Below are 57,671 nucleotides of genomic sequence, written 5' to 3'. Positions count from 1 at the left end.
TGCCGCCGCGCAGGCGCAGCGGGTGGCGCGCAAGGAGCCCGACCCGGTGCGCATCCAGCTCGACCCGCTGGAGCTGATCTAGCGGTGGCAGCGTGATAGCCTGTCATTGGTCGCGCATTGAGATGCGCGGAAGTACGCCGGGTGTGCCCGCCGGATGACGGGACCCCGGCCTCTGCGTTTCAGGACAGGTCCGTCTCAAACCTATGGATCTTCTCAGCGATCTGCTTTGCGTGGTCGTGGTAACCATTCTCGGCCATGTGCAGGGCCCCGGCCACGATGTCGGGCAGCCACAGCAACGGTTCGGCGGCGCCGGGTATGAACTGGACCTGGAGCCGATGGCTGATCAGCCGCTTGTAGCGGCAAGCACCCACCAGCGCATGGTCCAGCTTGTCCTTGCCTCGCTGCCGCGACTCCAGCGACGCGGTTGAGACTCCAGTTCGGTCGAGCTCGTGAAGCAACACTTCCAGGCATTTTCGCCGCGCCCGCTCTTCTCGGCGTGCCGGCCGTCCGATGACGACGACGTGGGTCACGTCCATTGCCGCAACGGCCTTGGCGAGTATCCGGCGGCGGTCCGCGCCTTCACTGTGCCAGTGGATCTTGCCGGAACCGATCGCCAGACTGCGGGTCCATTCGCGGATCCGTTCCGCGAGACTGCCGTCCACGAGAGTCGCGCACAGCAGGTAGTACCCCTCGGTGAGGTCATAGGACTCGTCGACATAGGCGGAAACCGGCACCGAGAAAATGTACTGTAAAAACGACAACGACCGCAGAACTCGCCCGGGCGTCGGGAGGTCGCGCGAAGGCGCCCCATAGACTGGTCGGCGATGTTCTCCCAGTTCGAAGCCCAGGTGGGCTGATGCGCCTCGTGTTCGCCGGCACGCCGGAGCCGGCCGTGCCCTCCCTGCGTGCCCTGCTCGGCTCGCGCCATGACGTCGTCGCCGTGGTGACGCGACCGGACGCGCCCGCCGGCCGCGGCCGGAAGCTGCTGCGCTCACCCGTCGGCGCGCTCGCCGACGAGCACGGGATCGAGGTGCTCACCCCGGAGAAGGCCGGTGCGCCCGAGTTCCTCGACCGCCTCCGCGAGCTCGCCCCCGACGCCTGCCCGGTCGTCGCGTACGGCGCGCTGCTGCCACAGCGCACCCTCGACATCCCGCCGCAGGGCTGGGTCAACCTCCACTTTTCGCTGCTGCCCGCCTGGCGCGGCGCCGCACCCGTGCAGGCCGCGATCCGCGCGGGCGACGAGATCACCGGCGCGTCCACCTTCCGGATCGTCAAAGAACTCGACGCCGGGCCCGTCTTCGGCGTGGTGACCGAGCCGGTCGGCGCGACCGACACTGCCGGGGCCCTGCTGGAACGCCTCTCCCTCTCCGGCGCCCGGCTGCTGCTGTCTACAATGGACGGGATCGAGGACGGCACGCTCCAGGCGGTCCCGCAGCCCGGTGACGGCGTCACCTACGCGCCCAAGGTCACCGTCGCGGACGCGCGGGTCTCCTTCGCCGACCCGGCAGCCGCCCTCGACCGTCATATCCGGTCCGTGACGCCGGATCCGGGCGCGTGGACGCTGTTCCGTGGCGAGCGGTGCAAACTCGGCCCGGTGATGATCACCGAGGAGACCGGGCTCGCGCCGGGGCAGCTGCGCGTGGCACGCAAGCGGGTGCTCGCCGGGACCGCGACGCAGGCCGTCGAACTCGGTGAAGTGCAGGCGCAGGGCAAGAAACGGATGGCGGCCACCGACTGGGCGCGCGGAACGAGGATCGAACTAGGAGAGCGCCTGTCATGAGCACCCCACGTCGCCCGTCGCGGCCGCAGCGCGGACGGCCCGCCCCGCGCAAACAGGGTCCGCGGCGCCCGCCGCCGCACGAGGATCCGGCCCGCCGCGCCGCCTTGGAGGTGCTGCGCGCGGTCCGCGAGCGTGACGCGTACGCGAACCTGGTGCTGCCGGAGATGCTCCGCCAGCGCAGGCTCACCGGCCGCGACGCGGCGCTGGCCACCGAACTGGCCTACGGCGCCAGCCGCGCGCAGGGGCTGCTCGACGAGGTCATCGCCGCCTGCCTCGACCGGCCGCTGTCCCAAGTGGACGGTGTGGTGCTGGACTGCCTGCGGCTGGGTGCCTACCAGCTGCTGCGCACCCGCATCCCGGAACACGCCGCCGTCGACGCGATGGTGAACATGGCGCGCCTCGAAGGCGGTTCCCATGTCGCCGGATTCGTCAACGCGGTGCTGCGCAAGGTGTCCGAAAAGGACGAAGCGGCCTGGCTCGACGAGCTCGCCCCCGATCCGGATACCGACCCGATCGGCAACCTCGCGCTGCGCACCGCGCATCCACGCTGGATCGCCCGCTCCTTCGCGGAAGCACTGGGGGACAAGGGAACCGAGCTGAAAGCGGCGCTCGAGGCCGACGACAGGCGCCCCGAGGTGCACCTGGTGGCGCGGCCCGGCGAGATCAGCGCCGACGAGCTCGCCGCGATCACCGGCGGCGAGGTCGCGCCGTACTCGCCGTACGGGGTCCACCTGCCCGCCGGCAGCGGCGACCCCGGCGATCTGGAACCGGTCCGCGACAAGCTCGCTGCGGTCCAGGACGAGGGCAGCCAGCTGTGTGCCGTCGCCCTCACGCGGGTCCCGCTCGAAGGCACCGACGAGCGCTGGCTCGATCTCTGCGCGGGCCCGGGCGGCAAGGCCGCGCTGCTCGGTGCGCTCGCGGCGATCTCCGATGCCCGGGTGGACGCCGTCGAGCCGGCGCCGCACCGCGCCAAACTGGTCGAGAATGCCACCGAAGGCCTGCCGGTGAGCGTGCACGTCGCCGACGGGCGTGAGCCCGGGCTCGAACCTGGCTTCGACCGCGTACTCGTGGACGCCCCGTGCAGCGGTCTCGGTTCGCTGCGCAGGCGCCCGGAGTCCCGCTGGCGGCGCCGGCCGTCCGACGTCGCGGACCTGACGAAGCTGCAGAGCCAGCTGCTCGCGTCCGCGCTCGAACTCGTTCGGCCCGGCGGTGTCGTGGCGTACGTCGTGTGCTCGCCGCATCTGGCCGAGACGGAGAGCGTTGTCGGCGACGCGGCGCGCCGCACCAAGGCCGAGATCCTCGACGCGCGCGAGTTCTTCCCGGACGTGCCCCTGCTCGACGACGGGCCGTATGTGCAGCTGTGGCCGCACCGGCATGGCACCGACGCCATGTTCTGCGCGATGCTGCGGCGCCGGTGAGGGTGCTCGGCCTGACGCCAGCCCCGTGCGGCGGCGGGTTCGGCCCGTTCCGCGCGCTACCAGACCCAGCCCATCCGGCGTGGCAAGGTCATCTCGAAGCACTGACCTCGGCCGGCGTGGACGTATCCCAGCCGGCGGAACCGTGGTCGACCGCACTCGAAGCGCCACCGGATTGACGCTCTACACTGCGTAATCATGGCCCATCGACCGCTCATCGCGCCGAGCATCCTCTCCGCCGACTTCGCCCGCCTCGGCGACGAGATCCAAGCCGTCGCCGGCGACGGGGACACGCGTGCCGACTGGGTGCACGTCGACGTGATGGACGCTCATTTCGTGCCCAACCTGACTCTGGGCCTGCCGGTCGTGCAGTCGCTGCTCAAGGCCACCGACCTGCCGCTGGACTGCCACCTCATGATCGACGACCCGGACCGCTGGGCGATCGGGTACGCCGAGGCCGGTGCGTACAACGTCACGGTGCACGCCGAGGCCGCCACGGATCCGGTGAAGATCGCGAAGGACCTGCGTGCCGCCGGCGCGAAGGCCGGGCTGTCGGTCAAACCGGGCACCCCGCTCGAAGACCACCTCGACACGCTGAAGCACTACGACACGCTGCTGGTGATGTCCGTCGAACCGGGTTTCGGCGGCCAGTCGTTCATCGCCGAGGTGCTCGACAAGGTCCGCGCCGCGCGGCGGCTGGTCGAGACCGGGCACCTGAACGTGCTGGTGGAGATCGACGGCGGGATCAACGCCGACACCATCGAGCAGGCCGCCGAGGCGGGTGTGGACTGCTTCGTCGCGGGCTCCGCCGTCTACGGCGCCGAAGACCCGGGCAAGGCCGTCGCCGCGCTGCGCGACCTCGCCGTCCACGCCCAGCGCTGAACCAGGAGGAGCCAGTGTTCACCGGCATTGTCGAGGAACTCGGCGAGATCACCGCGGTGGAACAGCGGCCCAACGCGGCCCGGCTCACCGTGCGCGGGCCGGTGGTCAACTCCGACGCGAAGCACGGCGACTCGATCGCGGTGAGCGGGGTCTGCCTGACCGTCGTGGAGGTCTCCGGCGAGGAGTTCACCGTGGACGTGGTGCACGAGACGCTGCGGCGCTCGCGCCTGGCGAAGATCGCCCCGGGTGACCGCGTGAACCTCGAGCGTGCCACCGCTGCCGGCGCGCGCCTCGGCGGGCACATCATGCAGGGCCATGTGGACGGCACGGGCGTGTTCCTCTCGCGCGACCCGGACGGGCTCACGAAGTTCGCGCTGCCCCCGCACCTGGCCCGGTATGTGGTGGAGAAGGGCTCGATCGCGGTGGACGGGATCTCGCTGACCGTCGCGAGTGTGACGAATGACGAGTTCACGGTGGCCTTGATTCCGACCACACTGGAGTTGACGACGCTGGGCCGGACCGAACCCGGTGACCTGGTCAACCTCGAAGTGGACGTAGTCGCGAAGTACGTCGAGAAGCTGGCCACGGCGCACCTGGCCGGTTCGACGGCGCACAATGGAGCGACGCCGCCTGAGGAGGACGCGTGAGTAGCGCAGGGACACCGTGTGGTGAGGGCGTGCCGGTCGACGCCGCGGGCATCGAGCGGGCGATCGCGGACGTCGCCGCGGGGCGGCCGGTCGTCGTGGTCGACGACGAGGACCGCGAGAACGAGGGCGACCTGATCTTCGCCGCCGAGAAGGCGACGCCGGAGCTGCTGGCCTTCATGGTGCGCTACACCTCGGGCTACGTGTGCGTGTCGCTCACGGACGAGGACTGCAACCGCCTCGACCTGCCGCCGATGTACCACACGAACCAGGACGTGCGCGGCACCGCGTACACGGTGACCGTGGACGCCGCGGAGGGGATCAGCACCGGCATCTCCGCGGCGGACCGGTCGCATACGATCCGCCTGCTGGCCGACCCCAAGTCGCAGGCGAGCGACTTCCGCCGTCCCGGTCACGTGGTTCCCCTGCGCGCCAAGGAGGGCGGCGTGCTGCGGCGGCCCGGGCACACCGAGGCCTCGGTGGACCTGGCGCGGCTCGCGGGCCTGCATCCGGCGGGGGTGCTGTGCGAGATCGTCTCCCAGAAGGACGAAGGGGACATGGCGCGCCGCGACGAGCTCGAGGTGTTCGCGGCCGACCACGATCTGCAGGTCATCACGATCGCGGACCTCATCGCCTACCGGCGCCGCCACGAGAAGCAGGTCGAGCGGGTCGCCGAGGCGCGGATCCCGCTGGCGGCCGGGACGTTCCGCGCCGTCGGGTACGACAGCCTGCTCGACGGGATCGAGCACATCGCCTTCGTCTACGGCGAGATCGGGGACGGGCAGGACATTCTCGTCCGGGTGCACTCGGAATGCCTGACCGGTGACGTGTTCGGCTCGCTGCGCTGTGACTGTGGGCCGCAGCTGGAGGCCGCGCTGCGGGCGGTGGCAGACGAGGGCCGCGGCATCGTGCTCTACATCCGCGGGCACGAGGGCCGGGGCATCGGCCTGCTGCACAAGCTGCAGGCGTATCAGCTGCAGGATCTGGGCGCCGACACCGTCGACGCGAACCTCGCGCTGGGCGTGCCGGCCGACGCGCGGGACTACGGCACGGGCGCGCAGATCCTGTGCGACCTGGGTGTGCGCTCGATGCGGCTGCTGACGAACAACCCGGCGAAGCGGGTCGGGCTGGAGGGCTACGGGCTGCAGGTCACCGGCCGGGTGCCGCTGCCGATCTCGCCGAACCCGGAGAACGTGCGGTACCTGCGCACCAAACGCGACCGGATGGGGCATGAGCTCGCGAACCTGGAAGAGTTCGGCCAGGTCGGGGCGGAGACGCCGAACGGGAACGGGGGCCCGGGGCAGTGAGCGAGCTTGCGAGCGAACCATTCAACACAGCGTGGCCCGCTCGCGGTCTCACCGAGCGCAGCGAGGTGAGGGCGTGAGTGGTGAGGGCAGGCCGGACGTCGAGCTGGATCTGAGCGACTGCGAGGACCTCAAGCTGGCGATCGTCGCCACCCGCTGGCACGCGAAGATCACCGATAGCCTGCTGGAGCGTGCCATCGCCACGGCCGGTGAGGCGAAGCTCAAGGAGGAGCCGACCGTCGTGCGCGTCGCCGGGGCCGTGGAGCTGCCCGTGGTCGCGCAGGCGCTGGCGCGCCAGCACGACGCGGTGGTGGCGCTGGGCGTGGTGATCCGGGGCGGCACACCCCATTTCGAGTACGTCTGCGACGCGGTGACCGCCGGGCTGACCAGGGTCGCGCTCGACGAGGGCACGCCGATCGGCAACGGGGTGCTCACCTGCGACACCGAGCAGCAGGCGCTGGACCGGGCCGGGCTACCGGGCTCGGCCGAGGACAAGGGCCGTGAGGCGACGCAAGCCGCGCTGGACACCGCGCGGGTGTTGCGGTCGCTACGGCAGCCGTGGACGGAGCGAGGGTTCGCGTGAGCACAATGACCGGGGAAGATGTCGTCGTCATCCGGCCGTTCCGGGCCACGTGGGTTTCGACCGTGCTGGCGGTGTTCCTCCTGGTGGCGTTCGTGATCGTGGCGGTGCTGCTGCGCCAGTCCAAGACGGGCGCGATCTTCGAGGTGTCCGACCAGATCGCGATGGTCGGCATCGGGGTCCTGCTGGCATGCGGTTCGCTGCTGTTCGCGACCGCGCGGGTGCGTGCCGATGCCGAGGGCATCGAGGTCCGCAACGTGATCTTCCTGAACCGCCGGTACACCTGGCTCGAGGTGGTGTCGGTCAGTTTCCCCGACGGGGCTTCGTTCGCGCGGCTGGAACTGCCCGAGGACGAGTACTGCGGGATGCTCGCGATCCAGGCGGTGGACCGGGATCGTGCGGTCGAGGCCGTCCGCGCGTTGCGGCGGCTGCACAAGCAGGCGTGGGCCGAGCAGCCGTGACGGGCTTTCCCGCGGAGCGCACCGTGATCGTCACCGGCGGCGCGTCGCCAAGGGGGATCGGCCGGGTCACCGCCGAACGGCTCGCCGCGGCGGGCTGGCATATCGCGGTGCTGGACGTCGATGCGGGCGGAGCGGCCGAAGTCGCGCGTTCGCTGGCGGAAACCCATGGGGTGCAAGCGATCGGCGTGGGCGCCGACGTCTCGCGGCCCGACGAGATCGAGGCGGCGGTCGACCGGGTGGAGGCGGAGCTGCCGCAGGTCGTCGGGTTGGCCAACATCGCGGGCGTCGCATCCCCGGTGCCGTTCTTCGAGCTCGGCCTGCCCGAGTGGGACAGGGTGTTCTCGATCAACATCAGGGGCCTTTTCGTGCTCACGCAGCGGGTCACGCGGACGATGGTCGCGAACGGAATCGGGCGCGTGGTGAGCGTTTCGTCGGTCTCGGCGCAGCGCGGCGGCGGCACGTACAGTCGGGTGTCCTACTCCGCGGCGAAGGCGGCCGTGCTGGGCTTCACGCGCGCGCTGGCGCGCGAGATCGGCGAGCATGGCGTGACGGTGAACGCGGTCTCACCCGGGCCGATCGACACCGACATCATGGGCGGGACGCTGAGCGAGGAGCGCAAGCGCGAACTCGTCCGCGATCTGCCGGTCGGCCGCGTCGGCACGCCCGCCGACGTCGCCGCGCTCATCGACTTCCTGCTGAGCGAGGATTCCGGCTTCGTCACCGGCGCCACCTACAACGTCGACGGCGGCCTGCACATCTTCTGACCCACCCGCCGAGATCAGGGGGTGAGGTCGACGACGACGGGGGCGTGGTCCGACGGGCTCTTGCCTTTGCGGGCTTCGCGGTCGACGTACGCGTCGCCGACCGCGGCGGCGAAATCGCCGTTGCCGTACACCAGGTCGATCCGCATGCCGTGGTTGTTCGGGAAGGCCAGCTGCCGGTAGTCCCAGTACGTATAGGGCCGGTCGTACTTCAGCGCCCGCGGCACGATGTCGCGCAGACCCGCTCCCCGCAACGCTTCCAGCGCTTTGCGTTCCGGTTCGGTGACATGCGTGGACTCGGTGAACAGGCTGATGTCCCACACGTCGTCGTCGGCGGGCGCGATGTTGAAATCGCCCAGCACCGCGAACGGCCGGTCCGCTGTGGACTCCGCGGTCACGGTGGTGTGCAGCGCCTCGAGCCAGCGGAGCTTGTACTCGTAGTGCGAGTGGCCGGGTTCGCGGCCGTTGGGCACATACACCGACCACACCCGGACGCCGCCGCAGGTCGCGCCGATCGCGCGCGGCTCGGTCTCGTTCTCGTACGCGGGCTCGTCGATCAGCCCGCGCCGCACGTCCTCCAGCCCGGCGCGGGACAGGATCGCGACGCCGTTCCACCGGCCGAGCCCGTACGCGGCGACCTCGTAGCCCAGTCCGGCCACCTCGGGCGGGAACGCGTCGGTGGTGCATTTGAGTTCCTGCAGGCACACCACGTCCGGTTTCGCGGACTCCAGCCAGGCCAGCACCCGGGGGAGCCGGGCCACGATCGAGTTGACGTTCCAGGTGGCGATGCGCATGGCCCGAGAATGGCACACTGGCCTTCATGGTCGTTCCGGTGCCCGAGGTCGTGCTGTTCGACGTGTTCGAGACGCTGCTGCGGCTCGACGCGATGCGGGAGCGGTTCGTCGAGGCCGGCCGACCGCCGCACGAGCTGGACCTGTTCTTCGCCCGGACCCTCCGCGACGGTATGGCCGCCACGCTCGCCGGTGAGGCGCCGCCGTTCCGCGAGCTTGCCCGCGCCGAACTGGTGTCCACCTGCGGTCTCGGCGACGAGCAGATCGCCCACATCCTCGCCGGGTTCGGCGAACTGCCGCTGCAGCCCGACGCGCTGCCCGCCTTCGAACGGCTCGAGGCGGCCGGGATCCCCTTCTACGCCTTCACGCACGGTTCGGCGCAGGCCGTCGAATCGGCGCTCACCAAGGCCGGCGTGCGGGGCCGGTTCTCCGGCGTGCTCTCGGCCGAGGAGATCCACTCGTTCAAACCGCCCGCCCGCGTCTACCACTGGGCGTGCGAGCGGACCGGATCGCGGCCCGAGGCGACCGCGCTCGTCGCGGTGCACTCGTGGGACACGCACGGCGCGGTGCGCGCGGGCCTGATCGCCGGTCTGGCGACGCGCCTGGAAGGCGGGTTGTCGCCGGTCATGGCGCGCCCGCAGGTGGTCGCGCACGGGCTGGACGAGGTGATCGAGGGCCTGCTGGGAGGGGTGCGCGGAACTGTCACACCGGAGCCATAGGCTTGGAGGGTGGCTGACCCGTCGACCTACCGTCCCGCGCCGGGGAGCATTCCCGACCAGCCCGGCGTGTACAAGTTCCGTGACGCGACCAGGCGGGTCATCTACGTCGGCAAGGCCAAGAGCCTGCGCAGCCGGCTGAGCTCCTACTTCGCCGATCTCGCGGGGCTGCACCCGCGCACCCGCCAGATGGTGACCACCGCCGCGAGCGTCGAATGGACGGTCGTCGGCACCGAGGTCGAGGCGCTCCAGCTGGAATACAACTGGATCAAGGAGTTCGACCCCCGCTTCAACGTCCGCTACCGCGACGACAAGACGTACCCGGTGCTCGCGGTGACGATGAACGAGGAGTTCCCGCGCCTGCACGTCTACCGCGGCCCGCGCAAGAAGGGCGTGCGGTATTTCGGCCCGTATGCGCACGCGTGGGCGATCCGCGAGACGCTCGACCTGCTGCTGCGCGTGTTCCCGGCCCGCACGTGTTCCGCCGGCGTGTTCCGGCGGCACACCCAGATCGGGCGGCCCTGCCTGCTCGGCTACATCGACAAGTGCTCGGCGCCGTGCGTGGGCAAGGTGACCGCCGAGCAGCACCGCGCGATCGTCGAGGACTTCTGCGACTTTCTCGCCGGGCGCACGGATGTCATGGTGCGCCGGCTCGAAAAGGAGATGGCCGGGGCCTCCGACCAGTTGGAGTTCGAGCGCGCCGCCCGCCTCCGTGACGACCTGGGCGCGCTGCGCCGCGCGATGGAGAAGCAGGCGGTCGTGCTCGGCGACGGCACCGACGCGGACGTCGTCGCGTTCGCGCACGACGAACTGGAAGCCGCCGTCCAGGTCTTCCACGTGCGTGGCGGGCGGGTGCGCGGTCAGCGCGGCTGGGTGATCGACAAGGTCGAGGAGATGGGCGTCCGGGACCTCGTCGACCAGTTCCTCAGCCAGTTCTACGGCGAGCAGGTCGAACTCGCCGAGCAGACCGCGGACAACGGGTCCCCGGTGCCGCGCGAGGTCCTCGTGCCGGAACTGCCCGCCGACGCCGAAGCGCTCACCGAGTGGCTGTCGGGCCTGCGCGGCTCGCGCGTGCACCTGCGGGTGCCCCAGCGCGGGGACAAGCGGGCCCTCGCCGAGACCGTGCAACGCAACGCGGAAGAGGCCTTCCAGCAACACAAACTGCGCCGGGCTGGCGATCTGACGGCCCGCTCGGCCGCGCTCGCCGAACTGCAGGAACAGCTGGGTCTCGACAGCGCGCCCCTGCGCATCGAGTGCATCGACATCAGCCACATCCAGGGCAGTGACGTGGTCGCGTCGCTCGTGGTCTTCGAAGACGGGGTGCCCCGCAAGTCCGAGTACCGGCGCTTCGCGCTGCGCGAGGCCGCCACCGAGGGCGACGTGGCCTCGATCGCGGAGGTCGTGCGGCGGCGTTTTCACCGCTACCTCAAGGAGAACACGGCGACCGAGTCCGATGAACCGCAGAGCACGCCCGGGATCGATCCGGAGACCGGGCGGCCGCGCAAGTTCGCGTACCCGCCGAACCTGCTGGTGGTCGACGGAGCCGGCCCGCAGGCGACCGCCGCCGCGGACGTGCTCGCGGAGCTGGGCATCACCGACATCGCGGTGATCGGCCTCGCCAAGCGCCTGGAAGAGGTGTGGCTGCCGGCGGATCCGGACCCGGTGATCCTGCCGCGCACCTCCGAGTCGCTGTACCTGCTGCAGCGCGTGCGGGACGAGGCGCACCGGTTCGCGATCCGGTACCACCGCGAGAAGCGGTCGAAGCGCGTTCAGGCGTCCGCTTTGGACGGTGTGCCGGGGCTGGGGCAGACTCGGCGTGCCGCGCTGATCAAGCACTTCGGCTCGGTGAAGAAGCTCCGGCAGGCCGGTGTCGACGAGGTCGCGCAGGTGCCAGGGGTGGGGAGGCGCACGGCGGAAGCCGTCGTCGCGGCGCTACACACAGCGGAGAGGGAGTCATGACAGAAGGCGACGGTCATCCGTCGGGGATCGAGGTCGCGGTCGTCACCGGGCTGTCCGGGGCGGGCCGGTCCACCGCCGCGAAATGCCTGGAGGACCTGGGCTGGTTCGTGGTGGACAACCTGCCGCCCGAGCTGATCTCGACGATGGTCGAACTGGGCGTGCAGGCCAGGGGAGCGGTGACGAAGGTGGCCGTCGTGATGGACGTGCGCTCGCGCGCGTTCACCGACGACCTGGCATCGGTGATCAAGGACCTGGACGCGCGCGGGTACAAACCGCGGGTGCTGTTCCTGGAAGCGACCGACGCAGTGCTGGTGCGCCGGTTCGAGTCGGTGCGGCGCGGGCATCCGCTGCAGGGCGACGGGCGGCTCGCGGACGGCATCACCGCCGAGCGCGCGCTGCTGGCGCCGCTGCGCGAAGAAGCGGACCTGGTGCTGGAGACGTCGGCGCTGTCGGTGCACGACCTGCGCGCGAAGATCGAGGACGCGTTCGGCACCGAGTCCGCGACGCAGACCCGCGTCACGGTACTGTCCTTCGGCTACAAGTACGGCCTGCCGATGGACGCCGACCTCGTGATGGACGTGCGGTTCCTGCCGAACCCGTTCTGGATCCCCGAGTTGCGCGATCACACCGGGCTCGACCCGGAGGTCCGCAACTACGTGCTGTCCCAGGAAGGGGCCGAGGAGTTCCTCGACCGCTACCACCAGCTCCTGCGGCTGGTCGGTGCCGGCTACAAGCGCGAGGGCAAGCGCTACCTGACCCTCGCCATCGGATGCACCGGCGGAAAGCACCGCAGCGTGGCGCTTTCCGAGGAGCTGGCGCGGCTGCTGTCCAATGAGGATGGAATGGCGGTGAAGGTGATCCACCGGGATCTGGGACGCGAGTGACACCGCGGGCGGTCGCACTCGGCGGCGGGCACGGGCTGCAGGCGACGCTGACCGCGCTGCGACGCGTCACTTCGGACATCACGGCCGTCGTCACGGTCGCCGACGACGGCGGGTCCTCGGGGCGGCTGCGCCGCGAACTCGGGCTGCTGCCGCCCGGTGATCTCCGCCAGGCGCTGGCCACGCTCGCCGACGCCGAAAACGGCGCGTCGCTGTGGGCGGAGGTCTTCCAGCACCGCTTCGGCGGCAACGGCGCGCTCACCGGCCACGCCGTCGGGAACCTGGTGCTGGCCGGGCTGTTCGAGGTGCTCGGTGACCCGGTGATGGCCCTCGACGAGGCGCGCCGGCTGCTCGGCATTTCCGGCCGGGTGCTGCCGATGTCCCCGGAACCCCTGGAGATCGAAGGCGAGGTCACCGGACTCACCGACGACGGCGAACCGCGCGTGATCCGCGGTCAGGTCGCGCTCGCCAGCACGCCGGGGCGGGTGCGGCGGATCGAGCTGCGCACGCCCCAGCGGCCCGGCGGGGTGCCCGTCGCGTGCACCGAGGCGGTGGACGCCGTGCTGGGCGCGGACGTGGTGTTCCTCGGCCCGGGTTCCTGGTTCACCAGCGTGCTGCCGCACCTGCTGGTGCCGGGGCTGCACGACGCGCTGGTCCGGACTTCGGCGGTCAAGGTGGTGATTCTCAACCTGGTCCCTCAGCCGGGGGAGACGGCGGGCTTCTCGCCCGAACGGCACCTGGACGTACTCTTCGAACACGCTCCCGGGCTGCGGGTGGACGTGGTGATCGCGGACCGCGCGTCGGTCCAGGCCCCGGCGCGCCTGCGGGACGCGGCGGCGGAGCTGGGGGCGCGGGCACTGCTCGCGGACGTGGCGGACCCGAACGTGGCGGGTTTGCACGATCCGGATGCGCTCGCGGCGTGTGTGCGAGAGGCTCTCGGTCGCCGCCCGGTGGAAGGTGGCCGGGGCGACCGGGACGGCAGAGAAGGCAGGGAGGGGCCATGGCGATGACCGCCGCGGTGAAGGACGAGCTCAGCCGGTTGCAGATCACGAAGACCGGCCCGCGGCGCGCGGAGGTCGCGTCGATGCTGCGGTTCGCGGGAGGACTGCATATCGTGGGCGGCAAGGTCGTGGTGGAGGCCGAGCTCGACACCGGGTCGGTGGCGCGGCGGCTGCGCAAGGAGATCCACGAGCTCTACGGGCACCATTCGGATGTGCACGTGCTGTCCGCGGGCGGGCTGCGCAAGACCACCCGGTACCTGGTGCGTGTGGTCAAGGACGGTGAGGGGCTGGCCCGCCAGACGGGCCTGATCGACAACCGCGGCCGCCCGGTCCGTGGCCTGCCCGCCGCCGTCGTCTCGGGTGGTGTCGCCGACGCCGAAGCGGCCTGGCGCGGCGCCTTTCTCGCGCACGGCTCGCTGACCGAACCCGGCCGCTCGTCTTCGCTGGAGGTCACCTGCCCGGGTCCCGAGGCCGCGCTCGCGCTCGTCGGCGCCGCCCGCCGGCTCGGCATCCAGGCGAAGTCGCGCGAGGTCCGCGGCGCGGACCGGGTCGTGGTGCGCGACGGCGACGCGATCGGCGCCCTGCTGACCCGGCTCGGCGCGCACGCGAGCGTGCTGCAGTGGGAGGAGCGGCGGATGCGCCGCGAGGTCCGCGCCACCGCGAACCGGCTGGCCAACTTCGACGACGCGAACCTGCGCCGCTCGGCGCGCGCGGCCGTCGCGGCCGCCGCCCGGGTCGAGCGCGCGCTGGAGATCCTCGGCGACACGGCGCCCGACCACCTGCTGGCGGCGGGCAAGCTGCGCCTGTCGAACCGGCAGGCGTCCCTGGAGGAGTTGGGGCAGCTGTCGGATCCGCCGATGACCAAGGACGCGGTGGCGGGCCGGATCCGCCGCCTGCTGGCCATGGCCGACAAGCGGGCGAAGGACGTCGGCATTCCGGACACCGAGTCGGCGGTGACCGCCGAGATGCTGGAAGAAGAGGCGTAGCCGGGACCCGTCAGGTGACGGACCCGCTAATCGCGCTCGATCCGCCGCAGCCCGTGCGCCGGTGTCCACCACTCGACGACGAGCATCGTGGCCTCGTCGTCGAGGTGGGTGTGCACGACCTCGGTGATGTCGGCGCGGAAGCTGTCGCCGCCCGTGCCCTCGGTGACCGGCCCGGCGGCGATCGCCCGGCCCGAGATCTTCGCCTCGCCCGGCCACTGCGCCTCGGCGCCCTCGACAGGGTCGACGGTGGCGCTGTGCACGGCGAACCGGGGATCCCTGCGGAGGTCCGCGCCCTTGCGTGCGTTCGGCATCGAGCCGAAGACCAGTTCGCCGTCGGCGAAGACGGCCTCGATCCCGGAGATCCGCGGCGCCCCGTCCGCCCGCACGGTGGCGATCGTCTTGTGCTTGCGGGCCTCGAACAGCGCCCGCACCCGCCGCGCGAATTCCGGCGCCGCCTGTTCGACGTCCCGCCACGCTGCCATGCGCCTCATGGTCGCACGGATGATGTACCTCCGGTGTTACCTGCGGCACCGGGGGGACCCGTTCTCGTAACGCAGGAGTTTCATGGCGGCATGATGCGTGAAATCCTGCGAACCGACGCTGGATCCCGGCTACGTCAGGTTCGGGGAAGGGGATAGTCGTGCGTTCCAACGGCACGAACGAGAAGGCGGAGCTCAAGGTCTCCGCCGACGTGGGCAGCTGGCTCCCCCGGCGCAGCAGCCACACCGCCGGCTGGCGGCCTGGGGATCTCGTCGCCGCGAAGCGCGGCACCACGGTCAGCGTCGTCATCCCGGCTCGCGACGAGGAAGCGACGGTGGGGGAAATCGTCCGCACCATCCGGCGGGACCTGATGGCGGGCGTCCCGCTCGTGGACGAGGTGCTCGTGGTCGACTCGCGTTCGCAGGACGCGACGGCGCGGGTCGCCGCCGAGGCGGGCGCCACGGTCGTCGCGCAGGACTCGGTGCTGCCGATGCTGCCCGGGATGGCCGGAAAGGGTGAAGCCCTGTGGAAGGGGCTCGCCGCCACGACGGGGGACATCGTCGTGTTCGTCGACGGCGATCTCTACGACTTCACCAGCGACTACGTCAGCGGGCTGCTCGGCCCGCTGCTCACCGACCGGTCGGTGGCCTACGTCAAGGGCTTCTACCACCGCCCGCTCGTGGGCACGAGCGGCACCGACGCCGAGGGCGGCGGCCGGGTCACCGAACTGGTCGCCCGCCCGCTGCTGAACATGTACTGGCCCGAGCTGGCGGGGTTCGTCCAACCCCTGGCGGGCGAGTACGCCGGGCGCCGCGAGGTGCTGGAGAGCATCCCGTTCGTCGTCAACTACGGCGTCGAGGTCGGGCACCTCATCGACATCCTCGAGTCCCGCGGGCTCGACGCGCTGGCGCAGGTGGATCTCGGCAAGCGGACGCACCGCCACCAGAGCACGCAGGCGCTGGGGCTGATGTCCGGGCAGATCATGCAGACGCTGGTCGGCCGGCTCGCGCACTACGGGCGGCTGATCTCGGCCCAGCCGCCCGCGACGCTGCTGGCGCAGTTCCGCCGGGGCGAGTCGGGGCACGGCGTCGAGCGGGAAATGGTGCTGACGGACGTGTCCTGCCACCAGCGCCCGCCCCTGGCCGAGGTTCTCGCCGACGTGCGGGACATCGCCTAACTCGCGTCGTGGAACACCAGGCCGAGCGTGTGACGGCGGCCGGACCGGACGGTGCTCACCCCGTGCCGCACCGGTGAGGCCGAGTAGCCGCGCGCCGACCGCACCGGGCGGTCCCGGGTCGTGAAGATCAGGGCGTGTCCTTGCTTCAGCGCCGTCGCGGTGCCCCGGGACTGCGCGCGCGGGCGCTGCTCGACGAGCAGGAACTCGCCGCCGGTGTGATCGGCGCCGGGCTCGTCGAGGCCGAACACGACCTGCAGCGGGAACACCAGATCCCCGTAGAGATCGCGATGCAAGGCGTTCCAATCGCCCGCGCCGTAGCGCAGCAGGATCGGGGTCGGTTTCACCTGACCCGCGGCGTGGCAGCGCGCCAGCCAGTCCCCGAGTTCGTCCGGCCACGGCGCCTCGCGCCGCAGCTGCGCCGCCCAACTGCGCGCGATCGGGAGCAGATGCGGGTAGAACGCCGCGCGCAGTTCGGCGACCTCGTCGGGCAGCGGGTACGCGAAGTAGCGGTACTGCCCGGCGCCGAACCGGTACCGGGCCATGTCGATCGTGGCCCGGAACCGGCTGGGATCGTCGTACAGCGCGGACAGCCCGCGGCACTCCTCCGGCGTGAGCAGGGGCGGCGTGAGGGCGCAGCCGTACTCGTTCACCTCGGCCACCAGCGCGGCCCAGTCCAGTTCGCCGACGCGTTCGGTGAGCTTCACCTCGCCAGTCTGCGCACGGCCGGGCGGCCGGCGCTGGCGGAAATCAGCCGGCCAGATCGGCGTGCGCGACAACCCTGGTGATCTTCGCCCGCACGAGGTATTCGCCGGGCACCGCGTTGCGCTTGCCGAACGCCTCGCCCTGGTCCTCACCCATGTAGCGCGCGCCGATCCTCGTCGACCACGGCAGCATCTCGTCCAGGTCCTCGTGCAGCGACGCGACCGCCGTGAACTGCACATACGAGTAGGGCGGCTCCTGGTCGTCGACGGTTACCGAGATCCGCGGATGCTGCCGCAGCGCCCGGCCCTTCACACTGTCCACGCCGGTGTTGAAGATCAGCTCGTCGCCGTCGGCGGTCTCGTCGAGCAGGAACCACACCGGCGTCACGTGCGGCGTCCCGTCTGGCCGCACGACGGCGACCTTCCCGGTGCGGGTGCCCTCGCTCGCGAACTTCCACCACTCTTCCCGGCTCATGTCGTGCATGGCGCCAAAACTACAAGCAGCTAGTGTGGTGCGCTGTGCGAGAAGCGGACCTGATCAGCGGCGGGCTGGTCGACGAGGGCCTGGCCCGGCGGCTGAAGGCGCTCGCCTGCACCGCGCCGCTGCACGACCTCGACGCCCGCAAGGCGAAGCTCGACTGGGCCGACGCGACGGTCTACCAGATGGCCGAGATCGCGCTGCACACGATCGACCAGGTCACCATCGCGATGGACTTCGACACCGGCGCGGGCCACGACGACGTGGTGCGCCGCCTCCAGCCGTTCATCGCCGCGCAGGCGCCCGGCCGGGGCGCCGAGGAGCATCTGCGGGTGGCGCGCTGGGTGCTGGACAACCTGATCAACGTCGGCACCGCCGACCGCGGGTTCCGCCGGGTCTACGGCAGTGTGGACGAGACCGGCGCGTACCGCCGCCGGGCGTTCGACTTCAAGCTGCTCGTGGAGCTGGCGGCGCCCGACGGCGAGGTGTACCTGCGTGCCAGCGACGAGGCGATCAACGTGCTCGTCGGCGCGCTGGACACCGACGTCGAGTCGGCGCAGATCGCGGCCGAGGTCAAGCTGGAGAACCTCATCAGCCGCGGCCGGCTGGCCGACGCGAAGCTCGCCGCGGAGCAGGCGCGCTACCGCACGGTGCAGTACGGCGAGACCCTGCGCGCCAAGCTGGACGCGACCCGCCGTGACGTACGCGCGGTCGACTGGGCCGAGGAGATGCCGGAGCTGCTCGACTCGGCGCTGTCGCATATCGAGACCCGTTTCCGTGCCGAGAACGCGATCCTGCGCAACATCACCCGCGCCCGCGACGAAGCCGAGGACCCGGATCACAAGCGCCGCGCGGCCGAGCTGGTCGACATCGTGGGCGACTGCATCAGCCGGCATACGCAGCTGCAGTCCCGGCTGCAGGCCGCCGGCGCGGTGTTCCGCGCCGAACAGGACCGCCAGCAGTTCTCCGGGCCGCCGCAGCGCGCCACGATCGACCTGTTCGGCCAGCTGCTGATGCCGAGCCTCGAGCTGCCGATCGCGGAGGCGGTCGGCCCGGTGGAGCGCTTCTTCCACGCGACCGCCGGAGTCGACGTGCCCACGGTGCCTTCCCTCCCTTCGCTGGTCTCGCTGCTGCTGCGCCCGGCGCCCGAGCGCGACACCCTCGTCGGTGAGGTGCCCGAGCCGGAGCTCGTCCCGGCCGAGCAGGCCGACTACTACAGTGACGAGCAGTGGCGGCGCGCCGACGAGCTGCTGGATCTCCCCGAGGTGCCGCGGCGCCTGTCGGGCCTGCTCGCCGAGGCGAGGGAAGCCGACCCGCAGCTGGCGCGCCTGGTCGCGCTGCGGGCGCTGCACTCGTACAGTCCGGAGATCGGTGCGGCCGTCCGGCAGGGGGACGGGCGCACGCTGCTCGCCGTGGACGACGGCACCGTGCTGGAGGACGACGAGTTCGGCGGTGCGGACCTGTTGCTGACCACGGCGCTGATCGAACGTGAGGAAGAGGGGGTGGCGTGACTAGCCCTGTGTCAAGCCGTTGTGCCGTGAGGGGGTCCCTCACGGCCGAAAACGCCATGAGGGACCCCCTCACGGCACGAGGGTGTCTGGCGTGAGCGCTGATGTGGAGTCGGCGGCCCGGCTGATCTCCTTCGGCATGCGGCCGAAGCAGTTGCCCGGCCGTGACGTGGTGTACGCGGACCTCGTGCGCCGGTACGGCGAAGACAGCGCTTTCAAGCAGCTGACGAACTCCGTCGCGGCCGGGCTCGGGCTGCTGGTGCTCGACGTCAGCACGCAGGCCGGCGCGGTGCTCGCGGCCACCGACGAGTCCGTGTTCGAGATCAAGATGGACTCCTACGCGCGGCAGAGCAAGATCCGCGAACGCCGGGAGACCGAGAAGGTGCTGCACGGCCTGGTGCACCTGGCCACCGCCGCGCTCGGCTACCCGCGCCCGGACGATCTCGCGAACGACACCTACATCGGGCGGGTCAGCGTCGAGCAGGTCGACGGCGTGGTCCGCGAAGCCTGCCGCATCCTCGACGAGCGCGCCGCGAAGGCCGAGCGGAACAACGACCCGCTGTCGGACGCGCCGGAGCTGGAACAGGCCTGGCGGGCGTACGCGCGCCGGCCCGCCGCGGCGGCCACGAAGGACGGCCGGCTGGCGTCGGACACGACGCGCGGCATGGTGTCGCGGGCGCTGAGGTTCCTCGCCGACCAGGGGTTCCTGGTGCAGGTCAGCGGCGAGCAGGGCGGCACCTACCGGACGACCCCGCGCTACCAGGTCCAGGTGCGCGAGCTGGCGGCCGACAGCGCCTTCGAAGAGCTCCTGGAGCTGGGCGTGGTCGCGGTGGGGGACGCGGCCGGGTCCCTTCGCCCGTCCATTTCGGACACTTTGTAGGGGGGCGACATTCTTTGGGAAGCGGCGGAGCCGCTTGCGGTGGGCCGTGCGCTGGCACCGCCGCGGGTTCTGAGGTGGTTCCTGGCGAGGACAGCGCCGACGTGGTGAATTGGCATTCATGAGGAGGCGATCCCGGAGTCAGGGGCCGCCTCAGGTTCCGCCACCCGCACCGCTACGCAAATCCTTCTGAAGGAGTCTTATGTACGAGCTGTCAAGGGTGCGCCTGCATTCGGTCGGCCCGGCGGGCGCGCGGTACCAGGACGTGGTGCTGGACTTCTCCGGGGTCGGCCCGGTCGTGAGGGCACCGGCGCAGGACGCGCTGTTCACCGCCGGGATCCACGCGGCCGCCGAGGGCCTGCCCCGGCGGCCGTCCCCGGCGAGCGTGCTGTTCCTGGAGAACGGCGGCGGCAAGTCGGTGCTGATCAAGCTGATCTTCTCGGTCATGTTGCCCGGCCGCCGCCAGGTGGTCGGCACGACGAACACCCGGGTGCTGGAGAAGTTCGTCGGCGCGAAGGACGTCTCGCATGTCGTGCTGGAATGGCAGCACACCGAGACCGGGCAGCGGATCATCACCGGCAAGGTGTCCGAATGGCGCGGGCACGTCGTGTCAGGCGATCCGGCGAACCTCATCGACTCGTGGTTCTGCTTCCGCCCCAGCGCTTCCACGGGTCTCGAATCGCTGCCGTTCGCCGAGGACGGCCGGCTGCTGACGATGTCCGCCTTCGCCGAACGGCTCGACGCGGCGCACGCCGCGGAGCCCGAACTGGAACTGTCGTGGACCCGGCGGCACCACGAGTGGACCGAGCGGCTCGACACGCTCGGCCTGGACACCGAGCTGTTCCGGTACCAGCGCGCGATGAACGCCGGCGAGGGTGAAGCGGCGGACGCGTTCACCTTCACCTCGGACGAGGCGTTCGTCGAGTTCCTGCTCAAGGCGGTCATCCCGGAGGACGATCCGCGCGATCTCGCCGATGTGGTCCAGACCTATGCCCACAACCTGGGCCAGCGCGGCGATCTGATGGCCGAACGGGACTTCGTCGCCGGGGCGCTGGACCTGCTGGGGCCACTGTCCGAAGAGGAATCACTGGCCGCCGCGTCGCGCAAGCTCGCCGGCGCCGCGCGATCGGACGCGCAGGCGTTCGCCGGGTCCGTGCTCGCGCGGCACGAGCTGGAAGCCGGCCGGCTGTCCGGGCTCACGGCGTTCGTCGACGAGACGCGCGACGCGGAGAAGCTCGCCGAGGGCGACCATCGCCGCCTGTCCGCGGTCGTGACCGAGTTGCGCCGTGTCGTCGCCGAACTGAGGCTCACCGACGCCACCGCGGACAAGCAGCGTCTCGACGACGAGCTGGCACAGGCCCGCGCGACGGCCGAGGCGTGGCGCGAGACCGGCACGGTGCTCGCGCATGTCAACGCCGTCCGCAAGGCCACCGACATCCGGGAGCTGGTGGGCGAGCGGGAGCAGAGCGCGAAACCGGCGCTGGAGGCCAAGAACGCGGCGGCGAACGCGCTCGCCCACGGCCTGCTCGCGCTGGCGCGCGGCGCGGGGGAGCAGGCCGAGGCGGCGGAGGAACGCGCGGGGGCGGCTCGCGCGGAGGCGGCGAAGGCGCAGGACCAGCGCGACGAGGCGACCAGCACCGCGGCGAAGCACCGTGCCGAGGAGGCGCAGGTTTCGGCCCGGATCGACGAGGTCCGTGCCCAGGTGCAGGAGGCCGTGCGCGAAGGCCTGCTGTCCGACGGCACGCGGGTCGCCGAGGCGGCACAGGAAGCCCGCGCACGCGGGGAGAACGCGGCGAGCGAACTGGTCGCACGCGAGGCCGAGCTGGAACGCGTCGCCGAGGAACACGCCGAAGCGCAGCAGGCCTTGCACACCGCGCAGCAACGGGCTTCCGCGGCGCGGGCGCGTGCGGACCAGGCCGCGAGCGAGCTGGCGAAGGCACACCGCCGCACCGACGCGCTCGCGGCGAACCCCCGGCTGCTGGAACTCCTTGGCGGAGAGAACGTCCAGCTCGAGACCGACACGCCGGCACTGCTGAAACGCCTGCGAGAGGCACGATCGATCGCGGAACGCGAGCAGACGGCCTTGCGGATGGAGGAGTCCGCCGACGAGCGCGCCCTCGCCGCGCTGGGCGACGGTGGCCTGCTGCCCGCGCCGCCGGAGGTGCAGGCCGCGCTCGATGTCCTGGAACACGCCGGGATCACCGCCTGGTCGGGCTGGCGCTATCTGTCCACAATGGATGCTGAAGCGCGTGCGCGGGTGCTCGCCGGACGACCCCATCTGGTCGGTGGCGTCCTGGTCAACGATCCGGCGCAGCTCACCCGCGCGAAGGCCGCGCTCGCGGACGCGAAGCTGCTGCCAAGCGCGGTGCTGCCGGTGGGCACGACGGAAGCGGTCAAGCGGGACGGCGCCGCGCCCGGGATCGAGTTCCTGGTGCCGCCGAACCCCGCGATGTACGACGAGGAGGCCGCCGACACCGAGCGGCAGGCCATCCTCGCCCGCCATTCCCGCCGCCAGAAACAGCTCGAAGCGCTCGCGACCGCCATCGGGGACGACGCCGCCCTCGAATGGAAGCTCACCGCCTGGCGCGAGGACTACCCGCCCGGCGCGCTGGCCACCCTCGCCGAAGAGGCCGAGACAGCGGCGACCGAACTGGCCGGAGCCCAGGACGCCGCCGCGGGTGCCGACCGGCACCTTGCCGGGCTCGCCGCTCGCCGGACGAGGCTGCGCGAGGCCGTCCCGGCGCTGCGGGCCGAGGCGCGCATGGGGGAGGAGCGAGCCCGCCGGCTCGGTGAGCTGGCCGAGCGGTTCGCGCGGATTCCACAGTGGACACAAGAGATCGAGCGCGCGCGGGAGATCATCGCGCGTGCGGAAACCGAGACGGGGCAAGCGAGCGCGAAGGCGGCCCGGGCGCGCGAGGCGGCCGCGGAAGAGCAGCGCACGGCTGACGGGCACCGGCGCACGGTCTCGGGCGCACGCGCCGAGCTGGCCGAGGTGCCTGGCGGCGGTTCGGTGTCCGAAGAGGACCCGGCGCCCGCCGAACCGGTGGACGCGCTGCGCCGGGCGTTTTCTTCGGCAAGTGACGCGTACGCGAAGGTCGAGGTCGGCAGTGACCTGAGGGCCGAGCTGGAGCAGGCCGAATCGGCGGAGTCCGCGGCGAGGGCGGCCCTGGAGGTCCTCGACCCGGGCGTGCGCGAGCAGGCGTCGCGGCTGCTGGAGACCCCCGACGGTTCGGACGCGGCGACTCGCGCCGCCGCGCAGGCACGCGCGGGCAGGGTGGTCGCGGCGGTCGAGCAGGAGCACGGCGAGGCGATCGGCCTGGTCGCGACCTGCAAGGCCGAACTGGACCAGTTGCCGAGGCAGGGCGCCACGCTGGAAACCCGCCCACGCGACGCCGGGCATGGCCGCGAACTGATCGACGAAGCCGCGGAAGAGGCCGGCGCCGCCGCCCGTGCCTGGGAAGAGGCCCAGGCACGGCGCGCCGAGGCCGAGCGCGCGGCGGAGACGGCCAGCGCCTCGGCGGCGGGATTCCGCCTGCTGGCCGAGTCCATGGCGCACCTCGCGCCCTCCGGCGAGCCGGGACGGGTGTTCGACGGGGACGTCGAGGCCGCGCAGGACCGCTACCGCAAGCTGACCTCGTCGCTCGCCGAAGCCGAGTCCACAGTGGACCAAGCCGAGAAGCGGGTCAGGGCGCATGCCGACTCGCTGGCCCAGTACGCGACCGACAAGCGGTTCGAGAAGCTGTCCAGCCCGGTGCGGCAGCAGATCATCTCGGTGCGCCGTGACGCGCTCCCGGCGAGCGCCGCGGAATGGGCGAGCGCGCTGAAACCGCGGCTGCGCACGCTGACCGACGACCTCGCGCAGATCGACCGGCACCGTTCGGGCATCGTCGCGCGGCTGCAGGGGATGGTCGAGGGCGCGTTGCGGATGCTCCGGTCCGCGCAACGGCTTTCGCGGCTGCCGGAGGGTCTCGGCGACTGGTCCGGGCAGGAGTTCCTGCGCATCCGCTTCGCCGATCCCGAGGAGCCCGAGCTGACCGAGGCGCTCGGCCAGGTCGTCGACGAGGCCGCCGCGGGCAAGACCAGCGACGGCCGCGACGTCAAACGTGACGGCATGTCGCTGGTGCTGCGCGGGGTGCGGGCGGCGGTGCCGAAGGGATTCCGGGTGGACATGCTCAAACCGGACTCGGTGCTGCGGACCGAACGCCAGCGGGTACCGGAGATCCGCGACGTGTTCTCCGGCGGCCAGCAGCTCACCGCGGCGATCATCCTGTACTGCACGCTTGCCGCGCTGCGGGCCAACAACCGCGGGAAGATGCGCAACCGGCATTCGGGAGTGCTGTTCCTGGACAACCCGATCGGCCGGGCGTCCGCGGGCTATCTGCTGGAGCTGCAACGGGTCGTCGCCGGTGCGCTGGGCGTGCAGCTGATCTACACGACCGGGTTGTTCGACGCCGGCGCGCTTTCGGAGTTCCCGCTGATCGTGCGCCTGCGCAACGACGCGGACCTGCGGGCGGGGCGCAAGTACCTGTCGGTCGACGCGACGATCCGTGGCCACCTCGACGAACTGGCCGAGCCCGACGGCGTCTCGCACCTCGCGGCGACCCGCCTGTTCACGAAGGAGGGACAGTAGCTGCGAGACCGGGCTTGATCAACTAACTTCCGGCGGTGTCCCGTCCCGGACCCGACGAGAAGGAGCCCGATGTTCCGGTCCGCACTCGCGATCGTCGCCGGAGTACTTCTCGTCGCGGCGTTCTCCTGTGCGCCCGCGATTGCGGCGGCGCGATTCGAACCGGTCTGCGGCGGGCAGTTCGCGCGCGTCGCGTGCCAGGTCGAGAGGTTCGCCGGCAGCCGGTACGAGGAACCGGTGGGCTGGGGCGCGGACGACCTGCGGCGGTCCCACGAGATCCCGGCACGCGCGCCGAACGCGGGCACGATCGCGATCATCGACGTCGGCGCGTATCCCACGCTGGAAAGCGATCTCGCGGTCTACCGGGCGAAGTACGGCCTCCCGCCGTGCGCGAGCTACACCGGCTGCTTCCGGCAGATGGACTACCACGGCGGCCCCGCGCTCGCGCCCGCGACGGACGAAACCGGTGAGGCGATCGACGAGGCGATCGCCCTGGAGACCTCGCTCGACGTGGACATGGCATCGGCGGCCTGCCCCGACTGCCGCCTCATGGAGATCCAGATCCCGCACTCGGCGCTCCCGTCGTCGGGCGGTAAACCGGCCGATATGGACGGTTACGCCGCCGCGTTCGGCACCGCGGTGCAGACGGCCGTGGCCCAGGGCGCGAACGCCGTGAGCATCAGCTACGGCCTGCCGGGCGACGACGCGATGCTGCACGGCCCGGTCGCGTCGCAGCTGTCCCGGCCCGGGGTGGCGATGGTGGCTTCCAGCGGTGACAGCGGTTTCGAGGCGAACGAGTACCTGTGGCCGCAGGCGCTGCCCACGGTGACCTCGGCCGGCGGGACGGCCTTGGTCAAACAGGAAGGCGGATACAGCGAAGGCGCGTGGAACGGCGCGGGTTCGAGTTGCGCGCCCGGGGCGGCCCCGCCGCTCGGCCAGCCCGTCGCGGTGAACACGTCGTGCACGGGCGCGCGGGCCGGGGCCGACGTGTCCGCCGTCGCCGCCGACCTCGCCATCTACACGACCTACAGCCCGCAGACCCACAACCCGCTCGGCTGGACCGTGGTGGCCGGGACCAGCGCGTCGGCGCCGTTCATCGCCGGGGTCTACGCCGCGAGCGGGCCACTCACCGGCGTGCTCGGGCCGAACCTGCTCTACGCGATGGATCCGGCGTCGTTCCAGGACGTCACGTCGGGAACGACCGGCACCATCAGCAACGGCCGCTGCCTGCCACCCGAAGGCGACCAGAAACAGACCTTCGACGGGCGGCTGTGCGCCGCGGGCCCCGGCTGGGACGGGCCGACCGGGCTGGGCAGCCCGCACGGCCTGTTCCGGTTCTGAGTTCTCGTCTCAGCTAGAACGCCCAGTTCTACGCGTCTAGTTGGGCGGCCTCGCGCACTTGTTCGGCGAGAAGTGGATGGAGAAGTGATGGCCAGCCCTGACTACGACGTCACCGTGACGCGGGAAGACAACCTGTGGGTGGCGGTCGCGCACGGCAACCTCTCGCAATGTGCGATCGCCGATCTCCTCGGGTTGTCGCACCAGCGCGTCAACCAGTTGATCAATTCCTAGTCATCGGCCTCAGCGCTGCGCCGAGCGCCACCGGCGCAGTGCGATGCTGTCCAGCTTCGCGCCCCCCGAACTCGGAACCCCACGGCAGCAGCCCCGCCACCGGGCCGGTTCCTAGTCCTTGCGGCCGGTGAGCGCGATTCCGGCGCCGAGCCCGATCATCACCAGGCCACCCGTGCCGCCGACGAGTTCGAGCCGCTTCGGCGAGCGCGCGAACCAGTCACGCGCCGCGCCGGCGGTGAGCGCCCACACGGTGTCGGAAAGTACCGCGATGACCGGCAGGCAGATGCCCAGCAGCAGGATCTGCACCTGCACCCGGCCGGCCGGGTAGTCGACGAACTGCGGCAGCACCGCCGCGAAGAACACGATCGTCTTCGGGTTGGTGAAGCCCACGGCGAACCCGTCGCGCAGCACCCTCAGCGTCCGGCCGGGGGTCGTGCGCACGGCGGCGGCCAGTGTCTCGCCCAGCCTGCGGCGGTGCCTGATCGCCTGCACGCCCAGATACACCAGGTAGGCCGCACCGGCGAGCTTGATGACCGTGAACACCGTGGCCGACGTCCGCACGAGCACGCCGAGCCCGAAGGCGACCGCCACGACTTGCGTGTAGGCCCCGGCCGCGTTCCCCACGACCGTCAGCAGGGCGTCACGCCGCCCGACGGTCAGCGCGCGGCTGATGGTGAACAGCACGCTCGGCCCCGGCACGACGACCATCACGAAGACCAGCGCGGCGAACGCCGCGAAATGTCCAGGAGACACCATGGAGCCGAGACTAGCCGGTTTTTGTCGGACCCCTCTGGTAGGACAAGCACCGTGACGAGAACGATCAGCATCGCCGAACGGCGGGCGCGGCTGGTGACGCGCCATCATCTGGGCGTGCCCGCGGAGAGCGTGGAGCAGGTCGCGCAAAGCCTCGTGGCCCTGCACGCCACCGACCCCGCGACGGTGCACCTGTCCACCGCGGTCCGCCTGCGCGAGCCCGCCACGGCCGAGCACGCGCTCTACGAGGCCCGCACGCTGCTGCGGATGCTCGGCATGCGCCGCACGATGTTCGTCGTCCCGGTCGCGCTCGCCCCCGTCGTGCAGGCCGCCTGCGCCGGCGAAATCGCCCGCAAGCAGCGGAAACACCTGATCCAGCAGCTGGCCACGGCCGAACTGGACACCGACCTCGACCCGTGGCTCGCGGAGGTCGAAGAGGGCGCGTTCCGGGCGCTGGCCGCCCGCGGCAGCGCGCATGCGCAGCAGATCGCGGACGGAGAGCCCCGGCTGCGCACGGAAATCGTGGTGGCGCAAGGAAAACCGTACGAGTCCCGCGGCTACATCACCAACCGGGTGCTGTTCCTGCTCGCCGCTCAGGGCCGCATCGTGCGGGGCCGCCCGCGCGGGTCGTGGCTGTCCACCCAGTACTCCTGGGCGACGGCGGACTCGTGGCTCGAAAGCGGGATCCCCGCCGTCGAGGCCGGCGAAGCCCGTGTCGAACTGGCGCGCCGGTGGCTGTACGCCTTCGGGCCGGCTCCGGTCGAGGACCTCAAATGGTGGACAGGCTGGACCGCGGCGCAGACGAAGAAGGCCCTCGCCGAGATCGGCCCGGCCGAGGTCGACCTCGGCGGTGCACCGGGCATCGTGCTACCCGAGGACCTCGAGCCCGTCCCGGAGCCCGAACCGGCCGCCGCGTTCCTGCCCGCGCTGGACCCGACGCCGATGGGCTGGGCGCGCCGCGAGTGGTATCTCGGCGACCACCAGGCTCCGCTGTTCGACCGAACCGGGAACATCGGGCCGACCGTGTGGTGGGGTGGCCGCGTCGTGGGTGGCTGGGCGCAGCGCCCCTCAGGAGAAATTGTATACAGTATGCTCGAAGGGGCAGGTCGTGAGGCGAAGATCGCGATCGAGCGCGAGGCGGACCGGGTGCGCGAATGGCTCGGTGAGCTCCGGGTCGTGCCGAAGTTCCGCACTCCGCTGGAGAAGGAGCTGTCTTCTTGATCGATTCTCCAGGCTGCCGGCGTCTCGCCGGTCCAGGTCGATCCGCCCAGGGCCAGGCACGCTAGGGTGGCCCATGAGCCCGAAGATGTGTATCCCGGTCGCGAGGCCGGGTCGGACCCGAGGAGAGACGAGCAGTGACGGTTCGCGTAGGTGTCAACGGCTTCGGCCGGATCGGCCGTAACTTCTTCCGTGCCGTGCAGGCCACGGGTCACGACATCGAGGTGGTGGCGTTCAACGACCTCGGCGACGTCAAGACCATGGCACAGCTGCTCAAGTACGACAGCGTCCTGGGCCGGTACCCCGAGGAGGTCACCGTCAGCGGTGAGGGCATCGTCGTCGGCGGCAAGACCGTCAAGGCCCTCGCCGAGCGCGACCCGGCCAACCTGCCCTGGGGTGACCTGGGGGTCGACGTGGTCCTCGAGTCGACCGGCTTCTTCACCAACGCCGACGCGGCGAAGGCGCACATCGCCGGTGGCGCCAAGAAGGTCGTCATCTCCGCGCCCGCCAAGGGCGAGGACCTGACCGTCGTGCTGGGCGTCAACGACAACCTCTACGACGGTTCGCAGACGATCATCTCGAACGCCTCCTGCACCACGAACTGCCTCGGCCCGCTCGCCAAGGTCCTGCACGAGGCCTTCGGCATCGAAAAGGGTCTGATGACCACGATCCACGCCTACACCCAGGATCAGAACCTGCAGGACGGCCCGCACAAGGACGCGCGCCGCGCCCGCGCCGCCGCGCTGAACGTCGTCCCCACCTCCACCGGTGCGGCCAAGGCGATCGGCCTCGTGCTGCCGGAGCTGAACGGCAAGCTCGACGGCTACTCGCTGCGCGTGCCCGTGCCCACCGGCTCGATCACCGACCTGACCGTCGACCTGCAGAAGAAGGCCTCCATCGAGGAGATCAACGCGGCGTACAAGGGCGCGGCCGACGGACCGCTCAAGGGCATCCTGCGCTACTCGGAGGACCCGATCGTCTCCTCGGACATCGTCAACGACCCGGCCTCGTGCATCTTCGACGCGCCGCTGACGAAGGTCATCGACGACCAGGTCAAGGTGTTCGGCTGGTACGACAACGAGTGGGGCTACTCCAACCGCCTCGCGGACCTGGTGAACCTCGTCGGCTCGAAGCTGTCCTGAACCATGGTCAAGACTCTCGAAGACCTCATCGGTGAGGGTGTGTCCGGCCGTCGCGTGCTGGTGCGCTCCGACCTGAACGTCCCGCTCGACGGTTCGGCCATCACCGACGACGGCCGCGTGCGCGCCGCGCTGCCGACCATCAAGCGCCTGGCCGAGGCCGGCGCCAAGGTCGTCGTCGCGGCACACCTCGGCCGTCCGAAGGGTGAGCCCGACCCGAAGTTCTCGCTGCGGCCGGTCGCCGGCCGGCTCGGCGAACTGCTGGGCGCGGATGTGCGACTGGCCGGTGACGTCGTCGGCGCGGACGCGCAGGCGGCCACCGCGGCGCAGGCCGAAGGTTCGGTGGTGCTGCTGGAGAACGTGCGGTTCGATCCGCGCGAGACCAGCAAGGACGAGGCCCAGCGCGCCGAACTGGCCGCCGAGTTCGCGAAGCTCGCGGACGCGTTCGTCTCCGACGGGTTCGGCGTCGTCCACCGCAAGCAGGCCTCGGTCTACGACGTGGCGCGGGTGCTGCCGGCCTACGCGGGCGGTCTCGTGCTGGCCGAACTCGAAGTGCTCGGCAAGCTGACCGGCCGGCCGGAGCGCCCGTACGTCGTGGTGCTCGGCGGGTCGAAGGTCTCCGACAAGCTCGCCGTCATCGAGGCGCTGCTGCCCAAGGTCGACACGTTGCTCATCGGTGGCGGCATGGCCTTCACCTTCCTCGCCGCGCAGGGCCACGGCGTCGGCAAGTCCCTGCTGGAGCAGGACTTCGTCGACACCGCGCGCAAGTTGCTCGACGAGCACGGCGACAAGATCGTGGTGCCCTCCGACGTGGTGGTGGCGGACAGGTTCGCCGCCGACGCGGCCACCGACACGGTGAGCGCCGGCGCGATCCCCGGCGAGTGGATGGGCCTCGACGTCGGCCCGCGCACGGTCGAGGCGTTCGCGGCGAAGATAGCCGGGGCGAAGACGGTGTTCTGGAACGGCCCGGCCGGTGTGTTCGAGCTGGCGCCGTTCGCCGCCGGGACGCGCGGAGTCGGGCAGGCGATCGCCGACTCGGGAGCGTTCAGCGTGGTCGGCGGCGGCGACTCGGCCGCCGCGGTCCGCGTCCTGGGCCTGCCGGAAGAGAAGTTCTCGCACATCTCGACCGGCGGCGGGGCCTCCCTGGAGTACCTCGAGGGCAAGGAACTGCCGGGCGTCGCCGTGCTCGGGGAGGGCTCCTGATGGCGCGCAAGACGCTCATCGCCGGCAACTGGAAGATGAACCTCAACCACCTCGAGGCCATCGCGCTGGTGCAGAAGATCGCGTTCTCCCTGCCGGAGAAGTACTACGCGAAGGTGGATGTCGCGGTAATCCCGCCGTTCACCGACATCCGCAGCATCCAGACCCTGGTCGACGGGGACAAGCTGCTACTGACCTACGGCGCGCAGGACCTCTCGCCACACGACTCGGGCGCGTACACCGGGGAGGTCTCCGGGCCGATGCTCGCCAAGCTCGGCTGCACCTACGTGATCGTCGGTCACTCGGAGCGGCGCGAGTACCACAACGAGGGCGACGAGCTGGTCAACAAGAAGGTCCGCGCGGCGATCAAGCACGGCATCAGCCCGATCGTGTGCGTCGGCGAGAGTCTCGAGGTACGAGAGGCGGGCGGCCACGTCGATCACGGCTGCACGCAGCTCATCGCCGCGTTGAAGGGGCTCAAGGCCGAGCAGGTCAAGGAGCAGGTGGTGGTGGCCTACGAGCCGATCTGGGCGATCGGCACCGGGCGGGTGGCCACGCCCGCGGACGCCGAAGAGGTGTGCAAGGCGCTGCGGGAGACGCTGGCCGACAAGTACGGTACGGAGGTGGCCGACGAGGTGCGGGTGCTCTACGGCGGCTCGGTGAAGTCGGGCAGCGTCGGCGAGCTGGTGGCGTGCGAGAACATCGACGGCGGCCTCGTCGGCGGGGCGAGCCTGCAGGCAGACGAGTTCACCAAGCTGTGCGCCATGGCCGCGGGGGGACCGCTGCCGTGAGGCCGGCGGTCGGCGAGTAGTCTGTCAACCTCAGACCGTCACACGACCAGGGAACACCTTTCTGGCGCCAGGCGACCGGGTCACCCACCCGTCGGGCCGTCCGGCACCAGCGAGACACAGAGGATGAGATGAAGCTGTTCCTGCAAATCCTGTTGATCGCGTCCAGCGTGCTGCTGGTCGTCGCGGTACTGCTGCACCGCGGGCGTGGTGGCGGCTTGTCCTCGTTGTTCGGGGGTGGGATGCAGTCGAGTCTCGCGGGGTCGAGCGTGGCTGAGAAGAACCTCGACCGCATCACCCTGCTGCTCGGTGCCGTCTGGTTGATCAGCATCGTGGGGTTGGGCCTGTTGCTGAAGGTCTGAGTGCACGGGCGTGCCTATGGGGGGCGCGCCGCCTATCACCCTGTGAGGATTCATGGTTGGCGGTAACGCGATTCGAGGCACCAGGGTCGGTGCCGGTCCATCCGGCGAGTCCGAGCGCGGCGAGTCCGCGCCACGGCGCCGGGTCTCCTACTGGTGTGCCAACGGGCACGAGTCACGTCCCTCGTTCTCGATGGACGCGGAGGTCCCGGACGAGTGGGACTGCCCGCGCTGCGGGCTTCCCGGCGGTCAGGACCAGAAGAACCCGCCGGCGGCACCACGGACCGAGCCGTACAAGACCCACCTGGCGTACGTGAAGGAGCGGCGCAGCGACGCCGACGGCGAGGCCATCCTCGCCGAGGCGCTGGAGCGTCTCCGTCAGCGACGCCAGATCTAGCAGGGCGTTTGAGGGGCGAGCTGTTCGCCGAAAGCGCGAACCGCTCGCCCTGCCAGGTGTTTCCTGGGGGTCGAACCCCTAGACCCCCGCCAGGGAGGGCTTCGCTCCCTGGACCCCCCGAGTGCGGTGCCGGTCCAGTTGGTGGTCTTCAGTCCTTGACCGGGTAGGTCGCCCGCACCGTGAAGCCGCCGTCGTCGGTCGGCGCCGTCTCGAAGCTTCCGCCGAGCAGGCGCGCCCGCTCCGCGAGACCCGTCAGGCCGTGCCCGCCCGAGGGCAGCGGCGTGACCGGGCGGCTCGGGCTTTCATTGCGCACCTCGACCTTCAGCGCGTCGCCGTCACCCAGCACCACCACCGTCGCGGCGGCGCCCGGTGCGTGCTTGCGCACGTTCGTCAGGCACTCCTGCACCGTCCGGTAGGCCGCCGCCGACACCTTCACCGGCAACTGCTCCGGCACACTCTCCACCGTCAGCCGCACGGGCACCGCACAGTTACGCACCAGCTGGTCCAGCTCGCCGATACCGGGCTGCGGGCCGTCGTCGCGCACACCCGAGCGCAGCACCCCGACCAGCGACCGGAGCTCCTCCAGCGTCCGCGTCGACAGTTGCCGGATGACCTGCCCCGTCTGCTGCGCGTTCGTGCCGTCGCTCGCCGCCAGCACCCCGGCCTGCATCGCGATCAGCGTGATGTCGTGGGACACGACGTCGTGCATCTCCCTGGCCAGCCGCGCTCGCTCCTCCGCGCGCACCGCGTCGGCATGCAACTGCTGCTCACGATCCCGGCTCGCCGCGAGCTCGACGAGTTTCTGCGCCAGCTGCGCGCGGGCCCCGATGAGCAGCCCGATCGCGATCGGCATCCCCGCGACGAGTACCCCGTAGATCCCGTCGAGCACGTGCTCGCGCCAGCTCAGCGTGGCGAAATCGGACAGCGGCCACTGGATGAACCGGCAGGCCCAGACGAGCGCGGCGCCGACCCACACCTGCCAGTGCGTCTGCTTGCGCGTCGCGAGCATGCCGAGCGCGATCATCGCGGCCAGCTGCGACCAGCCCGTCAGGAAGCCCGGGACCGTCCCGAGCACGGTGAGGAACGGCAGCCACCGACGCGCCGCCAGGACCAGGCAGGCGAGCCCGGAAAGGTAGATGGAGTACGGCGGCGCCTTGTCGGGGATGACCAGCCAGACGTCGAGCACCGCCAGCACGATGGCCGCGCCGTCGACGGCGAGCGGCACCCAGGCATGCCGTCTGGCCAGTACCGCCCAACGTGTGCGGTGCCCCTCGCGGGCTGTCGCGCCGCCGACCGAAATGCCGATGGGCAGTCCCTGAGTGCTCATGTGATCGGCCCCCACTCGTCTTGTGGACTTGACGGTGAGATGCACGAAGCTGCCCGCAGGGACGCGGATCCGGAGAAAAATGTGCGGAAGCTAACGCCCGCGGCGCACCATTTTGCGGAGCGTGAGGAAAACAGGTGGTCTGAACCTTCAAGCCGTCGGCGGCTGGTACACGTTGGACAGCTTGCCTGCGGCGGCCTTGTCGAGCAGCCACAGCGTGCGGCGCTGGCCGCGGGCACCCGCGACCGGCACCTGCACCTCGCCGGCGCCCGACAGGGCGAGCGCGACCGCGTCCGCCTTCGCCGCGCCCGTGGTCAGCAGCCACACGTCGTGCGAGCGGCGGATCGCCGGCAGGGTCAGCGAGACGCGGGTCGGTGGCGGCTTCGGGCAGTTGCGCACCGCCACCACCGAACGCTCGGTCTCGTGGACCGCGGGCGACTCGGGGAACACCGAGGCGGTATGCCCCTCGCCGCCGAGCCCGAGCAGCGTGATGTCGAAGCCCGGCACGTCGCCGTGGTCCTCGGGCTGCGCGTTGTCCGCGAGCACCCGGGCGTACGCCGCCGCGGCCGCATCGACGTCGTCGCCGAACTCGCCGTCCGAGGCCGCCATCGCGTGCACCCGCTTCGGGTCGACCGGCACGTGGTCGAGCAGCGCCTCGCGGGCCTGCTTCTCGTTGCGCTCGCCGTCGTTCGCGGGCACGAACCGCTCGTCGCCCCAGTACAGGTCCAGCCGCGACCAGTCCACCGCGTCGCGGGCGGGGGAGCGGCGCAGCTGGTCCAGCACCGCGATCCCGGTGCCGCCGCCGGTCAGCACCACCGACGCCGAACCCTTGGCCGCCTGCAGGTCCACCAGCCGGGTCACCAGGCGGGCGGCGACGGCCGCGGCGAGCAGCTCGGGGTTGGCGTAGACCACTACCTCGGTGTCGGTCACGACGCGCTCGCCTTCGCTTTCTTGCCGTTCGTGGGTTTGCTCGCCTTGGGCGCGCTCGCGGCGAGCTTGTCCAGACCGTGCAGCGCGGCCTCGTAGATCTCGTCCGGGCCGAGCCGCCGCAGCTCCTCGATCAGGCAGTCCTTGGTGTTGCGACGATGCAGCGCGATCCGTCGCGTCGGCTGGCCCGGCTGGGACAGGGTGCCGACCTTGCCGTCGGGCCGGGTCAGTTCGACCGTGCCCGAACGCCGCTCGAGCGAGACCGACACGATGCCCTGCGCGGACCCCGTCTTGATCCGCTTCACCGGGATCTTCAGGTATTCCGCGAGCCAGCCGGCCAGCAGCTCGGTGGACGGGGAGTCGGCCTCGCCGGTCACCGTGGCGGCGGTGATCGCCTCGTACGGCGGCAGGTCGAGCGCGGCGACCAGCTGGGCGCGCCAGTTCGTCAGGCGGGTCCAGGCCAGATCGGTGTCACCGGGCGTGTAGGACTTCTTGCGGGTGCCGAGCGCCCGGATCGGGTTCCGCTCGGCGGCGGAGTCGGTGATCCGGCGCTGCGCGAGCAGGCCGATCGGGTCCTCGGCGGGCGACTTCGGGCCCCCGCTGGGCCACCACGTCACGATCGGCGCGTCCGGCAGCAGCAGCGGCACGACCGCGCTCTGGCCCTGCGAGGCCAGCGGGCCGTAGAGCCGCAGCACGACCACCTCGCTCGCCCCGGCGTCCCCGCCGATGCGGATCTGGCCGTCGATGCGGGCGGCGGCCGTGCGGGAGCCGCGAGCGACGACGATGACCCGGCACGGGTGCTCCCGGCTCGCCTCGTTCGCCGCGTCGATGTGCTCCTCGAGATGCTCGCCGTCGTCGTCGACGATCACCAGCGTGAGCACCCGGCCGAGCGCGACGGCCCCGCCGCGCTCGCGCAGTTCGACGAGCTTGCGGTTGACCTGCGAGGTGGTGGTCGAGGGCAGGTCGATGATCACGGTCGCCTCCAGTGCTTATGCGGGACACCCTCCCTTACTGTGGCGGGAAAGCGTGCCACAGCGGGGGCCCAACCCGGTCGGCGACCGTGGCCCGGGCTTCGCAGATTGTGGCTCACGGTCGCCTCCAGTTCCGGCCTGAACGTTCGAGCACTTCATCCGCCGAGGCCGGGCCCCAGCTGCCGGGCGGGTACGGCTCCGGCGCGCCCTGCTTGGCCCAGTGCTCCAGGATCGGGTCGAGGATCCGCCACGACAGCTCGACCTCTTCGTTCACCGGGAACAGCGACGGCTCGCCCAGCAGCACGTCCAGGATGAGCCGCTCGTAGGCCTCGGGGGAGGACTCGGTGAAGGCGTGGCCGTAGCCGAAGTCCATCGTGACGTCGCGGACCTCCATGGTCGTGCCCGGCACCTTCGAGCCGAACCGCATCGTCACGCCCTCGTCCGGCTGCACCCGGATCACCAGCGCGTTCTGCCCCAGCTCCTCGGTCGAGGTGTAGTCGAACGGCAGGTGCGGGGCGCGCTTGAACATCACCGCGATCTCCGTGACGCGGCGGCCGAGCCGCTTGCCGGTGCGCAGGTAGAACGGAACCCCCGCCCAGCGGCGGTTCTGCACCTCCAGCGTCACCGCGGCGTAGGTCTCGGTGGTGGAGTCCTTCGCGAACCCGGCCTCGGCCAGCAGGCCCGGCACCTTCTTGCCGCCCTGCCAGCCGCCCGCGTACTGGCCGCGCGCGGTCGTCTGGTCCAGCGGCAGCGACGGCTTGATCGCCCGCAGGACCTTGATCTTCTCCGTGCGCAGGGCCCGCGGCTCGAACGAGAGCGGCTCCTCCATCGCGGTGAAGGCCAGCAGCTGCAGCAGGTGGTTCTGGATGACGTCCCGCGCCGCGCCGATCCCGTCGTAGTACCCCGCGCGACCGCCGAGGCCGATGTCCTCGGCCATGGTGATCTGCACGTGGTCGACGTAGTTGGCGTTCCAGATCGGCTCGAACAGCTGGTTGGCGAACCGCAGCGCCAGGATGTTCTGCACCGTCTCCTTGCCGAGGTAGTGGTCGATGCGGAACACCGACTCCTCGGGGAAGACGTCGTTGACGATGCCGTTGAGCTCCTTGGCGCTGGCCAGGTCGTGCCCGAACGGCTTCTCGATCACCACGCGGCGCCAGCACTGGTCGTCGGACTGCGCCAGCCCCGAACGCGCCAGCTGCTTGGTGACCACGGGGAAGGCGCTCGGCGGGATCGACAGGTAGAACGCCGTGTTGCCGCCGGTGCCGCGCTCGGTGTCCAGCTCGCGCACGGTCCGCGCGAGCCGGTCGAACGCGTCGTCGTCGTCGAAGGTGCCCTGCACGAACCGGATGCCTTCGGACAGGCGCTGCCACACCGACTCGCGGAACGGGGTCCGCGCGTGCTCGGCGACCGAATCGTGCACGAGCTGCCCGAAGTCCTCGTCCGCCCAGTCACGCCGGGCGAACCCGACGAGCGAGAAGCCCGCGGGCAGCAGGCCCCGGTTGGCCAGGTCGTAGATCGCCGGCATCAGCTTCTTGCGCGACAGGTCGCCGGTGACCCCGAAGATGACCATGCTCGACGGGCCGGCGATCCGCGGCAGGCGCTTGTCCCGCGGATCGCGCAGCGGGTTGGTCCACTGCTCACTCACGGAGCGACCTCCTGGACGGCACGGACTACCTGGGCCAGGCCGGCGGCCCGGTCGGTCAGATGCAGCCGCAGCACCGGGCGCCCGTGCTCAGTGAGCACCTGCCCGTCGCCCAGCGCCTGGGCGTGCTGCAGCTTGCCGAGCGTGTACGGGCGGTCGGGCACGTCGAGATCGGTCTCGGCGTCGCCGGTGATCTGCAGGAAGATCCCGTTCTGGTGCCCGCCCTTGTGGTACTGCCCGGTCGAGTGCAGGAACCGCGGGCCCCAGCCGAACGTCGTCTGCAGCCCGGTGCGCTTGGCGAGTTCGGGGCGCAGCAGCGCCGCCGAGGCGTCGTCGAGCCGGTCGAGGTACGCCTGCACCGCGAGGTAGCCGTGCTCGGGTGCCCGCGCGAAGAACGAGCGGAGCACGTCGGCGAGACTTCCTTCGGTGGTAACGCCTTCCGATGCGAACACCTGCACCGCACCGTCCACAGCGGACGGTGTCTCGCCGCCTTCGAGCGCGGCCGGGTTGTCCAGCAGCGCGCGGGCCGCAGCCTTCGCGGCCTCGACGTCGGGCTGGTCGAACGGGTTGATCTCCAAGAGTCTTCCCGCGATCGCGGTGGCGTACTCCCACAGCAGGAACTGGGCGCCCAGCGGCCCGCCCGTGGCGATCTTGGCGCCCGCGCTCGCGGGTCCGATCGCCACCGCGGTCGCGTCGGATCCGGCGTCGGCGAACCCCGGCGCGTCCGTCCCGGCCACCGCGACCGGCAGCAGCCCGGTGCCGCGCTTGCCGGTGGATTCGGCGATCAGCTGCTCCGCCCAGTCCGGGAAACCCGTTATCCCGGAACCGGAATCGGCCAGCACGACCTTCTCGGCGCCCTCGGCGTGCGCGGCGGCCCAGGCCGCGCCAAGGCGCAGCGCGGGGTTGTCCGCGTTGTCCTCGCCGAGCACCTGCGCCGCGGCGGCGGCCTGGTCGAGCAACCGCGCCACGTCGGCACCGGCGAGCCCGGCCGGGACGAGCCCGAACGCGGTCAGCGCCGAATACCGCCCGCCCACCTGCGGGTCGGCGAGGAACACCGTGCGGTAGCCCTCGTTCCGCCCCAGTTCCGCCAGCGGCGAGCCGGGGTCGGTCACCACGACGATCCGCCGTGCCGCGTCGATCCCGGCCTCGGTGAAGGCCTTCACGAAGATGCGGCGGTGGCTGTCGGTCTCGACGGTGCCGCCGGACTTCGAGGACACCACGAGGACCGTGCGCTCCAGGTCACCGGCGAGCGCGTCGGCGACCTGGCCGGGGTCGGTCGTGTCCAGCACGATCAGCGGCGCGCCCTCGGTGGCCGTGATGACCTCGGGCGCGAGCGAGGAGCCGCCCATGCCGGCGAGCACGACGCGGTCGACACCCTCGCCGCGCAGCTCCTCCCGCAGCGCCTCGACCTCGCCGATCAGCGGGCGCGAGGACTTGTACAGGGTGGTCCAGGACAGCCGGATGGAGGCCTCGTGCTCGGCGTCCGGGCCCCACAGCGTGGCGTCCTGGGCGGCGATCTTCGAGGCGATCTGGTCCGCGACCAGCTTGTCGATCAGTGGCGCGGCTTTCGCCGCGAGCAGTTCATCGGAGACGGTCACGTTGCCGGTCTCTTCCCCCGCCATCTCAGTCCTTCGCCTTCCGCAGCTGGCCCTCGACGGTGTCGAGGAGCTCCTGCCAGGACTTCTCGAACTTCTCCACGCCCTCGTCCTCGAGGGTGCGGAACACGTCCGGGACGTCGATCCCGACGGCCGAGAGCTGGTCGAAGACGGCCTGCGCCTGGCTGCCGGTGCCGGTGACCTTGTCGCCGTCGATCTCGGCGTGATCGGCCGTCGCGACGATCGTCTTCTCCGGCATGGTGTTCACGATCCCGGCGACGACCAGCTGGTCGACGTAGCGAGTGTCGGAGTAGGACGGGTCCTTCACGCCGGTGGACGCCCACAGCGGGCGCTGCGGGTTCGCGCCTTCGGCCTTCAGCGCGGCCCACCGCTCGGAGGCGAACAGCTCCTCGTACGCGGCGTACGCGAGCCGGGCGTTGGCGATGGCGGCGTCGCCGCGCAGCGCCTTGGCCTCGTCGGTGCCGATCGAGTCGAGGCGCTTGTCGACCTCGGTGTCCACACGGGACACGAAGAACGACGCGACGGACTCGATCGAGCGCAGCTCGTGCCCGTTCGCCTTGGCCTGCTCGAGGCCGGTGAAGAACGCGTCGATCACCGCGCGGTAGCGCTCGACGGAGAAGATCAGCGTGACGTTGACGCTGATGCCCTCGGCGAACGTGCGGGTGATGGCGGGCAGGCCCTCCTCGGTCGCCGGGATCTTGATCAGGATGTTCGGCCGGTCCACCGTCTTCCACAGGTCCTGGGCCTCGGCCGCGGTCTTCTCCGTGTCCTTCGCCAGGCGGGGGTCGACCTCGATGGACACCCGGCCGTCGGTGCCGTTCGTGGCGCGGTAGACCTCGCGGAACAGGTCCGCGGCGTTGCGCACGTCCGTCGTGGTGAGCTCGCGCACCGCCGCCGACAGGCCGGCACCGCGGGCGGCCAGCTCACGGACCTGCTCGTCGTAGGCCTCGCCGCCCGACAGCGCGTTCGCGAAGATGGTCGGGTTCGTGGTGACCCCGACGACGTGCTTGTCGCGGATCAGGCCGGCCAGGTTGCCGGTGTCGAGCCGCTCGCGCGACAGGTCGTCGAGCCAGATCGAAACACCCGCGTCGGATAACCGGGCAAGTCGGTCGCTCATGACGTTCATCCCCTTATAGCTGGTCAGGACTGCTTGGTCTTGGCGAGCGAGCTGCGCGCGGCGTCGGCCACGGCGTCGGCGGTGAACCCGAACTCGCGGAACAGGGTCTTGTAGTCGGCCGAGGCACCGTAGTGCTCGATCGACACGATCTCTCCGGCGTCACCGACGTAGCGGTACCAAGGCTGGGCGATACCGGCCTCGACCACCACCCGCGCCTTGACCCCGGACGGGAGCACGCTCTCCCGGTAGGCGTCGTCCTGGGCGTCGAACCACTCGACACACGGCATGGAGACCACCCGGGTTCGGACGCCCTCGGCTTCGAGAACCTCGCGGGCCTCGACCGCCAGGTGCAGCTCCGAGCCGGTGCCGATCAGCACGACGTCCGGGGTGCCGCTGGAGGCGTCGGCGAGCACGTAGCCGCCCTTGCCGACCGCGTCGACGGACGTGCCCTCGAGGACAGGCACGTTCTGCCGGGTCAGCGCGAGGCCAGAGGGGTGGTGCTTGTCCTCCAGCGCGGCCTTCCAGGCGCCCGCGGTCTCGTTGGCGTCGGCAGGGCGGACCATGTTCAGGCCCGGGATCGCGCGCAGCGCCGCGAGATGCTCGATCGGCTGGTGCGTCGGGCCGTCCTCACCGAGACCGATCGAATCGTGCGTCCACACGTAGATGACCGGCACCTGCATGAGCGCGGCCAGCCGCACCGGCGGGCGCATGTAGTCGGAGAAGGTGAAGAAGGTGGCGCCGTAGGGGCGGGTGCCGCCGTGCAGCGCGATGCCGTTGAGGATCGAGCCCATCGCGTGCTCGCGGACGCCGAAGTGCAGCGTGCGGCCGTACGGGTTGGCGTTCCACATGCCCGTGGAGGCCTTCTCCGGGCCGAACGAGTCGGCGCCGGCCATCGTGGAGTTGTTGCTCTCGGCCAAGTCCGCCGAGCCGCCCCACAGCTCCGGCAGCACGTCGGCGAGCGCGGAGAGAACCTCACCGGAGGCCTTGCGGGTCGCGATGCCCTTCTCGTCGGGCTCCCAGCTCGGCAGCTTCTCGGCCCAGCCTTCGGGCAGCGAGCGGGTGGACATGCGGTCTGCGAGAGCCTTGCGCTCGGGGTTCGCCGTGCCCCACGCGTCGAACTTCTCCTGCCACTCGGCCCGCCACTGCTTGCCGCGGTCGAGCGCCTTGCGGGTGGTCGTGATGACCTCGTCGTCGACGACGAAGCTCTGCTCCGGGTCGAAGCCGAGGATCTGCTTGACCGCGGCGACCTCTTCGGCGCCGAGCGCGGCACCGTGCGCCTTGCCGGTGTTCATCTTCTTGGGCGCCGGGTAGCCGATGATCGTGCGCAGGACGACGAACGACGGCCGCGGATCGGCCTTGGCGTTCTTGATCGCCTCCTGGATGGCCACGACGTCCTCGCCGCCGTCGACGGTCTGCACGTGCCAGCCGTAGGCCTCGTACCGCTTCGCGGTGTCCTCGGACAGCGCGATGTTCGTGTCGTCCTCGATGGAGATCTTGTTGTCGTCGTAGAAGACGATGAGGTTGCCCAGCTCCTGTCGGCCCGCGATCGAGGAGGCCTCGGAGGTGACGCCCTCCTCGATATCGCCGTCGGAGGCGATCACGTAGATGTGGTGGTCGAAGATGCTCTCGCCGGGCGCGGCGCCCGGATCGAGCAGGCCGCGCTCGCGGCGGGCCGCCATCGCCATGCCGACCGCGTTCGACAGCCCCTGGCCCAGCGGGCCGGTGGTGACCTCGACGCCCTTGGTGTGCCCGTACTCCGGGTGGCCAGGGGTCTTCGAATCCCACCGGCGCAGCTGCTTGAGGTCCTCGAGTTCCAGCCCGTAGCCGGCGAGGTACAGCTGGATGTAGAGGGTCAGGCTGGAGTGGCCGGCCGAAAGCACGAAGCGGTCACGCGCGGGCCAGTCGGGATCGGCCGGGTCGTGCCGCATCTCACGCTGGAAGAGCGTGTACGCCAGCGGCGCCAGGCTCATCGCCGTGCCGGGGTGGCCACTGCCGCAGTTCTCGACGGAGTCCGCGGCCAGCACGCGGATCGTGTCCACGGCGCGGGTGTCGAGGTCGGTCCAGTCGGCGGGCACGTTCCGCCGGAGCAGAGGGCTGTTCTCGCTGATAGAGGCGGTATCGGACACTGAACTCGAACTCCCGGTGCTCGTCGTTGTCTGTTACGTCACCTGGCGTGTGCGCACGCGCACGAGACCCCACTCATCTCAATCGATCCCGAAGAGACAATATTCCTGGCTGGGGGCTAGGCGCGACAGCTGCGGCAGGCCTTCCGAGGGCAGCCTAGTAGGTCGGGTACCCGGGCGCCGGAAGGCCGACACAGGAGCCCCTCCACACGTGCGCCGGCAACCCGCGGTTACGATCAGTTGTGGTGTCCCGGCTCCGCGCCGACGCCGCCCGAATCTGACCCAGGGAGCGAAATGTCGTTGGTGAACGCTGCGCACGGCCGCAGTGACCGCACCAGCGCCGGCCACCCCGGGGCCGAACCGCCCGCCGGTGGCCTGGCCAGGCTCCGTGGTCGCGCGGCCGCGTATCTCGCGTTGACCAAACCGCAGGTGATCGAGCTGCTGCTCGTCACGACCATCCCCGCGATGTTCCTCGCGGCCCGCACCATCCCGTCGCCGTGGCTGATCCTGGCCACGCTCGCCGGCGGGACGATGGCGGCCGGCAGCGCGAACACGCTCAACTGCGTGATCGACGCGGACATCGACAAGGTGATGAACCGCACCAAGCGGCGCCCTCTCGTGCGCGACTCGGTGCCGCGGCGCCACGCGCTCGTGTTCGGCCTCGTCCTCGGCGTGGCTTCGTTCGTGATGCTGTACTTCACGGTGAACCTGCTGGCCGCCGTGCTCGCGATCGCGACGATCCTGTTCTACATCTTCGTGTACACGCTCGGCCTCAAGCGCCGCACCGCGCAGAACGTGGTGTGGGGCGGGGCTGCCGGCTGCATGCCGGTGGTGATCGGCTGGGCCGCGGTGACCGGCACGGTGCAGTGGCCGGCCTTCGTGATGTTCGGCGTCATCTTCTTCTGGACCCCGCCGCACACTTGGGCGCTGGGCATGAAGTACCGCGAGGACTACGAGCGCGCCGGGGTGCCGATGCTGCCGGTGGTGGCGACCCCGCAGCACGTGGCGCGGCAGATCGTCGTCTACTCGTGGGTGATGGTCGGCTGGACGCTGCTGCTGCTTCCCGTCACCAGCTGGCTGTACGCGACGTTCGCGGTACTGGCCGGCGCGTGGTTCCTGTTCTACGCCCACCGCCTGCGGCGCGAGGTCGCGCGCGGCGTCGAAACCAAGCCCATGGCTCTGTTCCACCGCTCGAACACGTACCTGATGATCGTGTTCTGCGCGCTCGCCGTCGACTCGGCCATCGGCCTGCCCACCCTCGGCCTCCCCTTCTGACCCTCCGGCGTGTTCGTCGGCCAGGTCACCGAGTTTGCGTGCAACGCCGGTGAATTGGCCGGTAGCGACGGCGGGCGTGCCCTCGCGGCCAACTCGGTGTCGCGGGCGGCCAACTCGGTGTCGCGCGGAGCCGACACGCGGGAATTCTCCGGTGGGCGGGGTCGTTGGATTCTCGGCTGACCCATCCGAACCCGAGCGAAGGCGAGTTGCCTTGTCCGTGTCCCCAGAACGGGAACCCGACAGCATCCGAGACCTGGCCGGTGAGCAGGACCACGTGTCGATGCTCTACCGCAAGCTGGACACCGAACGCGAGGCCGCGCAGCGGCGCCTGACATCGGTGCTCGGGCAGACCGGCGGCACCCCGCAGGCCCGCACCGAACGCGACGTCGCCACCACCACCTACTCCGAACGCCTCGCGCAACTCGGCTCCGTCGAGCAGGGGCTGTGTTTCGGCCGGCTCGACTTCCACGCCGGGGAGACGGTGTACGTCGGCAGGCTCGGCCTGTTCGACGAGGACGGCGACTACGAACCGCTGCTGCTCGACTGGCGTGCCCCGGCGGCCAGGCCGTTCTACCTCGCGACCGCCGCCTCGCCCGAAGGCGTACGCAGGCGCCGGCACATCCGCACCCTGAGCCGCCGCGTCGTCGCCCTCGACGACGAGATCCTCGACCTGCACGCCGCCGACCAGGGGCATGACCTCGGCCTCGCGGGCGAGGCGGCGCTGCTGGCGGCGCTCGAACGCCACCGCACGGGTGAGATGAGCGACATCGTCGCCACCATCCAGGGCGAGCAGGACCGCATCATCCGCGACGAGCTCAGCGGCGTCCTCGTCGTGCAGGGTGGCCCCGGCACGGGCAAGACGGCCGTGGCGCTGCACCGCGCGGCGTACCTGCTATACACCTACCGCCAGCAGCTCGCGACGCGGGGTGTGCTGGTGGTCGGGCCGAACAGCACGTTCCTGCGCTACATCGGCCAGGTGCTGCCGTCGCTGGGCGAGACGGGCGTGCTGCTTTCGACGGTGGGGCAGCTGTTCCCCGGTATCCGTGCCACGGGTGAGGACGGCCGGGAGGCCGCCGAGATCAAGGGCCGCCAGGTCATGGTCGACATCCTCGCCGACGCCGTGGCCGATCGCCAGCAGGTCCCGGACGACTGCCTCGAGGTCGAATTCGACGGCGGCGTGCTGAGGCTGGACCGCGAGACCTGCGAGCGCGCCCGCGCGAAGGCCCGTGGCACGCTCCAACCGCACAACCTCGCCCGGCGCGCCTTCGTCGGCGAACTGCTCGAATCGCTCGCCGCGCAGGCGGCCGAACGGTTCGAGGTGGACCTGTTCGAGGGCGTGCCCGACATTCCGCTCAGGGCGGGGGAGACCGCCGACGCCGACGTGCTCGACGCGCGGGACCGTGCCGAGATCCGCACGGAGCTGGCGAACTCCGACAAGGTGCACGACGCACTGAACTCGCTGTGGCCGAGGCTGACCCCGCAGCGCCTCCTGCGCGATCTGCTGACCTCGCCGGACCGGCTGGCCTCCGCCGCGGGCGGCCGGCTGACCGAGACCGAGCGCGCGTTCCTCGCCCGGCCGGTGAAATCGCGCTGGACCCCGGCCGACGTGCCGCTGCTCGACGAGCTGGCCGAACTGCTCGGCGAGGACGACACCGAGCAGCGCGCCGAGCGCGAGCGGCGCGAGCGCGAGGAGCGCGCGTATGCCGAAGGCGTGCTCCACATCCTCGAACAGGACGAGGAGATCATCGACGAGGAGATCCTGCGCGTGCGCGACATCCTCGACGCGGAACTGTTCGCCGAACGCCAGGAGGCGCGCAGCGAGCTGACCGCGGCCGAACGTGCGGCGGGCGACCGCAAGTGGACCTTCGGGCACCTGATCGTCGACGAGGCGCAGGAGCTCTCGCCGATGGACTGGCGCCTGCTGATGCGCCGCTGCCCGAGCCGGTCGATGACGCTCGTCGGCGACGTCGCGCAGACCGGCGCGCCGGCCGGGGCCTCGTCGTGGCAGGAGATGCTCGGCCCGTACGTCGGGGACCGGTGGCGCCTGCGTGAGCTGACCGTCAACTACCGCACCCCGGCGGAGATCATGGATCTCGCCGCGGGCGCGCTGGCGAGGGTCGATCCCGCGCTGCGGGCGCCGGATTCGGTCCGGGAGAGCGGCATCGAGCCCTGGCAGCGCCCGCTGGAGGGCACCTCGCTGGAGTCCACAGTGGACGAAGAGCTGCGGGCGGCCGGCGGCGGCACCGTCGCGGTGCTCTGCCCGCTCGCGCGCCTCGAGGCCCTGCGGGCGGTGCTGCCCGAGGACGAACGGCTTTCGCTGCTGGGCGTCGAGGAGGCCAAGGGCCTGGAGTTCGACGGGGTGCTCGTGGTCGCGCCCGAGGAGATCGTGGCCGCCTCCTCACGGGGCTGGAACGACCTGTATGTCGCGCTCACGAGGGCGACGCGGCGGCTCGGCGTCGTCTACACCGAGCACCAGCTGGAACCACTTGTGGGTGCCGGATAAGGACTGGTCAGGCCCCGGATAAGGTGTGCGCCATGCGTACTGTGTCGATCGATACCAATCCGACCGGCAGCCACGGCGATCCGACTCGCGTAGGTCGACTTCCCGTTGATCAGGGTCGGCCTGCTTTCGGTCGGATTGGTAAAGCTGGCATCATCGTGCTCGGGGTGGCCGCCGCGCTCAGCCTCGCGGCCTGTTCCACCGGCGAGGAGCCGTCGTCCTACCCGCCCGGTGGCGGGCCGACCTATCCCGCCCCCAACCCGGCGGGCGTCACCCCGTCGGCCGCCGCGGCGCCGACGTCGGGGACGCAGCTCAAGCCCTGCACGGCGGACGACGTGAAGGTCACCGGCGCGTTCGGCGCCAAGCCGACCGTCACGATCCCGGACACCTGCTCCGCGCCGTCCACGCTGCTGGTCAAGGACCTGGAGCCGGGCAGGGGCGCGGCCGCCAAGGACGGCAGCAAGCTGGTGGTCAACTACGACCTCTACACCTGGTCGGACAAGGTGGACCAGCAGAACTCGTTCGGCGCCGGCGGCGGGTTCCCGCTGACGCTGGGCACCGGCAGCGTCATCCAGGGCTGGGACGAGGGCCTCGTCGGTATCCGGCAGGGTGGCCGCCGGCTGCTGATCGTCCCGCCGGACAAGGGATACGGCGCAGCCGGCAACCAGTCGATCAAGCCAGGCGAGACGCTCGTGTTCGTCGTCGACGCGGACCAGGTCACCGGCTGATCATGGAGCCGCGGGGGGCGGTGGCGGTGGTGACGGGCGCGTCGTCCGGGATCGGCGCCGCCACCGCGCTCGCCCTGCACGAGGCCGGCGCCCGGCTCGTCCTGCACGGCCGGGACACCGGGCGGCTCGCCGCGCTCGCCGAGCGCACCGGCGGCGAGGTCGTGACCGGCGACCTGGCCGACACTGCGGCGATCCCGGAGCTGGCACGGGAGATCCGCGCGCGGTTCGGCGAGGTGGACGTCCTGGTCAACAACGCGGGCATCGGCTGGGCCGGACCGTTCGAGGACATGGCGGCCCACGACGTGCGGCGCGTGATCGAGGTGAACCTGACCGCCCCCATCGAACTCACCCGGGCGCTGCTGCCGGCGTTGCGCAGCCGCCCCGCGGCGCATGTGGTCTTCGTCACTTCCATCGCGGGGCGGACGGCGGTGGCGGGCGAATCGGTCTACTCGTCAGTGAAAGCCGGACTGGACGCGTTCGCGGAAAGTCTCCGATTCGAGCTCGCCGGCACCGCCGTGAAAATCGGCGTCGTCGTGCCGGGGGTGGTGGACACCGAATTCTTCGCCCGCCGCGGACGGCCTTACGAACGCAATTCACCGAAACCCGTTCCGGCCGGCCGGGTCGCGGACGCGGTGGTGCGCGCGGTCCGGGAAGACCGCGCTGATCAGTACGTTCCACGCTGGCTGCGGCTGCCTGTGGTGGTGCGGGGCGTGGCGCCCGGCGTGTACCGTTGGATGGCGACCCGATTCGGCGGTTCCGGCTGAGATGCCGGAATCTTTTCGTCCTGGGGAGCGCTGCAACTCGATGTGTTGATCCCGGTTCTGCTCGGTTTCATCGCCGCCTTTCTATTCGCCGCCTCCGCGGCCCTGCAGCGGAGCGCGGTGCTCAAGGTGGCCGACGCCGACACCGAACACCGGGCCAACCGGCACCGCGTACCCATCCTGTGGCTGATCCGGCGGCTTCTGCGCCAGCGGATCTGGATCCTCGGCTGGCTCACCAACCTGCTCGGCTTCGTGAGCCAGGCCGCGGCGCTGCACTTCGGCTCGATCGCGCTCGTGCAGCCGTTGCTGGTCACCGAGTTGCTGTTCGCTCTTCCGATGGCGTCGGCGATCATCCGCCAGTGGCCGTCCGTGCGTGACTGGTTCGCCGCACTCGCCGTCACCGGTGGTGTCGCGTGCTTTCTCGCGGTCGAGGGCGCCGCCCCGCTGGACGGCTCGCCGGAGCGGGGCAGGCTGATCGTGGCGGTCATGGTCGCCGCGGTGGCCGTCGTGACGCTCGTGCAACTCGCCCAGGGGCGCGGGCCGCTGATGCACAGCGCGCTCATCGCCACCGGTGCCGGGGTCTGCTACGCCATCAGCGCCGCGCTGATGAAGCTCACCGCCGACGATCTGCTCAACCACGGCGTGCTCACCACCGCTCTCGACTGGCCGGGGTACGTGCTCGCCCTGTCCACCCTGACCGGCCTGCTCCTGGGACAGCAGGCGTACGGTTCCGGCTCGCTCTCCGCGGCCATCGCGGTCATGTCCATCGTCAATCCGGCCGTCAGCTATGTCCTGGGCATGCTCGCGTTCAACGCCGTGCTGTCCACGGAACCGGGTCCGCTCGCGGCCGCGGCCGGTGCGGCGGTGCTGCTCGTGGCCGGGGTTTTCGGCCTGGCGCATTCGCCTACCGTCCAACGGGAAACGACCCGCACGGCGACACACGGCGTTTACCCTGGAATGAGTACGGTGCCCGGCAAAGTTGCGGCGCCTGCCCAACCGCCGGACACTTGTGCCCAGGAGTGAACCACGAAGTGCAGCATGTCAATGCCCACCCGGAGCGCCATCTGGTGATCGAGATCCCCCATTTGCGGGGAACACTCGGCCATGCCCTGGTCATCGCTCTGGAAACCGTCGTCATCCCGAGCGTCCTGCTGGCGCTCCTGCTCCACTTCGCCGGGCTGGTACCCGGCCTCGCCGCGGTGCTCGGCTGGGCGGTGTTCGTGCTCGGCGCCCGCCGGATGATGCGCCGCGACCTGCCGCGCACGCTGCTGCTGTCCACGGCGATGCTGATCGGCCGCGCCTCGGTCGCGCTCATCACGTCGAGCGCGGTGGTGTACGTGCTGCAGCCGGTGCTCGGGTCGGTGCTGATGTTCCTGATCTTCGTGGGCAGTGCCGCGCTCGGCAAGCCCATCACCGCCCGGCTGGCCCGTGACTTCGTGCGACTGCCCGCCGAACTGTTCGCGCACCGCACGGTCAACCGCGTGTTCGTCGAGGTCGCCCTGATGTGGGGCGGGTCCCGGCTGATCGACGCCGCGATGACCATCGGCTTCCTGCACTGGGGTGTCGAGGCCGGTTTGCTGTCGCGGGGCCTGCTCAGTGGTTTGCTGACCGCACTCACGATCGCGATCTGCGCGGGCTACGGCTGGCGCAAGCTGAGCCGCGTACCGGGCCTCACCCTGCGCATGCGCTGGCGCAAGCCGGCTGAGGCGGTGGCCGTCCCCGCTGCCTGAGGCAGCGCCCGCGCCCGTTTTCGTGCTATATCCGGATTGTGCTCACAGCCGGGTCGTCAACCAACTCCGTGTTAACGGTGCGGCACCATGCGGGAACCAGTGCGCGACCGCGATGGTGGGGGGAGCTGCTCGCCGGGCTGGCCCTGTTCGCCGTCTACCTCGTGATCGAGGCGAAGCCGCTGCCCTCGCGCGAGCTGCGCGCGCTGGCGAGCGGGGATCAGCTCCTGCGGTTCGAACAGGCCCTGCACCTGGACTTCGAACTGCCGATGAACCATTGGCTGGCCGGGCAGGGGTGGCTGCGGACGCTCGCGAACTACGAGTACGCGGTCACCTACATCGCCAGCGCGCTGATCCTGCTCGTCTGGGTCTACCTGCGCCATCCGGACGACTACCGGCGGGTGCGCACCTCGTTCGCCTGGCTCAACCTGCTGGCGTTGCTGTGCTTCTGGCTCTACCCGGTGGCGCCACCGCGAATGCTCGAAGGAGCGGGGTTCGTCGACACGGTGCGGCTCGGGCACACCGTCGGATCCTGGGGCTCGCCGCTGGTGGAGAACGCCAACCAGCTGGCCGCGATGCCCTCGCTGCACGTCGGCTGGGCACTGTGGGTTTCGGTGATGCTGGCGCGGATCTCGGGCCGGGCGGCGGTGCAGGGGCTCAGCGCGGTGCACGTGCTGGTGACCCTCGCGGTGATCCTCGCGACCGGCAACCACTACTGGCTCGACGCGGCGGGCGCTGTCCTCGTGGTGGCCGGGAGTGTCATGATCGCTGACGTGGCGAGACGAAACCCGGACCGCATCCCCGCATCGGACGCATTCTTCCTGCACGTGGAAACCCCCGAGGCGCCGCAGCACGTCGGTGGCCTGATCATGCTGGACACCTCGCGCGCCGGCACCGCGCCGACGCATGAGCTGGCCAGGGCGACCATCAGCGCGAAACTCGCCGGGCGGCCCGAGTTCCGCAAACAGCTCGGTCCGCGGACCCGATGGCGGCCGTGGCGCTGGACCGAGACCACCGATATCGACTGGGACTGGCACGTGCCGGTGTTCGACCTGTCCCGCGACGGCAGGCCGGGCGGGATGGGCGCGCTGCACCGGCTGGTCGCCGAGCTCGCCGGGCAGCAGCTGCCGCGGGACCGGCCGCTGTGGCGGTTCTGCGTGGTCACCGGCATCGAGGAGAACGTCGCCGCGGTCGCGTCGCTCGCGCACCATTCGGTCACCGACGGGATCGGCATGATGAACCTCATGCTCGACCTGTTCGACTCGCCGGACCTCACCTCGGCGCTCGGGGAGGTGCGGCGGCCGGGCCGGCTCAAGCAGCTCGCCGGCGGGATCGTGGGGATCGCGCAGCTGGCCACCGATTCGCGCCCGCAGGCGCGGCTGGCGGTCTCGAACTCCTCGGCCCGCGAGTTCGGCACGCTCAAAGTCGACCTGGACTGGGTGCGGGAGCTGGCCCGCCGCCGCGGCGTGCGCGTCACCGACGTCCTGCTGTCGGCGAGCACCGCCGCGTTCCGCCGGGTGGCGAAGGAACGGCTGCCGGAGAAGATGCTGGTCTCGGTGCCGCTGATGGCGGCCGAACCGCGGGCGGGCATGGCCGGGAACGTGACCGCCGCGGTCATGGTCGAGGTCCCGACGGGGGAGATGACCGAGGCGGACCGGCTCGCGGCGATCGCCAAGGCGAGCACCCGGCTGCGCACCGGCACCAGGGCGATCGCGTCCCGGTTCGTGCAGCACACCGTCGCGAACCTGATGCCGCCGTGGTTCCACGCGTGGTTCGCGCGCACGGTCTACGGCGGGCGGTTCTTCAACGGCACCGTGTCGAACATGCCGGGCGCGTCGTGGCAGGTCACGTTCGCCGACTTCCCGCTGATCACCGCGTTCCCGATCATCCCGATCGCCCCGGGCACGCCGTTCGTGGTCGGGGTGCTCGGCTGGTACGGATGCTTCTCCATGAGCGTCGCCACCGACCCCGCCTTCGTCGACAACGCCGAGCTGTTCCTCAAGGAGTTCAGGAAGATCCTCGACGAACTCGCCTAAGGGGACTCGGGCAGGCCCCAGGCCAGCGCGAGTGTCAGGCGACGCCGGTTGTCCGGGTCGTCGAGGCTCTCGCCGAACAGCTCGCGCAGCTGGCTGAGCCGGTACCGGACGGTCTGCGGGTGGATGTGCAGCTCCTCGGCCACCGCCCGCCGGTCACCGAGATGCCGCAGCCACGAGGCCAGCGTCTCGCACAGCCGCTGGCGCGTGACCGGGCCCAGGTCGTCGAGCGGGGCGAGGCACTGCGCGCGGAAGGCGTCAAGCAGCCTCGCGTCGCGGTGCACGATGATCGAGTCCAGGTGCTCGTCGACGAAGACCGGGTCTTCGATGAGCACCTGAGTGCGCCGCAGCTGCGCGGCCACCTCGGCGACCCGCATGCTCGCCGGCAGGTTCTCCAGCGGCACCGCGTGCCCGACCACCGCGCCCGCGCCACGCAAGGCGGTCGTCAGCCGTTCGCGGCGCTGGGGGCCGACGGGGTCGGGCACGATCGCGCACACCATGCGCTGGCGCCGCACGTGCAGGCACGAGTGGTCGAGCCGGGCCAGCAGCGCGGCACCCACCGGATTGTCGGGCTCGACCAGGACCACCGCGGCCTCGCGCGGCACCGGCCAGTCGACGCGGGCCGCGGCGGCCCGGATGGCGCCGGAGTCGGACCGGTCGGACAGCAGCATGTTCCCCAGCTCGTCACGCAGGCGTTCCCGCGCCGCCGCGGCCTCGGACTGTTCGAGCACGTACCCGCGGGCGGAGGCGGAGGAAAGCTGGTCGACGAAGATGAAGACCGCTTCCGCGAGGGAGGCGAACACGTCGGAGGGGACGCCGACCTCGAGCGCCGCCTCGGCCACGTGATGCCAGGCGACGCGCGCGCCGATCTGGTAGGCGGACAGCAGGCTCGTCAGGTCCCGGCCCTGCTGCCACTGGGCACGGCCGATCTCCTCGAACAGCGGCTGCTCGCCCAGATGCTCGGGCGGCTGGTCGGACACCCCGGGCAGCTCGCTGATGTCCCATTTCGCCATCTTCATCAGGCGGTGCAGGAACATGTTGGCCGAGACGAGCACCTCGTCCCGTTCGGTCACCATGAAGTCGGCGTAGTCCGGCCAGTCGTGGCCGAGCAGCCGCGTGACGTCGTCGAGCATCCGGGGGAGCCGCTCGGCGGTCGCGGCGGCGAGTTCCTCCAGCTTCGACTCCGCTGGATCCGCTCTTCTGCCACCTTCCACGGGATACCTCCACCACCCTTATGTCGTAGGCCGTCCTTCGATCGGGGTAACACTGTCCGCTCGTGATAACCCGGCCGCGCCCGAATTTGTTTCTCGTGCGAAGAAGGCCGGTCCCCCTTGGATGGATTATGGGCCGATGAACACAGCACCGACAGGTTCCGACACGGTCGGCGCCCCTGTGCTGACGGACGATGACGCTCTGCTCGCGGAGAAGAAACACACTGAGAACTTCCCGGTAGCGCTCCGGATACTTCCGCGTGCGCTCCGGCGCGATCTCGGCGCGCTGTACGACGTCGCGCGCGTGATCGACGACCTCGGCGACGAGTTCGAAGGAGACCGCACCGCCGCGTTGCGGAGTTTTCGTGAGGACCTTTCGCGGGCGTGGGCGGGTGAGCCCGCGCACCCCGTCCTGCGCCGCCTGGTTCCGACCATCCGCGCGCGCGGTCTGGACAAGGAACCGTTCGACCGGCTCGTCCGCGCCAACCTCCAGGACCAGGAGGTCACCCGCTACGCCACCCAGGCCGACCTGGCGCGGTACTGCACGCTGTCGGCGGATCCGGTCGGCCGGATCGTGCTGCGCATCTTCGGGGTCCGCTCGGCCGAGGCGCAGCGCCTGTCCGACCTGGTCTGCACCGCGCTCCAGCTCATCGAGCACTGCCAGGACGTCGCCGAGGACAAGCGAGCAGGCCGGATCTACCTGCCGCAGTCCGATCTCGGCGAGTTCGGGGTGCGCGAGGCCGATCTGGACGCGCCCCGCGCCAACGCCGCGGTGCGCCGGGTGGTCGCCGCGCAGGCCGCCGAAGCACTCGATCAGCTGACCGAAGGTGCGGCGCTCGTAGGGCTGCTGAAAGGCTGGGCGCGCCTGGCCATCGCGGGGTACGTCGCCGGTGGCCTGGCGACCGTCGACGCGCTCCGCCGCGCGGACTGGGACGTGCTCTCGGGCACGCCGCGGCCGCGCAAGCGGGACGTGCTGGTCCATCTGTCGAAGCTGCTGCGGGGAGGCCGCCCTTGACCGAAATCGAAGCCGCGTATGCCGCGTGCGAGCAGATCACCAGGACCGAGGCCCGCAACTTCTACTACGGCATCCGGCTGCTCACGTCCCGCCGGCGCGTGGCGCTGTGCGCGGTCTATGCCCTGGCTCGCCGCGTCGACGACATCGGCGACGGGGACCTGCCGATCGAGGAGAAGGCCGTCCGGCTCGAGGACGTCCGCAAATCGCTGGCCGAGCTGGACACCGCCACCGACCCCGTGCTGATCGCGGTCGCGGACGCGGCGAAGCACTTCCCGATCCCGCTGGGCGCGTTCGACGAGCTGCTCGACGGTGTGTGGATGGACATCGAGGGCCGCCGGTACGCGACCTTCGAGGACCTGACCACCTACTGCCGCTGCGTGGCCGGGTCCATCGGGCGGTTGTGCCTCGGCGTGTTCGGGAGCAAGCCGCATCCGGACGCTTCGCGCTACGCCGACGCGCTCGGCATCGCCTTGCAGCAGACCAACATCCTGCGCGACATCCGCGAGGACCTGATGAACGGCCGGACCTACCTGCCGCAGTCCGATCTCGACGCCTTCGGGGTGGAGCTGGAACTCGACGAGCAGGGCCGCCTGAAAGACACCGAGGGCGGCCTGACCGCGCTCGTCCGGCACAGCGCCGCGCGCGCCCGCGAGTGGTACGCCGACGGGCTGCGCCTGGCGCCCTTGCTCGAATGGCGCAGCAAGGCCTCGTGCCTCGCCATGGCGGGGATCTACCGGCAGCTGCTGGAACGCATCAACGACCAGCCCTCCCTCGTGTTCGATCGCCGGCTTTCGCTGTCCGGCCGGGAAAAGCTGGGAGTGGCGGCGCGCGCGCTGTCGGGACGGCTGTCGTGACGCGCAGGGTCGCGGTGATCGGCGGGGGGCTCGCCGGGATCACGGCGGCGTTGCGCTGCGCCGACGCCGGCCTGGACGTTACGCTGCTGGAGGCCAGAGGCCACCTCGGCGGGCTGACCCATTCGTTCCGGCGCGGTGAGCTCGACGTGGACAACGGGCAGCACGTGTTCCTGCGCTGCTGCACGTCCTACCTGGACCTGCTGCGGCGCCTGCGGGTGATGGACAAGGTGCACCTGCAGCCCAGGCTGGCGATCCCGGTCCGGTCGCCGCGGCTGCGCGAGCCGGTGTGGTTGCGGCGCAACGGTTTGCCCGCGCCGCTGCACCTGGCCGACTCGGTGCTGAAGTACCGGCCGCTCCCGGTCGCGGACCGGCTCAGGTTCGCCGGGGCGGCGCTCGCGCTGCGCGGGGTCGACCGGGAGTCGGCGGAGGCCGACGCGCAGTCCTTCGCGGACTGGCTCGGCCGGCACGGGCAGAGCGAGCAGGCGATCACGAAGTTGTGGGACCTGGTTGGCATCGCGACGCTCAACGCGCACGCCGCCGAAGCGTCGCTGTCGCTGGCCGCCACGGTCTTCCAGGTCGGCCTGCTCACCGATGCCGGTGCGGCGGACATCGGCTGGGCGAAGGTCCCGTTGCGTGAGCTGCACGGCGAACCGGCGAAGGCGCGGCTCACCGAGGCGGGCGCGCAGGTCCTCCTGGGCACCAAGGTGTCCGCACTGTCCAAGGAGGACGGTGGCTGGCGTGTCGTGGCGGGGGAGACGGAGTTCGTCGCCGAGGCGGTGGTGCTCGCCGTGCCGCCGGACATCGCGCACCGCCTGCTGCCCGACGGCAGCGTGAATCTGCCCGAGGGCTGGGCGGACGCGCTGGGCAGCTCCCCGATCGTCAACGTGCATGTGGTGTTCGACCGCCCGGTGCTGAGCGAACCGTTCTTCGCCGCGGTCGACTCGCCCGTGCAATGGGTGTTCGACCGGACCAGACAGTCCGGAGTGGACGGTGGTCAGTACGTGGCGGTCTCGATGTCCGCCGCCGACGACCTCATCGACGTCCCGGTGCGGCGGATCCGCGAGCGGATCCTGCCCGCGCTGCGGCAGGTGCTGCCGTCGGGGGCGCGCGCGGACGTGCGCGACTTCTTCGTCACCCGCGAGCGGCACGCCACGTTCCGCCCGGCACCCGGGAGCGCGGCGCTGCGCCCCGGCGCCGCGACCGCGGCCGAGGGGCTCGTGCTCGCCGGCGCGTGGACGGCCACCGGGTGGCCTGCGACCATGGAAGGGGCCGTGCGCAGCGGCGACGCGGCCGCCAAAGCCCTGCTCGGTGCCCAGAACCCGAACAGTAAGGACATGTGATGACCGCGGTTCTCGACTCTCTCCAGCAGGGCCGGAAAGCGATCATGCCCGCGATGCGGGCGGCGCTGGACCGGCTCGACCCCGCCAGCCGCCGGGTCGCCTACTACCACCTGGGCTGGACCGATCTCGACGGCAACCCGACCGACGGCGGCGGCAAGGCGGTCCGTCCCGCGCTGGCCCTGCTCTCCGCGGAGGCGGCGGGCGCCGCGTCCACAGTGGCCTTACCGGGCGCGGTCGCCGTGGAGCTGGTGCACAACTTCTCGTTGCTGCACGACGACCTCATGGACGGCGACACCGAGCGCCGGCACCGGCCGACCGTATGGGCGGTGCGCGGCGCGGCCAGCGCGATCCTCACCGGGGACGCGATGCTTTCGCTGGCGCAGGAGGTGCTGCTCGACGGTGACGGGCCGTGCGCGCTCGCCGCGGCGCGGCTGCTGGCGGACGCGACCAACGAGCTCATCCGCGGCCAGGTCCTCGACGTCGCGTTCGAGCAGCGCAACGACGTCGGCCTCGACGAGTGCCTCGACATGGCCGCCGGGAAGACGGGCGCGCTGCTGTCCGCGAGCACCGCGATCGGCGCGGTACTGGCCGGGGCGCCGCGGGCGACGGTCGACGCGCTGGCCGGTTTCGGCGCCGATCTGGGGCTGGCCTTCCAGCTGGTCGACGACGTGCTCGGGATCTGGGGCGAGACGGCGGTGACCGGCAAACCGGTGTACTCGGATCTGCGGGCCCGCAAGAAGAGCCTCCCGGTGACGTACGCGATCACCCATGGCGGCGCGCTCGGCAGGGAGCTCGCGAAATGGCTCGCGCGGACCGGGGCGCCGGGTGAGGAGTCCGTGCGGCACGCGGCCGAGCTGATCGAGCAGGCGGGCGGGCGCAGATGGGCGCTCGACGAGGCCTACCGCCGGATGGCCGACGGCCGTCAGAAGCTCGAAGACGCGCGGATTCCCGACCAGCCGCGCGAAGAACTGCTGTCGCTCGCGGAGTTCATCGTCACGAGGGAGGCCTGATGACGCGCACCGTCCAGAGCCCGGCCGCCGTGACGCTCGCGCGCGCGGTCGAGCACCTCAAGGGGCTGCAGGAGGGCGGCGGCTGGTGGAAGGGCGAGCTGGAGACGAACGTCACGATGGATGCCGAGGACCTGCTGCTGCGGGAGTTCCTCGGCATCCTCACCGCGGCCGAGACCGAGGAAGCCGCGCGGTGGATCCGGTCGCAACAGCGCGAGGACGGCACGTGGGCCACCTTCTACGGCGGGCCCGGCGAACTGTCGACCACGATCGAGGCATGGGTCGCGCTGCGGCTGGCCGGTGACGCGCCCGAAGCGCCGCATATGCGCGCGGCGCAGGAGTTCGTGCTGGCCGGTGGCGGGCTGGAGAACAGCCGGGTCTTCACCCGGATCTGGCTGGCCCTGTTCGGGTTGTGGTCCTGGGACGAGCTGCCCAACATGCCACCGGAGCTGATCTTCCTGCCGTCGTGGTTCCCGCTCAACGTTTACGACTGGGGATGCTGGGCACGGCAGACGGTGGTGCCACTGACGATCGTCGCGACGCTGAAACCCGTACGGCCGCTGCCGTTCGGGGTCGACGAGCTGCGCACCGGCGAGCGGCCCGGCAAGAACCTCAAACCATGGACCTGGTCCGGCGCGTTCGAATACCTCGACAAGGCCCTGCACACCTACGCGAAGCTGCCGGTGAAACCCATGCGCGGATGGGCCATGCGGCAGGCCGCGGAGTGGATCATCGCCCGCCAGGAGGCGGACGGCTCATGGGGCGGCATCCAGCCGCCGTGGGTGTATTCGCTGCTGGCGCTGCATCTGCTGGGCTACTCGTCCGACCATCCCGCGATGAAGGCCGGGTTGAAGGGGCTCGACGGGTTCATCATCCGCGAGGAAACCCCGGACGGCCGGGTGCGGCGGCTCGAAGCGTGCCAGTCCCCGGTCTGGGACACCGCGCTCGCGATGATCGCGCTGCACGACGCGGGCGAGCCCGCCGACGACCCGGCGCTGGTGAAGGCGGCGGACTGGTTGCTGGGCGAGGAGATCCGGGTCGCCGGCGACTGGGCGGTCAAGCGGCCCACGACCCCGCCGGGCGGCTGGGCGTTCGAGTTCGCCAACGACGTCTATCCCGACACCGATGACACGGCCGAGATCGTGCTGGCCTTGCGGCGCACGGCTTTCGGCGACCGGCCCCGGATGAAGGAGGCCATCGACCGGGCGACGGTCTGGCTGCAGGGCATGCAGTCGAGCGACGGGGGCTGGGGCGCGTTCGACGCCGACAACACGCGGGAGCTGACGACCAAACTGCCGTTCTGCGATTTCGGCGCGGTGATCGACCCGCCCTCGGCCGACGTCACCGCGCATATCGTCGAAATGCTCGCGGCGGAAGGGCTCACGAGCACCCGCGAGTGCCGTCGGGGGGTCCGGTGGCTGCTGGATGCCCAGGAGGACAACGGATCCTGGTTCGGCCGGTGGGGCGCGAACCACCTCTACGGCACCGGCGCGGTCGTGCCCGCGCTCGTCGCGGCGGGGGTCTCGCCCGCGGATCCGGTGATCCGCCGTGCGGTGGCGTGGCTCGCCGAGGTGCAGAACGCCGACGGCGGCTGGGGCGAGGACCTGCGGTCCTACCGGGATCCGGCCTGGATCGGCAAGGGCGACTCGACCGCGTCCCAGACAGCGTGGGCATTGCTGGCCCTGCTGGCGGCGGGGGAGCGTGAATCGTCCATTGTGGAGCGAGGGGTGCGGTGGCTGGCCGGGACGCAGCGGGCCGACGGCACCTGGGACGAGCCGCAGTTCACCGGCACCGGCTTCCCCGGCGACTTCTACATCAACTACCACCTGTACCGGCTGGTGTTCCCCGTCTCCGCGCTCGGGCGGTATGTGCGAGGCGCCTCATGAACGGTGTCGTGTGCGCGCCCATGTATCTCGAGGCCGCGGCCGTGCGGGTGCCCGGGATGCGCGTGGTGCACACCGGAATGGGCCCGCGGCGGAGCGCGGAGGCAGTCGTGCGGCTCGGTGACACCCCGGTCGTCGTCGCCGGGATCGGCGGCGGGGTGGCCCACGGCGTGCGCCCCGGC

Annotated in this window: 53 protein-coding genes (2 of these 53 only partly in view); 39 read left to right on the top strand and 14 right to left on the bottom strand. The window is 71.2% G+C overall.

Annotated elements, in window-relative coordinates; genetic code table 11:
* Positions 1–82, top strand: partial view of a primosomal protein N' gene (locus FG385_RS23350; RefSeq protein ID WP_139098910.1) — the 3' portion only. Its footprint begins 1,955 nt before the window's first position; the window shows 82 of its 2,037 coding nt (coding positions 1,956–2,037); its start codon lies off the left edge, out of view; its stop codon occupies positions 80–82.
* Positions 83–179: 97 nt separating this feature from the next.
* On the opposite strand, the gene FG385_RS23345 is transcribed toward FG385_RS23350, so the two are convergent.
* A complete protein-coding gene (locus FG385_RS23345; RefSeq protein ID WP_139098909.1) occupies positions 180–734 on the bottom strand; it encodes a hypothetical protein in 555 nt (184 codons plus the stop codon).
* A 122-nt stretch (positions 735–856) separates the two neighbouring features.
* Between FG385_RS23345 and fmt the strand changes: the two genes are divergently transcribed.
* The 8 genes from fmt to FG385_RS23305 all read left to right on the top strand — a co-directional run bounded on the left by fmt (position 857) and on the right by FG385_RS23305 (position 7,830).
* Positions 857–1,780: a methionyl-tRNA formyltransferase gene (gene fmt, locus FG385_RS23340; RefSeq protein ID WP_139098908.1), complete on the top strand. Its 924-nt coding sequence runs from the start codon at positions 857–859 to the stop codon at positions 1,778–1,780.
* Complete coding sequence (locus FG385_RS23335) at positions 1,777–3,198, top strand: RsmB/NOP family class I SAM-dependent RNA methyltransferase (protein WP_139098907.1); 1,422 nt, start codon at positions 1,777–1,779, stop codon at positions 3,196–3,198. Before fmt ends, FG385_RS23335 begins: the two co-directional genes overlap by 4 nt.
* A 195-nt stretch (positions 3,199–3,393) precedes the next feature.
* Positions 3,394–4,077 carry a ribulose-phosphate 3-epimerase gene (gene rpe / locus FG385_RS23330; protein WP_139098906.1) on the top strand — a complete coding sequence of 228 codons (684 nt, stop codon included), beginning with the start codon at positions 3,394–3,396 and terminating at the stop codon, positions 4,075–4,077.
* A gap of 14 nt (positions 4,078–4,091) precedes the next feature.
* A complete protein-coding gene (locus FG385_RS23325) occupies positions 4,092–4,724 on the top strand; it encodes a riboflavin synthase (RefSeq protein WP_139098905.1) in 633 nt (210 codons plus the stop codon).
* Positions 4,721–6,028: a bifunctional 3,4-dihydroxy-2-butanone-4-phosphate synthase/GTP cyclohydrolase II gene (locus tag FG385_RS23320; RefSeq protein WP_407645532.1), complete on the top strand. Its 1,308-nt coding sequence runs from the start codon at positions 4,721–4,723 to the stop codon at positions 6,026–6,028. The genes FG385_RS23325 and FG385_RS23320 overlap by 4 nt, the downstream gene beginning before the upstream one ends.
* 73 nt (positions 6,029–6,101) lie before the next feature.
* The gene (ribH, locus tag FG385_RS23315; protein ID WP_139098904.1) at positions 6,102–6,608 is read left to right on the top strand and encodes a 6,7-dimethyl-8-ribityllumazine synthase; all 507 of its coding nucleotides are present in this window, start codon (positions 6,102–6,104) and stop codon (positions 6,606–6,608) included.
* Between the two features lie 5 nt (positions 6,609–6,613).
* On the top strand, positions 6,614–7,066 hold the full coding sequence (locus FG385_RS23310) for a PH domain-containing protein (protein WP_139098903.1): 453 nt from the start codon (positions 6,614–6,616) through the stop codon (positions 7,064–7,066).
* Entirely contained in the window at positions 7,048–7,830 is a 783-nt protein-coding gene (locus FG385_RS23305; protein ID WP_235022747.1) for an SDR family NAD(P)-dependent oxidoreductase, read from the top strand. The genes FG385_RS23310 and FG385_RS23305 overlap by 19 nt, the downstream gene beginning before the upstream one ends.
* 14 nt (positions 7,831–7,844) lie before the next feature.
* Here FG385_RS23305 and FG385_RS23300 read toward each other — a convergent pair whose 3' ends face one another.
* Positions 7,845–8,621 carry an exodeoxyribonuclease III gene (locus FG385_RS23300; RefSeq protein WP_139098901.1) on the bottom strand — a complete coding sequence of 259 codons (777 nt, stop codon included), beginning with the start codon at positions 8,619–8,621 and terminating at the stop codon, positions 7,845–7,847.
* Between the two features lie 26 nt (positions 8,622–8,647).
* Here FG385_RS23300 and FG385_RS23295 point away from each other — a divergent pair, with 26 nt between their 5' ends.
* The 5 genes from FG385_RS23295 to whiA are packed head-to-tail and all read left to right on the top strand — an operon-like array spanning position 8,648 to position 14,161.
* Positions 8,648–9,337 carry an HAD family hydrolase gene (locus FG385_RS23295; RefSeq protein ID WP_139098900.1) on the top strand — a complete coding sequence of 230 codons (690 nt, stop codon included), beginning with the start codon at positions 8,648–8,650 and terminating at the stop codon, positions 9,335–9,337.
* Between the two features lie 9 nt (positions 9,338–9,346).
* Positions 9,347–11,293: an excinuclease ABC subunit UvrC gene (gene uvrC, locus FG385_RS23290; RefSeq protein ID WP_139098899.1), complete on the top strand. Its 1,947-nt coding sequence runs from the start codon at positions 9,347–9,349 to the stop codon at positions 11,291–11,293.
* Positions 11,290–12,177, top strand: a complete 888-nt coding sequence (rapZ, locus tag FG385_RS23285; RefSeq protein WP_139098898.1) for an RNase adapter RapZ — start codon at positions 11,290–11,292, stop codon at positions 12,175–12,177. Before uvrC ends, rapZ begins: the two co-directional genes overlap by 4 nt.
* Positions 12,174–13,184 carry a gluconeogenesis factor YvcK family protein gene (locus FG385_RS23280; RefSeq protein ID WP_139098897.1) on the top strand — a complete coding sequence of 337 codons (1,011 nt, stop codon included), beginning with the start codon at positions 12,174–12,176 and terminating at the stop codon, positions 13,182–13,184. Before rapZ ends, FG385_RS23280 begins: the two co-directional genes overlap by 4 nt.
* On the top strand, positions 13,175–14,161 hold the full coding sequence (gene whiA / locus FG385_RS23275) for a DNA-binding protein WhiA (RefSeq protein WP_139098896.1): 987 nt from the start codon (positions 13,175–13,177) through the stop codon (positions 14,159–14,161). The genes FG385_RS23280 and whiA overlap by 10 nt, the downstream gene beginning before the upstream one ends.
* A 26-nt stretch (positions 14,162–14,187) precedes the next feature.
* Here the strand turns inward: whiA and FG385_RS23270 are convergent, their stop codons facing one another.
* Positions 14,188–14,643, bottom strand: coding sequence for a pyridoxamine 5'-phosphate oxidase family protein (locus FG385_RS23270; protein ID WP_139098895.1), 456 nt, complete (start codon positions 14,641–14,643; stop codon positions 14,188–14,190).
* 158 nt (positions 14,644–14,801) lie between these two features.
* On the opposite strand from FG385_RS23270, the gene FG385_RS23265 reads away from it, so the two are divergent.
* The gene (locus tag FG385_RS23265; protein WP_139098894.1) at positions 14,802–15,818 is read left to right on the top strand and encodes a glucosyl-3-phosphoglycerate synthase; all 1,017 of its coding nucleotides are present in this window, start codon (positions 14,802–14,804) and stop codon (positions 15,816–15,818) included.
* Here the strand turns inward: FG385_RS23265 and FG385_RS23260 are convergent.
* Together FG385_RS23260 and FG385_RS23255 are read right to left on the bottom strand one after the other, a co-directional pair.
* The gene (locus FG385_RS23260; protein ID WP_200834619.1) at positions 15,815–16,522 is read right to left on the bottom strand and encodes a 2OG-Fe(II) oxygenase; all 708 of its coding nucleotides are present in this window, start codon (positions 16,520–16,522) and stop codon (positions 15,815–15,817) included. The two genes, FG385_RS23265 and FG385_RS23260, sit on opposite strands and share 4 nt — an antisense overlap.
* A gap of 43 nt (positions 16,523–16,565) precedes the next feature.
* Positions 16,566–17,003 carry a PPOX class F420-dependent oxidoreductase gene (locus FG385_RS23255; protein ID WP_139098893.1) on the bottom strand — a complete coding sequence of 146 codons (438 nt, stop codon included), beginning with the start codon at positions 17,001–17,003 and terminating at the stop codon, positions 16,566–16,568.
* Between the two features lie 35 nt (positions 17,004–17,038).
* On the opposite strand from FG385_RS23255, the gene FG385_RS23250 reads away from it, so the two are divergent.
* From FG385_RS23250 to FG385_RS34025, 5 genes are all read left to right on the top strand, one after another.
* Positions 17,039–18,508 (top strand): hypothetical protein, encoded by a 1,470-nt coding sequence (locus FG385_RS23250; RefSeq protein ID WP_139098892.1) that lies wholly within the window; start codon positions 17,039–17,041, stop codon positions 18,506–18,508.
* A 136-nt stretch (positions 18,509–18,644) separates the two neighbouring features.
* Positions 18,645–19,385, top strand: a complete 741-nt coding sequence (locus FG385_RS23245) for a hypothetical protein (RefSeq protein ID WP_139098921.1) — start codon at positions 18,645–18,647, stop codon at positions 19,383–19,385.
* Between the two features lie 199 nt (positions 19,386–19,584).
* Complete coding sequence (locus FG385_RS23240; RefSeq protein WP_139098891.1) at positions 19,585–24,012, top strand: coiled-coil domain-containing protein; 4,428 nt, start codon at positions 19,585–19,587, stop codon at positions 24,010–24,012.
* 69 nt (positions 24,013–24,081) lie between these two features.
* Complete coding sequence (locus FG385_RS23235) at positions 24,082–25,350, top strand: S8/S53 family peptidase (RefSeq protein WP_139098890.1); 1,269 nt, start codon at positions 24,082–24,084, stop codon at positions 25,348–25,350.
* Positions 25,351–25,437: 87 nt separating this feature from the next.
* Positions 25,438–25,581 carry a hypothetical protein gene (locus FG385_RS34025; RefSeq protein WP_160148868.1) on the top strand — a complete coding sequence of 48 codons (144 nt, stop codon included), beginning with the start codon at positions 25,438–25,440 and terminating at the stop codon, positions 25,579–25,581.
* A 111-nt stretch (positions 25,582–25,692) separates the two neighbouring features.
* On the opposite strand, the gene FG385_RS23230 is transcribed toward FG385_RS34025, so the two are convergent.
* The gene (locus FG385_RS23230) at positions 25,693–26,337 is read right to left on the bottom strand and encodes a LysE family translocator (protein WP_139098889.1); all 645 of its coding nucleotides are present in this window, start codon (positions 26,335–26,337) and stop codon (positions 25,693–25,695) included.
* Between the two features lie 51 nt (positions 26,338–26,388).
* Here FG385_RS23230 and FG385_RS23225 point away from each other — a divergent pair, with 51 nt between their 5' ends.
* The 6 genes from FG385_RS23225 (at position 26,389) to FG385_RS23200 (ending at position 31,435) form a co-directional block, all read left to right on the top strand.
* Positions 26,389–27,555, top strand: coding sequence for a winged helix DNA-binding domain-containing protein (locus FG385_RS23225; RefSeq protein ID WP_200834618.1), 1,167 nt, complete (start codon positions 26,389–26,391; stop codon positions 27,553–27,555).
* Positions 27,556–27,689: 134 nt separating this feature from the next.
* Entirely contained in the window at positions 27,690–28,694 is a 1,005-nt protein-coding gene (gene gap / locus FG385_RS23220) for a type I glyceraldehyde-3-phosphate dehydrogenase (protein WP_139098887.1), read from the top strand.
* Between the two features lie 3 nt (positions 28,695–28,697).
* Positions 28,698–29,894, top strand: a complete 1,197-nt coding sequence (locus FG385_RS23215; RefSeq protein WP_139098886.1) for a phosphoglycerate kinase — start codon at positions 28,698–28,700, stop codon at positions 29,892–29,894.
* A complete protein-coding gene (gene tpiA, locus FG385_RS23210) occupies positions 29,894–30,682 on the top strand; it encodes a triose-phosphate isomerase (RefSeq protein WP_139098885.1) in 789 nt (262 codons plus the stop codon). Before FG385_RS23215 ends, tpiA begins: the two co-directional genes overlap by 1 nt.
* 128 nt (positions 30,683–30,810) lie before the next feature.
* Positions 30,811–31,041, top strand: coding sequence for a preprotein translocase subunit SecG (secG, locus tag FG385_RS23205; protein ID WP_139098884.1), 231 nt, complete (start codon positions 30,811–30,813; stop codon positions 31,039–31,041).
* Between the two features lie 52 nt (positions 31,042–31,093).
* A complete protein-coding gene (locus FG385_RS23200) occupies positions 31,094–31,435 on the top strand; it encodes an RNA polymerase-binding protein RbpA (protein WP_139098883.1) in 342 nt (113 codons plus the stop codon).
* A 148-nt stretch (positions 31,436–31,583) separates the two neighbouring features.
* On the opposite strand, the gene FG385_RS23195 is transcribed toward FG385_RS23200, so the two are convergent.
* The 7 genes from FG385_RS23195 to tkt all read right to left on the bottom strand — a co-directional run bounded on the left by FG385_RS23195 (position 31,584) and on the right by tkt (position 41,158).
* Entirely contained in the window at positions 31,584–32,762 is a 1,179-nt protein-coding gene (locus FG385_RS23195) for a sensor histidine kinase (protein ID WP_139098882.1), read from the bottom strand.
* A gap of 147 nt (positions 32,763–32,909) precedes the next feature.
* Positions 32,910–33,689: a 6-phosphogluconolactonase gene (gene pgl / locus FG385_RS23190; protein WP_139098881.1), complete on the bottom strand. Its 780-nt coding sequence runs from the start codon at positions 33,687–33,689 to the stop codon at positions 32,910–32,912.
* Positions 33,686–34,660: a glucose-6-phosphate dehydrogenase assembly protein OpcA gene (gene opcA, locus FG385_RS23185; RefSeq protein ID WP_139098880.1), complete on the bottom strand. Its 975-nt coding sequence runs from the start codon at positions 34,658–34,660 to the stop codon at positions 33,686–33,688. The genes pgl and opcA overlap by 4 nt, the downstream gene beginning before the upstream one ends.
* 112 nt (positions 34,661–34,772) lie before the next feature.
* Positions 34,773–36,302: a glucose-6-phosphate dehydrogenase gene (zwf, locus tag FG385_RS23180; RefSeq protein ID WP_139098879.1), complete on the bottom strand. Its 1,530-nt coding sequence runs from the start codon at positions 36,300–36,302 to the stop codon at positions 34,773–34,775.
* The gene (locus FG385_RS23175) at positions 36,299–37,921 is read right to left on the bottom strand and encodes a glucose-6-phosphate isomerase (RefSeq protein ID WP_139098878.1); all 1,623 of its coding nucleotides are present in this window, start codon (positions 37,919–37,921) and stop codon (positions 36,299–36,301) included. The genes zwf and FG385_RS23175 overlap by 4 nt, the downstream gene beginning before the upstream one ends.
* 1 nt (position 37,922) lies before the next feature.
* A complete protein-coding gene (tal, locus tag FG385_RS23170; RefSeq protein WP_139098877.1) occupies positions 37,923–39,032 on the bottom strand; it encodes a transaldolase in 1,110 nt (369 codons plus the stop codon).
* A 23-nt stretch (positions 39,033–39,055) separates the two neighbouring features.
* On the bottom strand, positions 39,056–41,158 hold the full coding sequence (gene tkt / locus FG385_RS23165; RefSeq protein WP_139098876.1) for a transketolase: 2,103 nt from the start codon (positions 41,156–41,158) through the stop codon (positions 39,056–39,058).
* 291 nt (positions 41,159–41,449) lie between these two features.
* On the opposite strand from tkt, the gene FG385_RS23160 reads away from it, so the two are divergent.
* The 7 genes from FG385_RS23160 to FG385_RS23130 all read left to right on the top strand — a co-directional run bounded on the left by FG385_RS23160 (position 41,450) and on the right by FG385_RS23130 (position 50,182).
* On the top strand, positions 41,450–42,430 hold the full coding sequence (locus FG385_RS23160) for a heme o synthase (RefSeq protein WP_139098875.1): 981 nt from the start codon (positions 41,450–41,452) through the stop codon (positions 42,428–42,430).
* A 211-nt stretch (positions 42,431–42,641) separates the two neighbouring features.
* On the top strand, positions 42,642–44,933 hold the full coding sequence (locus tag FG385_RS23155) for a helicase (protein WP_407645531.1): 2,292 nt from the start codon (positions 42,642–42,644) through the stop codon (positions 44,931–44,933).
* A 134-nt stretch (positions 44,934–45,067) separates the two neighbouring features.
* Positions 45,068–45,658: an FKBP-type peptidyl-prolyl cis-trans isomerase gene (locus tag FG385_RS23150; RefSeq protein WP_139098919.1), complete on the top strand. Its 591-nt coding sequence runs from the start codon at positions 45,068–45,070 to the stop codon at positions 45,656–45,658.
* A 2-nt stretch (positions 45,659–45,660) separates the two neighbouring features.
* Positions 45,661–46,422: an SDR family NAD(P)-dependent oxidoreductase gene (locus tag FG385_RS23145; protein WP_139098874.1), complete on the top strand. Its 762-nt coding sequence runs from the start codon at positions 45,661–45,663 to the stop codon at positions 46,420–46,422.
* Positions 46,423–46,464: 42 nt separating this feature from the next.
* Positions 46,465–47,442 (top strand): DMT family transporter, encoded by a 978-nt coding sequence (locus FG385_RS23140; RefSeq protein ID WP_139098873.1) that lies wholly within the window; start codon positions 46,465–46,467, stop codon positions 47,440–47,442.
* A gap of 8 nt (positions 47,443–47,450) precedes the next feature.
* Positions 47,451–48,149, top strand: coding sequence for a DUF3159 domain-containing protein (locus FG385_RS23135; protein ID WP_235022745.1), 699 nt, complete (start codon positions 47,451–47,453; stop codon positions 48,147–48,149).
* 77 nt (positions 48,150–48,226) lie between these two features.
* Positions 48,227–50,182 (top strand): bifunctional phosphatase PAP2/O-acyltransferase family protein, encoded by a 1,956-nt coding sequence (locus tag FG385_RS23130; protein ID WP_235022744.1) that lies wholly within the window; start codon positions 48,227–48,229, stop codon positions 50,180–50,182.
* Here FG385_RS23130 and FG385_RS23125 read toward each other — a convergent pair.
* Complete coding sequence (locus FG385_RS23125) at positions 50,179–51,393, bottom strand: PucR family transcriptional regulator (RefSeq protein ID WP_139098871.1); 1,215 nt, start codon at positions 51,391–51,393, stop codon at positions 50,179–50,181. The genes FG385_RS23130 and FG385_RS23125 overlap by 4 nt on opposite strands.
* Before the next feature lie 136 nt (positions 51,394–51,529).
* Between FG385_RS23125 and hpnC the strand changes: the two genes are divergently transcribed.
* The 6 genes in view from hpnC to ispH are tightly spaced (each overlapping or abutting the next) and all read left to right on the top strand, a layout consistent with a single transcriptional unit that may run on beyond the window.
* Positions 51,530–52,405: a squalene synthase HpnC gene (gene hpnC, locus FG385_RS23120; RefSeq protein ID WP_160148867.1), complete on the top strand. Its 876-nt coding sequence runs from the start codon at positions 51,530–51,532 to the stop codon at positions 52,403–52,405.
* Entirely contained in the window at positions 52,402–53,259 is an 858-nt protein-coding gene (locus tag FG385_RS23115; RefSeq protein ID WP_139098869.1) for a phytoene/squalene synthase family protein, read from the top strand. Before hpnC ends, FG385_RS23115 begins: the two co-directional genes overlap by 4 nt.
* Entirely contained in the window at positions 53,256–54,599 is a 1,344-nt protein-coding gene (gene hpnE, locus FG385_RS23110; protein WP_139098868.1) for a hydroxysqualene dehydroxylase HpnE, read from the top strand. Before FG385_RS23115 ends, hpnE begins: the two co-directional genes overlap by 4 nt.
* A complete protein-coding gene (locus FG385_RS23105; protein ID WP_139098867.1) occupies positions 54,599–55,609 on the top strand; it encodes a polyprenyl synthetase family protein in 1,011 nt (336 codons plus the stop codon). The genes hpnE and FG385_RS23105 overlap by 1 nt, the downstream gene beginning before the upstream one ends.
* Entirely contained in the window at positions 55,609–57,492 is a 1,884-nt protein-coding gene (shc, locus tag FG385_RS23100; RefSeq protein WP_139098866.1) for a squalene--hopene cyclase, read from the top strand. Before FG385_RS23105 ends, shc begins: the two co-directional genes overlap by 1 nt.
* A protein-coding gene (gene ispH / locus FG385_RS23095) for a 4-hydroxy-3-methylbut-2-enyl diphosphate reductase (protein WP_139098865.1) crosses the window boundary here: on the top strand, positions 57,489–57,671 show its start. Its footprint extends 1,287 nt past the window's final position; the window shows 183 of its 1,470 coding nt (coding positions 1–183); the start codon lies at positions 57,489–57,491; its stop codon lies beyond the right edge, outside the window. The genes shc and ispH overlap by 4 nt, the downstream gene beginning before the upstream one ends.

Origin of the sequence: Amycolatopsis alkalitolerans, assembly GCF_006152065.1 — a bacterium.
Lineage (GTDB): Bacteria > Actinomycetota > Actinomycetes > Mycobacteriales > Pseudonocardiaceae > Amycolatopsis_E > Amycolatopsis_E alkalitolerans.
The sequence above is the reverse complement of the archived record's forward strand: the minus strand, read 5'-3'. Positions and strand labels throughout refer to the sequence as shown.

Coding starts and splice junctions, on each gene's coding strand:
- FG385_RS23230 (WP_139098889.1), bottom strand. CDS start 26,337: ATGGTGTCTCCTGGACATTTCGCGGCGTTCGCCGCGCTGGTCTTCGTG.
- fmt (WP_139098908.1), top strand. CDS start 857: ATGCGCCTCGTGTTCGCCGGCACGCCGGAGCCGGCCGTGCCCTCCCTG.
- FG385_RS23105 (WP_139098867.1), top strand. CDS start 54,599: ATGACCGCGGTTCTCGACTCTCTCCAGCAGGGCCGGAAAGCGATCATG.
- FG385_RS34025 (WP_160148868.1), top strand. CDS start 25,438: ATGGCCAGCCCTGACTACGACGTCACCGTGACGCGGGAAGACAACCTG.
- hpnC (WP_160148867.1), top strand. CDS start 51,530: ATGAACACAGCACCGACAGGTTCCGACACGGTCGGCGCCCCTGTGCTG.
- FG385_RS23240 (WP_139098891.1), top strand. CDS start 19,585: ATGTACGAGCTGTCAAGGGTGCGCCTGCATTCGGTCGGCCCGGCGGGC.
- FG385_RS23235 (WP_139098890.1), top strand. CDS start 24,082: ATGTTCCGGTCCGCACTCGCGATCGTCGCCGGAGTACTTCTCGTCGCG.
- shc (WP_139098866.1), top strand. CDS start 55,609: ATGACGCGCACCGTCCAGAGCCCGGCCGCCGTGACGCTCGCGCGCGCG.
- FG385_RS23200 (WP_139098883.1), top strand. CDS start 31,094: ATGGTTGGCGGTAACGCGATTCGAGGCACCAGGGTCGGTGCCGGTCCA.
- FG385_RS23195 (WP_139098882.1), bottom strand. CDS start 32,762: ATGAGCACTCAGGGACTGCCCATCGGCATTTCGGTCGGCGGCGCGACA.
- FG385_RS23270 (WP_139098895.1), bottom strand. CDS start 14,643: ATGGCAGCGTGGCGGGACGTCGAACAGGCGGCGCCGGAATTCGCGCGG.
- FG385_RS23160 (WP_139098875.1), top strand. CDS start 41,450: ATGTCGTTGGTGAACGCTGCGCACGGCCGCAGTGACCGCACCAGCGCC.
- FG385_RS23145 (WP_139098874.1), top strand. CDS start 45,661: ATGGAGCCGCGGGGGGCGGTGGCGGTGGTGACGGGCGCGTCGTCCGGG.
- tal (WP_139098877.1), bottom strand. CDS start 39,032: ATGAGCGACCGACTTGCCCGGTTATCCGACGCGGGTGTTTCGATCTGG.
- FG385_RS23255 (WP_139098893.1), bottom strand. CDS start 17,003: ATGCACGACATGAGCCGGGAAGAGTGGTGGAAGTTCGCGAGCGAGGGC.
- rapZ (WP_139098898.1), top strand. CDS start 11,290: ATGACAGAAGGCGACGGTCATCCGTCGGGGATCGAGGTCGCGGTCGTC.
- FG385_RS23335 (WP_139098907.1), top strand. CDS start 1,777: ATGAGCACCCCACGTCGCCCGTCGCGGCCGCAGCGCGGACGGCCCGCC.
- FG385_RS23310 (WP_139098903.1), top strand. CDS start 6,614: ATGACCGGGGAAGATGTCGTCGTCATCCGGCCGTTCCGGGCCACGTGG.
- rpe (WP_139098906.1), top strand. CDS start 3,394: ATGGCCCATCGACCGCTCATCGCGCCGAGCATCCTCTCCGCCGACTTC.
- whiA (WP_139098896.1), top strand. CDS start 13,175: ATGGCGATGACCGCCGCGGTGAAGGACGAGCTCAGCCGGTTGCAGATC.
- tpiA (WP_139098885.1), top strand. CDS start 29,894: ATGGCGCGCAAGACGCTCATCGCCGGCAACTGGAAGATGAACCTCAAC.
- FG385_RS23175 (WP_139098878.1), bottom strand. CDS start 37,921: ATGGCGGGGGAAGAGACCGGCAACGTGACCGTCTCCGATGAACTGCTC.
- FG385_RS23245 (WP_139098921.1), top strand. CDS start 18,645: ATGCGGCCGAAGCAGTTGCCCGGCCGTGACGTGGTGTACGCGGACCTC.
- FG385_RS23295 (WP_139098900.1), top strand. CDS start 8,648: ATGGTCGTTCCGGTGCCCGAGGTCGTGCTGTTCGACGTGTTCGAGACG.
- secG (WP_139098884.1), top strand. CDS start 30,811: ATGAAGCTGTTCCTGCAAATCCTGTTGATCGCGTCCAGCGTGCTGCTG.
- FG385_RS23300 (WP_139098901.1), bottom strand. CDS start 8,621: ATGCGCATCGCCACCTGGAACGTCAACTCGATCGTGGCCCGGCTCCCC.
- FG385_RS23215 (WP_139098886.1), top strand. CDS start 28,698: ATGGTCAAGACTCTCGAAGACCTCATCGGTGAGGGTGTGTCCGGCCGT.